The sequence below is a fragment of the Stenotrophomonas sp. PS02298 genome, from assembly GCF_029959445.1.
GTDB lineage: Bacteria > Pseudomonadota > Gammaproteobacteria > Xanthomonadales > Xanthomonadaceae > Stenotrophomonas.
This window is the reverse complement of record NZ_JASCOR010000019.1, coordinates 1-44151: the sequence shown is the minus strand read 5'-3', so window position 1 is coordinate 44151 and position 44151 is coordinate 1. Positions and strand designations below refer to the sequence as shown.

The 44151-nt window shown below is 64.2% G+C and carries 31 protein-coding genes; 19 read left to right on the top strand and 12 right to left on the bottom strand.

From position 1 onward, the window contains the following. Positions 1–154: 154 nt before the first annotated feature. Positions 155–1858, bottom strand: coding sequence for a gamma-glutamyltransferase (gene ggt, locus QMX78_RS05115; RefSeq protein ID WP_282267211.1), 1704 nt, complete (start codon positions 1856–1858; stop codon positions 155–157). Between the two features lie 272 nt (positions 1859–2130). After that, on the bottom strand, positions 2131–2946 hold the full coding sequence (locus QMX78_RS05110; protein ID WP_282267209.1) for a BTAD domain-containing putative transcriptional regulator: 816 nt from the start codon (positions 2944–2946) through the stop codon (positions 2131–2133). 640 nt (positions 2947–3586) lie between these two features. On the opposite strand from QMX78_RS05110, the gene ilvC reads away from it, so the two are divergent. From ilvC to gdhA, 9 genes are all read left to right on the top strand, one after another. Next, the gene (gene ilvC / locus QMX78_RS05105) at positions 3587–4561 is read left to right on the top strand and encodes a ketol-acid reductoisomerase (protein WP_282267207.1); all 975 of its coding nucleotides are present in this window, start codon (positions 3587–3589) and stop codon (positions 4559–4561) included. A 38-nt stretch (positions 4562–4599) separates the two neighbouring features. Beyond that, positions 4600–6327 (top strand): acetolactate synthase 2 catalytic subunit, encoded by a 1728-nt coding sequence (ilvG, locus tag QMX78_RS05100; protein ID WP_282267204.1) that lies wholly within the window; start codon positions 4600–4602, stop codon positions 6325–6327. Beyond that, positions 6311–6562: an ACT domain-containing protein gene (locus tag QMX78_RS05095; protein WP_282267202.1), complete on the top strand. Its 252-nt coding sequence runs from the start codon at positions 6311–6313 to the stop codon at positions 6560–6562. The genes ilvG and QMX78_RS05095 overlap by 17 nt, the downstream gene beginning before the upstream one ends. A 111-nt stretch (positions 6563–6673) precedes the next feature. Beyond that, positions 6674–7774, top strand: a complete 1101-nt coding sequence (locus tag QMX78_RS05090; RefSeq protein WP_282267201.1) for a threonine dehydratase — start codon at positions 6674–6676, stop codon at positions 7772–7774. Next, a complete protein-coding gene (locus QMX78_RS05085; RefSeq protein WP_282267213.1) occupies positions 7768–9327 on the top strand; it encodes a 2-isopropylmalate synthase in 1560 nt (519 codons plus the stop codon). Before QMX78_RS05090 ends, QMX78_RS05085 begins: the two co-directional genes overlap by 7 nt. 35 nt (positions 9328–9362) lie before the next feature. Then, entirely contained in the window at positions 9363–10781 is a 1419-nt protein-coding gene (gene leuC, locus QMX78_RS05080; protein WP_282267199.1) for a 3-isopropylmalate dehydratase large subunit, read from the top strand. A gap of 166 nt (positions 10782–10947) precedes the next feature. Then, a complete protein-coding gene (gene leuD / locus QMX78_RS05075; protein WP_282267197.1) occupies positions 10948–11526 on the top strand; it encodes a 3-isopropylmalate dehydratase small subunit in 579 nt (192 codons plus the stop codon). 339 nt (positions 11527–11865) lie between these two features. Further along, positions 11866–12927 (top strand): 3-isopropylmalate dehydrogenase, encoded by a 1062-nt coding sequence (gene leuB, locus QMX78_RS05070; protein WP_282267196.1) that lies wholly within the window; start codon positions 11866–11868, stop codon positions 12925–12927. Positions 12928–13040: 113 nt separating this feature from the next. Then, positions 13041–14390, top strand: coding sequence for an NADP-specific glutamate dehydrogenase (gene gdhA, locus QMX78_RS05065; protein WP_282267194.1), 1350 nt, complete (start codon positions 13041–13043; stop codon positions 14388–14390). 52 nt (positions 14391–14442) lie between these two features. Here the strand turns inward: gdhA and QMX78_RS05060 are convergent, their stop codons facing one another. From QMX78_RS05060 to QMX78_RS05050, 3 genes are all read right to left on the bottom strand, one after another. Next, positions 14443–17289 (bottom strand): ligand-binding sensor domain-containing diguanylate cyclase, encoded by a 2847-nt coding sequence (locus QMX78_RS05060; RefSeq protein ID WP_282267192.1) that lies wholly within the window; start codon positions 17287–17289, stop codon positions 14443–14445. Between the two features lie 246 nt (positions 17290–17535). Then, the gene (locus QMX78_RS05055; protein WP_282267190.1) at positions 17536–20697 is read right to left on the bottom strand and encodes an efflux RND transporter permease subunit; all 3162 of its coding nucleotides are present in this window, start codon (positions 20695–20697) and stop codon (positions 17536–17538) included. 127 nt (positions 20698–20824) lie between these two features. Then, on the bottom strand, positions 20825–21958 hold the full coding sequence (locus tag QMX78_RS05050; protein ID WP_282267188.1) for an efflux RND transporter periplasmic adaptor subunit: 1134 nt from the start codon (positions 21956–21958) through the stop codon (positions 20825–20827). Between the two features lie 106 nt (positions 21959–22064). On the opposite strand from QMX78_RS05050, the gene QMX78_RS05045 reads away from it, so the two are divergent. From QMX78_RS05045 to QMX78_RS05035, 3 genes are all read left to right on the top strand, one after another. Next, positions 22065–22739 carry a TetR/AcrR family transcriptional regulator gene (locus QMX78_RS05045; RefSeq protein WP_282267186.1) on the top strand — a complete coding sequence of 225 codons (675 nt, stop codon included), beginning with the start codon at positions 22065–22067 and terminating at the stop codon, positions 22737–22739. Positions 22740–22864: 125 nt separating this feature from the next. Continuing rightward, positions 22865–23512, top strand: a complete 648-nt coding sequence (locus QMX78_RS05040) for a protein-L-isoaspartate O-methyltransferase (protein ID WP_282267184.1) — start codon at positions 22865–22867, stop codon at positions 23510–23512. A 20-nt stretch (positions 23513–23532) separates the two neighbouring features. Then, positions 23533–24891: a TolC family outer membrane protein gene (locus tag QMX78_RS05035; protein WP_282267182.1), complete on the top strand. Its 1359-nt coding sequence runs from the start codon at positions 23533–23535 to the stop codon at positions 24889–24891. Between the two features lie 217 nt (positions 24892–25108). Here QMX78_RS05035 and waaA read toward each other — a convergent pair whose 3' ends face one another. Then, positions 25109–26425: a lipid IV(A) 3-deoxy-D-manno-octulosonic acid transferase gene (waaA, locus tag QMX78_RS05030; RefSeq protein ID WP_282267177.1), complete on the bottom strand. Its 1317-nt coding sequence runs from the start codon at positions 26423–26425 to the stop codon at positions 25109–25111. 276 nt (positions 26426–26701) lie between these two features. Between waaA and QMX78_RS05025 the strand changes: the two genes are divergently transcribed. Continuing rightward, positions 26702–27622 carry an LpxL/LpxP family Kdo(2)-lipid IV(A) lauroyl/palmitoleoyl acyltransferase gene (locus QMX78_RS05025; RefSeq protein WP_282267175.1) on the top strand — a complete coding sequence of 307 codons (921 nt, stop codon included), beginning with the start codon at positions 26702–26704 and terminating at the stop codon, positions 27620–27622. A gap of 10 nt (positions 27623–27632) precedes the next feature. Here QMX78_RS05025 and QMX78_RS05020 read toward each other — a convergent pair whose 3' ends face one another. From QMX78_RS05020 to QMX78_RS05000, 5 genes are all read right to left on the bottom strand, one after another. Continuing rightward, the gene (locus tag QMX78_RS05020; protein ID WP_282267173.1) at positions 27633–28958 is read right to left on the bottom strand and encodes an O-antigen ligase; all 1326 of its coding nucleotides are present in this window, start codon (positions 28956–28958) and stop codon (positions 27633–27635) included. Beyond that, complete coding sequence (locus QMX78_RS05015) at positions 28939–30051, bottom strand: glycosyltransferase (protein WP_282267171.1); 1113 nt, start codon at positions 30049–30051, stop codon at positions 28939–28941. Before QMX78_RS05015 ends, QMX78_RS05020 begins: the two co-directional genes overlap by 20 nt. A 10-nt stretch (positions 30052–30061) precedes the next feature. Further along, entirely contained in the window at positions 30062–30259 is a 198-nt protein-coding gene (locus QMX78_RS05010; protein WP_282267169.1) for a zinc-finger domain-containing protein, read from the bottom strand. A 279-nt stretch (positions 30260–30538) separates the two neighbouring features. Beyond that, positions 30539–33283, bottom strand: a complete 2745-nt coding sequence (locus QMX78_RS05005; RefSeq protein WP_282267167.1) for a pitrilysin family protein — start codon at positions 33281–33283, stop codon at positions 30539–30541. Positions 33284–33481: 198 nt separating this feature from the next. Beyond that, positions 33482–34744, bottom strand: a complete 1263-nt coding sequence (locus QMX78_RS05000; protein WP_282267165.1) for an HlyD family efflux transporter periplasmic adaptor subunit — start codon at positions 34742–34744, stop codon at positions 33482–33484. 288 nt (positions 34745–35032) lie between these two features. Here QMX78_RS05000 and QMX78_RS04995 point away from each other — a divergent pair, with 288 nt between their 5' ends. Further along, positions 35033–35398: a helix-turn-helix transcriptional regulator gene (locus QMX78_RS04995; protein WP_282267163.1), complete on the top strand. Its 366-nt coding sequence runs from the start codon at positions 35033–35035 to the stop codon at positions 35396–35398. Positions 35399–35652: 254 nt separating this feature from the next. On the opposite strand, the gene QMX78_RS04990 is transcribed toward QMX78_RS04995, so the two are convergent. Beyond that, positions 35653–37944 (bottom strand): NADP-dependent malic enzyme, encoded by a 2292-nt coding sequence (locus QMX78_RS04990; protein ID WP_282267161.1) that lies wholly within the window; start codon positions 37942–37944, stop codon positions 35653–35655. Positions 37945–38591: 647 nt separating this feature from the next. Between QMX78_RS04990 and QMX78_RS04985 the strand changes: the two genes are divergently transcribed. The 5 genes from QMX78_RS04985 to QMX78_RS04965 are packed head-to-tail and all read left to right on the top strand — an operon-like array spanning position 38592 to position 43990. Further along, positions 38592–39857, top strand: a complete 1266-nt coding sequence (locus QMX78_RS04985; protein WP_282267159.1) for an amino acid deaminase — start codon at positions 38592–38594, stop codon at positions 39855–39857. Between the two features lie 23 nt (positions 39858–39880). Next, a complete protein-coding gene (locus tag QMX78_RS04980; protein ID WP_282267156.1) occupies positions 39881–41236 on the top strand; it encodes a gluconate:H+ symporter in 1356 nt (451 codons plus the stop codon). Positions 41237–41238: 2 nt separating this feature from the next. Next, positions 41239–42114, top strand: coding sequence for a MurR/RpiR family transcriptional regulator (locus tag QMX78_RS04975; protein ID WP_282267154.1), 876 nt, complete (start codon positions 41239–41241; stop codon positions 42112–42114). Positions 42115–42117: 3 nt separating this feature from the next. Beyond that, a complete protein-coding gene (locus QMX78_RS04970) occupies positions 42118–43557 on the top strand; it encodes a D-aminoacylase (protein WP_282267152.1) in 1440 nt (479 codons plus the stop codon). 34 nt (positions 43558–43591) lie between these two features. Continuing rightward, complete coding sequence (locus QMX78_RS04965; protein WP_282267150.1) at positions 43592–43990, top strand: RidA family protein; 399 nt, start codon at positions 43592–43594, stop codon at positions 43988–43990. Positions 43991–44151 lie beyond the last annotated feature (161 nt).

Below are 44151 nucleotides of genomic sequence, written 5' to 3'. Positions count from 1 at the left end.
GCGCGAAAGGGAGGGGGTAGAAGCGGCTCCGTCGCCATCTTGCAGATCGCCAAGAACGGCCCCCTCCCTTTCGCGCAGCGAAGGGGAGGGTTGGGGAGGGGTGCTTTGGCTTTGGCTTTGGCGTTGACCCTGCCACAACGAAAAGAAGCGAAGATCAGTACCCCGCCGCCTGACCGTCCTTGCGGCTCTCCGAAGCGCCGTAGTAAACGCCGCTTTCCGGGTCACGCATGATCGCCTGGTAGCCGCCATAGGGGCCGTCGGCAAACACCACGCGATGGCCCTTGCGCATCAGGCTACGTACCGTCTCGTAGGAAAACCCGGTTTCCAGATTGACCTCGCCACCATCACGCATCGCCGTGGCCTGCCCGGTGGGCTCGGTGGAGCCCTCGTGCTGGATGCGCGGTGCATCGCCGGCTTCCTGCAGGTTCATGCCGAAGTCGACGAGGTTCATCACGATCTGTGCATGCCCCTGTGGCTGCATCGCACCGCCCATCACCCCGAAGCTGGCGAACGGCTTGCCATCCTTGGTGATGAATGCCGGAATGATGGTCTGGAACGGGCGCTTGCCCGGTGCATAACCGTTGGGATGATCCTTCTGCAGCACGAACATCTCGCCACGATCCTGCAGAATGAAACCCAGCCCCGGCGGCGCCATGCCGCTGCCCATGCCGCGATAGTTTGACTGGATCAGCGACACCATCATGCCGTCAGCATCGGCCACGGTCATGTAGATGGTGTCGCCCTCCTCCAGCTGCCTGGGCGTTCCCGGCTGAACTTCCTTCAAGGCCTTGTCCATCGAGATCAGGCTGCGGCGCTGTGCAGCGTAGTCCTTGGAAACAAGCCGTTGCACCGGCGCCGGCGAGAACGCCGGGTCCGCGTAGAACCGGGCGCGATCGGCGAAGGCCAGTTTCTTGGCTTCAACGAACAGATGGATGTGCTCGGCCGAGCCGAATGGAATCTTCGAGAAATCGTAGCCTTCCAGCACGTTGAGGATCTGCAGCGCAGCGATGCCCTGGCTGTTCGGTGGCAGTTCCCACACGTCATAACCACGGTAGTTGCTGCTGACCGGCTCGACCCACTCGCCGTGATGCGCGGCCATGTCCTCGTAGCTCAGATAACCGCCATTGGCCTTGAAGTAGTCGCCAATGCCGCGCGCGATGTCACCTTTGTAGAACGCATCGCGGCCACCATCGGCAATCTGCTGCAAGGTGTTTGCCAGGTTTGGATTGCGCCACATCTGCCCCTTGCGTGGCGCGTGTCCATCAATGGTGAACTGCTCCTTGAAACCCGGATACTGCGACAGCTTGGGCACCGAGCGATCCCAGTAGTAGGCAATGACCTCGGATACCGGATGCCCTTCGCGCGCATAGGCGATTGCCGGCGCCAGGTTTTCAGCCATGGGCTTGCGCCCGAAGCGTTCATGCAATGCGAACCAGCCATCCACCGCGCCAGGCACCGATACCGGCAGCGGCCCGGTCGCCGGAATCTCCTTCAAGCCACGCCGCTGCAACTCCGCCAGCGTCAACGAACGCGGTGAACGACCCGAGCCGTTGTAGCCATGGAGCTTCTGCGTCTTCGGGTCCCAGACGATCGCGAACAGGTCGCCGCCAATGCCATTGCCGGTCGGCTCCATCAATCCCAGCGCGGCATTGGCAGCGATGGCCGCATCCATCGCCGAGCCGCCGCCCTTCATCACGTCCAGCGCGATCTGGGTGGCCAACGGCTGCGAGGTGGCTGCCATTGCATGCGGCGCGATGACTTCCGAGCGGGTGGCAAATTCATGGCCGGTGATGCGGTCTGCGGCAAACGCCGTTACCGACACAGTAGACAGGGCAAGCAACAACGCGCTACGCAGCATGGCAGACAACCAGCAAGGGAATGGCGGGACGATAGCCCAGCCACCGCGCTGACGCACGCCTTGTGCAGGCGCCCGGCAATGCACTCCCCGTCCCCCCTGCGTTCAAGCCAGCCAAGCCAAGCCCCGGGCATCACGCTGTCTTGTAGGAGAAGCATCCGCAGCCCAAACAGGGACGTCACCAGATGAAGCGGATTGAGCAACCCCAGCTTCGCGGCTGATGCCGCTCCCACAGCAAGACCGCCAGCTCGCAGTCCGCCGCGGGCAACCCCGCCCTACATCCGTGCAGACGCCATTCCGATCAAGCCGGCTGCCTCGTGTCCGCTACTGATCTGCTCCAGCAAGCCACGCGTCTCCTGGTCTGGATCCAGCCCCAACTCCTGCCGCAATACCGATTCGAATCGCTGATAGACCTTCAGCGCCGCGCCCCGCATGCCGGTGCCGGCGTGGGCGCGCATCACCCGCCGGGTATGCGCTTCATTCCATGGATCGCGCTTACTCAAGGCATTGGCCAGCTGCATCGCCGACTCCCAACGCGATGCTTCCAGCATTTCATCGCAGCAGCGTGCCGCCGCGTCGATCAGCTGTGCGTCCAGCGATTGGCGGGTACTCGCCAACCAGCTCTGGAAGTTGGAATCGGCAATGTCCTCCATTCCATCCAGGAACACCCGCTGCTCGGCCATCAGATGAACCGATTCGCACGGCGCCTGCTCCAGCAGATCGATATCGAACATGGGCTCACCGCCACGCATCAGGCCAACCGCCGAGCGCTCGATGCGCAGCATGCCCTCCTCCATCACCAGATTGCAGAAGCGATTGAGGTTGCTCAACACCTGGCGCAGGTTGGTCAAGGCACTGGTCTCCCCCAGGCTGGGCCACAACAGGGCCGCCAGCGCTGCCCGCGAATGCATGCGATTGGACTCGACCGACAGGTAGCCAAGCAGGGCCCAGCCCTTCCGGTAGATCAGCGGAGTCGGCAGAACACCCCCCTGGCCCATCAGCTGCAGCAGACCGGGAGACCGCCCCTCGCCGGGTACGTCACACCGGTGTGCGCCTGCACACGTGATGTCCTGTCCTGTTTTCTGCGTCATGGTTCCCTACCTCCGGCCGGCCCAGAAAAGAGCCTGTTACTTGCTAAACCGGCAAAAGCGACGCAATCCAATCACGACAGGACAAATATTCCCTCCGGCCCAATCAACTCGTGGCATTGACCGGAATCCGCGCAAACCGGCTGCGGCTGGCGCTTGAGCCTGCAGGTTTCAGTCGCAACCATGCAGCTGCGACGGGCCTTCCGCGCCAGATACGGGAAATCACACCGGCAAGCGTTGACATGATGACGACGCGATGGTTATCTCGACCCATGCTGCAACGCCACAACGCCACCGCTGACCTGACTTCGACCCCGGCCCACGCCGCGGCGTCGATTCTTGTACTCGTACTTGTTACCGAGCCAACAGGTGCGGGGCAGACTGGCGCGTAACGTAAAGACAGCCAGATTCGACTAAAGACCCCGCGCCGACCCCGGTGCGGGGTTTTTCGTTTCCAGCTTCTATTTCATCTGAAACCATGTACCCAACCACTGACACCTCCAGGAAACACACCGCCAACGCCGCCAGCCGCAGCGCTGCGACCTGCATGGTGCCTCCCCCGCCCGCCCCGGCCGCTGCGTCCTGACGCAACGGCCGTTTTTATTTCTGCCTGACTCTCTTCATTGCAAGGAAACCAAGCACCATGAGCACCAACGAACTGCCCCAGATCAAAATCGCCGTCGTCGGTTACGGCAGCCAGGGCCGCGCCCATGCCATGAACCTGCGTGAATCCGGCTTCGACGTGGTTGTCGGCCTGCGCGCTGGCGGCCCCACCGAGGTCAAGGCGCAGGCCGATGGCTTCACCGTCAAGAGCCCGGCCGAAGCGGTCAAGGACGCCGACCTGGTCGCCGTGCTGACCCCGGACATGGTGCAGAAGAAGCTGTACAACGAGGTGCTGGCGCCGAACATGAAGCAGGGCGCCTGCCTGCTGTTCGCGCACGGCCTGAACGTGCATTTCGGCATGATCGAGCCGCGCGCCGACCTGGACGTGGTGCTGGTCGCGCCGAAGGGCCCGGGCGCACTGGTGCGTCGCGAGTATGAAATCGGCCGCGGCGTGCCGTGCATCTACGCGGTCTACCAGGACAAGAGCGGCAAGGCCGAGCAGTTCGCGCTGGCCTATGCGGCTGGTCTGGGCGGCGCCCGCGCCAACATCATCAAGACCACCTTCAAGGAAGAGACCGAAACCGATCTGTTCGGTGAGCAGGCCGTGCTGTGCGGCGGTGCCTCCTCGCTGGTCCAGGCCGGCTTCGAAACGCTGGTGGAAGCCGGCTACCAGCCGGAAATCGCTTACTACGAAGTGCTGCACGAACTGAAGCTGATCGTCGACCTGTTCTACGAAGGCGGCATCACCCGCATGCTGGAGTTCATCTCCGAGACCGCGCAGTACGGCGACTTCGTCAGCGGTCCGCGCGTCATCGATGCCTCGGTGAAGGCCCGCATGAAGGACGTGCTGACCGATATCCAGAACGGCACCTTCACCAGGAACTGGGAAGCCGAGTACGAAGCCGGCCTGCCGAACTACAAGAAGTTCCAGCAGGCCGACATGGAACACCCGATCGAGAAAGTGGGCAAAGAGCTCCGCGCCAAGATGGTTTGGCTGCAAGCACAGACTGCGTAATCCGCGGTCCCCCACCCGCAACTGGCAAAGGTCGCTGCATGAACACTTCCACCCCCGGTGCGCCCCGTAACGGCGCACGCTGGCTGACGCAGGCCCTGGAAGCCGAAGGCGTGCAAACGCTGTTCGGCTACCCGGGCGGCACCATCATGCCGTTCTACGACGCATTGGTGGACTCCAGCCTCAAGCACATCCTGGTACGACACGAGCAGGGCGCGGCGCTTGCCGCCAATGGTTATGCCCGCGCAAGCGGCAAGGTAGGCGTATGCGTGGCCACCTCCGGCCCGGGCGCGTCCAACCTGGTCACCGGCATCGCCGACGCCATGCTCGACTCGGTACCGATGGTGTGCCTGACCGGTCAGGTCGCTACCCCGTTGCTGGGTACCGATGCGTTCCAGGAACTGGATGTGTTCGGCATGACCATGCCGATCGTCAAGCACAGTTGGCTGGTGCGTAGCGTTGATGAGCTGCCGCAGGTGGTTGCCGAAGCCTTCCGCGTCGCCCGTGAAGGGCGGCCCGGTCCGGTGCTGATCGACCTGCCCAAGGACGTGCAGTTGGGCGATGCCTCGCACCTGCCCGATCACGTGCCGGCCTCGATCGATCCAGTGCCGGCACCGTCGGCCGAGCGTCTGGCTGCTGCGGTCGAGATGATTGCCGCTGCCGAAAAGCCCGTGATCTACGGCGGTGGCGGTATCGGCTTGGCCGATGCGGTTGGTGAGTTCCGTCACTTCGTCGAAAGCTCGGGCATCCCGACCGTGTTGACCCTGCGCGGGCTGGGCGCTTTGCCGGCCAATCATCCGCAGTATCTGGGCATGCTGGGCATGCATGGCACCCGCGCCGCCAACATGGCGGTGCAGGAGTCGGACCTGTTGATCGTGGTCGGTGCCCGCTTCGATGACCGCGCCACCGGCAAGCTGGCCGAGTTCGCCCCGTTCGCCCGCGTCATCCACCTGGATGCCGATGCCTACGAGATCTCCAAGCTGCGCGCGGTCGACATCGCCATCCCAGGCAACGTCAAGACCGGCCTGCAGGCGTTGACCAGCATCCGCAGCAGCTGCAACAACTGGCGTGCACGTTGCGCCGCCAACCGTGAGAAGTTCGCCGCACGCTACGACGCACCCGGCCATGACATCTACGCCCCCGCGCTGCTGAAGCGGCTGAGCGAAGTGGCACCGCCGGATACCGTCATCGCCTGCGATGTCGGCCAGCACCAGATGTGGGTGGCGCAGCACTGCCGCTTCAACCACCCGCGCAATCACCTGACTTCCGGCGCGCTGGGCACGATGGGCTTCGGCCTGCCAGCGGCGATGGGTGCGCAGTTCGCCTGCCCCGATCGCACCGTGGTGCTGGTTTCCGGTGATGGCAGCTTCATGATGAACGTGCAGGAGCTGGCCACCATCGCCCGCTGTCGTCTGCCGGTGAAGATCGTGCTGCTGGACAACTCCTCGCTGGGCATGGTCCGGCAGTGGCAGGAGCTGTTCTTCGCCGAGCGTTACAGCGAGATCGACCTGTCCGACAACCCGGATTTCGCCGCGCTGGTACAAGTGTTCGGCATCCCCGCCACCCGCATCACCCAGCGTGCGCAGGTTGAAGATGCACTGGCCGCCATGCTGGATACCCCCGGCCCGGCACTGCTGCACGTGTCCATCGATGCACGCGCCAACGTGTGGCCGCTGGTGCCACCCAACAACGCCAACAGCACCATGCTGGACAGCAACCCAGCCCATGCCAAGGCAGCGCAGGAGAGTTCCAATGCAATACCGGCTTGACCTGGTGCTGAAGCCTGCCGAAGGCGCGCTGGTGCGCGTGATCGGCATGGTCGAACGGCGCGGCTTCGCCCCCAGCAACATCGCCGGCGCCCGCAATGCCGACGATGCCGGCCGCTGGCACGTGCAGATGGATATCCATGGCACGCGCCCGCCGGAAACCCTGTGCCACCAGTTGCAGAAAGTCTATGACTGCGAATCCGTGCAACTGGTTGCCGTAGCAGGTGCCAGCGTATGAGCAGCGATGTAAGTGGCGTACCGGTAGTACGCCGCCGCAAACCACGGAGGCGTCTTCTTCGACGCGAACAGCCGACAGCTGGTTCGCTTGTATCCGGTGACGGCCACGTACATGCCTGACCGTGGCCGCGCCAACGCAGTTGCAACACCCGCTGACGCCCTGAACGTCAGCGTTGCCGACGTATTGGCCGCGCAGGCACGCCTGCGCCGTTTTCTGCCGCCTACCCCGCTGCATTACGCCGAACGTTTCGGCACCTGGTTGAAGCTGGAGAACCTGCAGCGCACCGGTTCCTACAAGGTGCGTGGTGCCTTGAACGCAATGCTGGCGGCACTGGAGCGCGGCGACGAACGCCCGGTTATCTGCGCCTCGGCCGGCAATCACGCCCAAGGCGTGGCTTGGGCTTCGCATCGGTTGGGAGTGCAGGCCATCACGGTGATGCCGCATGGCGCACCGGCCACCAAGATCGCCGGCGTCCAGCATTGGGGCGCCACCGTGCGCCAGCACGGCAACAGCTACGACGAAGCCTTCGCCTTCGCCCGCGAGCTGGCCGAGCAGAACGGCTACCGTTTTCTGTCCGCCTTCGACGACCCCGACGTGATCGCCGGCCAGGGCACGCTGGGCATCGAGTTGGCCCCGCATGCACCGGACGTGGTGATCGTGCCGATCGGCGGCGGCGGCCTGGCCTCGGGCGTCGCCCTGGCCCTGAAATCGCAGGGCGTCCGCATCATCGGCGCGCAGGTTGAAGGCGTGGACTCGATGGCACGCGCGATCAAGGGCGATGTACGCGAAGTTGATCCGGTGCCGACCCTCGCCGATGGCGTCAAGGTCAAGATTCCAGGCTTCCTCACCCGCCGCCTGTGCGCCAGCCTGCTCGACGATGTGGTCATCGTGCGCGAAGCCGAGCTGCGCGAAACCCTGGTGCGACTGGCACTGGAAGAACACGTCATCGCCGAAGGTGCAGGTGCACTGGCGTTGGCCGCAGGCCGCCGCGTCTCCGGCAAGCGCAAATGTGCGGTGGTATCCGGCGGCAACATCGATGCCACGGTATTGTCGACCTTGTTGTCTGAAGTACGCCCCAGCCCACCACGCAAACCTCGACGGCGTAACGCCGAACGACTTAGAAGCCGTGTCGTTGCATCCACACAGCGCAGTTCCAGATCCGAATCCCCCCAAATTCCCGTTACCGCCGCAGTCGAGGAGACCCTCTGGTGAATACTCCAACCAACAATACCCCGCGAATTACCATCTTCGACACGACCCTGCGCGACGGTGAGCAATCACCCGGCTGCAGCATGACGCCACCGCAGAAGCTGGTGATGGCAAGGGCGCTGGCGGAACTGGGCGTGGACGTGATCGAAACCGGCTTCCCCGCAAGTTCGCAGTCCGACCGCGAAGCCATGGCGCTGATCGGCCGCGAGGTACGACAGCCGGTCCTGGCAGTGCTGTCGCGCTGCCTGGCCGGCGATATCGAAACCTCCATCAAGGCCCTGGAAGCCGCAGCGCGCCCGCGCCTGCACCTGTTCCTGTCCACCAGTCCGCTGCACCGCGAGCACAAGCTGCGCATCAGCAAGGAACAGGTGCTGGAATCGGTGCACAAGCATGTGAGCATGGCGCGCGGCTACCTGGACGATGTCGAGTTCTCCGCCGAGGACGCCACCCGCACCGAACTGGACTTCCTGACCGAAGTCACGCAGGTCGCGATCGCCGCCGGTGCGCGCACCATCAACCTGCCCGACACGGTTGGCTTCACCACGCCGGAGGAAATCCGCGCGATGTTCCAGCACGTGATCGCCAATGCGGCCGGTGCTGACAAGGTGGTGTTCAGTACCCACTGCCACAACGACCTGGGCCTGGCTGTGGCCAACTCGCTGGCCGCCATCGAAGGCGGTGCACGCCAGGTGGAAGGTTCGATCAACGGCATCGGCGAGCGCGCCGGCAACTGCGCGCTGGAAGAAATCGCGATGGTGCTGAAGGTCCGCAACGCCTTCTACAACAACTTCGACACCGGCTTCGACACCCGCCGCATCGTGCCCACCTCGCAGCTGCTGCAGCGTCTGGTCGGCATGCCGGTCCAGCGCAACAAGGCCATTGTCGGCGCCAATGCATTCGCGCACGAATCCGGCATCCACCAGCACGGCATGCTGCGCAATCGCAATACCTACGAAATCATGCGTCCGGAAGACGTGGGCTGGGAGTCCTCGCAGATGGTGCTGGGCCGCCACAGCGGCCGTGCCGCGGTCGAGGCACGCCTGCGTGCGCTGGGCTACTGGCTGGAAGAAGAAGAACTGAAGCTGATCTTCGAGCAGTTCAAGGCACTGTGCGAGCAGCAGCGCGTGGTCACCGACGCCGACCTGCAGACCCTGATGCAGGGCACCTCCAGCAGCGACGGCTACCGCCTGGCCTCGATGACCATCAGCGACGTCGGCAGCCGCGCCAATGCGCTGGTCGAGCTGTCCGATCCGGAAGGTAACCGCGTCGCTGAAACCGCACAGGGCGACGGCCCGGTCGACGCCTTGTTCTCGGCATTGTCGGCCGCCACCGGCGTGCAGCTGACCCTGGACAGCTACCACGTGCACAGCGTCGGCATCGGTGCCGATGCGCGCGGCGAAGCCAACCTGAGCGTGCGTCACGAAGGTGAGATCCTCGAAGGCACCGGCACCAGCCGTGACATCATCGAAGCCAGCGCGCTTGCGTGGCTGGATGTCACCAACCGCCTGCTGCGCCAGCGTGAAAGCAGCACCACCGAGGAAGTCGTCAGCGCCTGAGCGCGACGGCAGAACATAGGCACCGGAACGAACCAATGAGCTCCGCACCCAAAACCCTGTACGACAAACTGTGGGACGCTCACGTTGTCGTCCCCGAATCCGACAACGCGCCGGCCGTGCTGTACATCGACCTGCACCTGATCCATGAAGTGACCTCACCACAGGCCTTCACCGAGCTGCGCGAGCGCGGCCTGAAGCCACGCCGCACCGACCGCACCAAGGCGACGATGGATCACTCCACGCCGACCCTGCCGGCCGGCCCGGACGGCAAGCTGCCGTACGCCAGCAAAGCCTCCGAAGCGCAGGTCGAAACCCTCGCCAAGAACTGCGCCGAGTACGGCATCGAGCTGTTCGACCTGTCCTCGGCCAACCGCGGCATCGTCCACGTCATCGCCCCGGAGCAGGGTTTCACCCAGCCCGGCATGACCATCGTCTGCGGTGACAGCCACACCTCCACGCATGGCGCATTCGGTTCGCTGGCCTTCGGCATCGGCACCAGCGAAGTCGGCCATGTACTGGCCACGCAATGCCTGTTGCAGCGCAAGGCCAGGACCATGGCGATCACCGTCGATGGCGAGGTAGCGCCGGGCGTGGGTGCCAAGGACGTGGTACTGCACATTATCGGCGTGATCGGCGTCAACGGCGGCACCGGCCACGTGCTGGAATTCCGTGGTTCGGCGATCCGTGCGATGGACATGGAACAGCGCATGACCCTGTGCAACATGTCGATCGAAGCCGGTGCCCGCGCCGGCATGGTGGCACCGGACCAGGTCACCTTCGACTGGGTCGCCAAGACCCCGCGCGGCCCCAAGGGCGCCGACTTCGACACCGCCGTTGCGTACTGGTCCTCGTTGAACAGCGACGAAGGCGCGCGCTTCGATGTGGAAGTCCAGATCGACGCCGCCGACATCCGCCCGACGCTGACCTGGGGCACGCACCCGGGCACCGCGATTGCGGTTGATGCGCCAATCCCGGCCGCCAACGATGCCGCTGCGCAGAAGGGCCTGGACTACATGAAGTTCGAAGCCGGCCATAGCTTGATCGGTACGCCGGTCGACGTGGTGTTTGTCGGTTCCTGCACCAATGGCCGCCTGAGCGACATGCGCGAAGTCGCGCAGGTGCTGCGCGGCCGCCACGTCGCCGATGGCGTGCGCATGCTGGTGGTGCCGGGCTCGGAGATCGTCAAGCGCGATGCCGAGGCCGAAGGCATCCACGAAATCGTGCGTGCCGCCGGTGCCGAGTGGCGCGAGCCGGGCTGCTCGATGTGCATCGCCATGAACGGTGATCTGGTCGCTCCCGGCCAGTTGGCAGTCAGCACCAGCAATCGTAATTTCGAAGGCCGCCAGGGCCCGGGCTCGCGCACCTTGCTGGCCTCGCCGATGAGCGCGGCATGGGCAGCGGTGAACGGCCGCGTTGCCGACACCCGCGACCTGTTTGCCAAGGAGGTGGCGTGATGGCTATCGCTTTTACCCTTCTCCCAACGGGAGAAGGTGCCCCGAAGGGGCGGATGAGGGCGACCGCTGCTCATTCCTGCAAACACACTGCGCAAGCACACCCTCATCCGGCGCTGCGCGCCACCTTCTCCCGATGGGAGAAGGGCTACGCACTGGAGCTGTACTGATGGCCGCACTGACCCGCATCGTTTCGCGCAGCGTGGTGCTGCGCCAGACCAATATCGACACCGACCAGATCATCCCGGCGCGTTTCCTGTCCACCACCGAGCGCGCTGGTCTGGGAAAGAACGCGTTCAATGATTGGCGCTGGCAGGCCGATGGTTCACCGAATGCGGAGTTCGCCTTCAACCAGCCGCACAACCAGGGCCGCGCGATTTTGCTGGCCGGGCGAAACTTCGGTTGCGGCTCCTCGCGCGAGCATGCGCCGTGGGCGCTGACCGATCTGGGCCTGCAGGCAATCGTCAGCAGCGAGATCGCCGACATCTTCCGCAACAACTCGCTGAAGAACGGCCTGCTGCCGATCGTGCTGGACGAAGCCGACGTGCAGGAGTTGATGCAGCACCCGGATGACGAGCTGACCGTGGATGTGGCGGCGCGTGAGCTGCGTACCTCCAGCGGCAAGGCATACAGCTTCCCGCTGGATGGTTTCTCGCAGACCTGCCTGCTGGAAGGTGTTGACCAGCTGGGCTGGCTGCTGGGTCGGGTGGATGAAATCGAGCGGTATGAGGCGGCTCGCGCGGCATGATGAAACACCCCTCCCCTTGCCGGCGCAGCTGGCAGGGGGAGGTCGGGAGGGGGTTGGCTTTGGCTTGTAAGGCTCAAACGGCAACAGCAAGAGCTACCCCTCCCCAACCCTCCCCTGCGCCTTCGGCGCAAGGGAGGGAATAAATCCGCGCCGCCTGCAGGGCAGCGCGCGAAACACCCCTCCCCTTGCCGGCGCAGCTGGCAGGGGGAGGCTGGGAGGGGGTTGGCTTTGGGCTTGCAAGGCTCAAACGGCAACAGCAAGAGCTACCCCTCCCCAGCCCTCCCCTGCGCCTTCGGCGCAAGGGAGGGAGTTCTCAACAACAGCAACCGGAACCCTTACATGCAAGCCAACATCGTCGTACTGCCGGGTGACGGCATCGGTCCAGAAATCACCGCCGTTGCCGTCGACGTGCTCAAGGCCATCGCAAGCCGGTTCGGCCACAGCTTCAGCTTCAGCGAACACGACATCGGCGGCATCGCCATCGACAATCACGGCGAGCCGCTACCGGCAGCCACGCTGGACGCCTGCAGCAAGGCCGATGCGGTCCTGCTCGGCGCCGTCGGTGGCCCGAAGTGGTCCGACCCGAACGCCAAGGTGCGCCCGGAACAAGGCCTGCTCGCGATCCGCAAGGCACTGGGCCTGTACGCCAACCTGCGCCCGGTGCGCACCCACCCGGCCGCGCTCAATGCCTCACCGATCAAGCCCGAACTGCTCAAGGACGTGGACTTCGTGGTGGTGCGCGAGCTGACCGGCGGCATCTACTTCGGCGACAAGACCCGCGATGCCGACGGCGCCAGCGACCTGTGTCGCTACACCGTGGTCGAGATCGAGCGTGTGCTGCGCAGCGCCTTCCGCCTGGCCCAGCAACGCCGCGGCAAGCTGACCTCGGTGGACAAGGCCAATGTGCTGGAAACCTCGCGCCTGTGGCGTGACATCGCCGCACGTATCGGCCGCGAGGAATTCCCGGACGTGGAATTGGAACACCAGCTGGTCGATTCCATGGCCATGCACCTGATCGCCAAGCCGCGCGTCTACGATGTGATCGTCACCGAGAACATGTTCGGCGACATCCTCACCGATGAGGCCTCGATGCTGGCCGGTTCGCTCGGCCTGCTGCCATCGGCTTCGCTCGGCGAACAGGGCAAGGTCGGCATCTACGAACCGATCCACGGCTCGGCACCGGACATCGCCGGCAAGGGCATCGCCAATCCTTACGCCACCATCTTGAGCGCGGCGATGCTGCTGCGGCACTCACTGGGATTGGAAGCGGAAGCTGCGGCCATCGAACAGGCGGTGACATCCGCACTCGATGGAGGTCACTTCACTGCCGACCTCGCAGCACAAGGACAGGCACTCAGCACCCAGCAAGCCGGCCAGGCCGTGCTTGCACAATTGAACTGATGTAAACGGACGCGGCCCTTGGCCGCGTCTTTTTTTGCGGGCTGTTCCCGCCAGGTGGATACCACGCCGTTTCTTCATTGGACCTGTCGCTTCAGGTCCCGCACGAAAAAGGAATGACCTTGAACTACCGCACTCCCGACGACTTCCTGGCCCATGTGGCCAAGCGCGACCCCAACCAATCCGAGTTCCTGCAGGCGGTGAAGGAGGTGGCGCACAGCCTGTGGCCGTTCCTGCAGCAGAACCCGAAGTACACGCAATACGGGTTGCTGGAACGTCTGGTCGAGCCGGAGCGGGTCATCCAGTTCCGTGTCGCCTGGGCCGACGACAAGGGGCAAACCCACGTCAACCGTGCCTGGCGCGTGCAGCACAGCTCGGCAATTGGTCCATTCAAGGGTGGCATGCGCTTCCACCCGTCGGTGAACCTGTCCATCCTCAAGTTCCTGGCCTTCGAGCAGACCTTCAAGAACGCCTTGACCACGCTGCCGATGGGCGGCGGCAAGGGTGGCTCGGACTTCGACCCCAAGGGCAAGAGCGATGGCGAGGTGATGCGCTTCTGCCAGGCACTGATGCTGGAGCTGTACCGCCACCTCGGTCCTGATACCGATGTGCCTGCCGGTGATATCGGCGTTGGCGCACGCGAGGTCGGCTTCATGGCCGGCATGATGAAGAAGCTCAGCAATGACGCCTCCAGCGTGTTCACCGGCAAGGGCCTGGCCTTTGGCGGCAGCCTGATGCGGCCGGAAGCCACCGGCTTCGGTACGGTCTACTTCGTCGAGCAGATGCTGCACCACGCCAAGCGCCAGACCCACGGTGCCAAGGTGCTGGTGTCCGGTTCCGGCAACGTCGCCCAGTACGCGGCGATCAAGGCCAGCGAGCTCGGCGCCAAGGTGCTGACCTTCTCCGATTCCGGCGGCACCCTGTACGCGCGCGACGGCTTCGATGACGCCGCCATCCAGGAAGTGATGGTGCTGAAGAACGAGCGCCGCGGCCGCCTGTCCGAGCTGGCCGACGATGCGCGCTTTGAATTCCTTGCTGATCGCCGCCCCTGGCATATCCCGGCCGACATCGCCCTGCCCTGCGCTACCCAGAACGAGCTGGATGAGACCGACGCACGTACCCTGGTCCACAATGGCGTGCTGTGCGTGGCCGAAGGCGCCAACATGCCGTCCACACTCGAAGCGGTCGATGTATTCCTGCAGGCCGGCACGCTGTACGCGCCGGGCAAGGCCAGCAATGCCGGCGGCGTGGCTACCTCCGGCCTGGAAATGAGCCAGAACGCGCTGCGCCTGTCCTGGCGCCACGCCGATGTCGACGAGCGCCTGCACGTGATCATGAAAGAGATCCACGCCAACTGCGTGCATCACGGCGTGCGTGCCGATGGCAGCGTCAACTACGTGGACGGCGCCAACATCGCCGGCTTCGTCAAGGTCGCCGACGCCATGTTGGCGCAGGGCCTGTACTGAATCATCCAGCCTTCGTTCGGTTCGAAACCGGCGGCGCCCACGGGCGCCGTCGTCATGACAAGACCCGGTTGCGGCCTTCGCGCTTGGCGCGATAGAGCTGCCGGTCAGCCGCTGCCAACAGGGTGCGCCCGTCCGTCTGGCCTGGGCCCAATGCCGCAACACCAATACTGACGGTGACACTGACGTCGGCATCCACGTCCTCGAAGCGCAGCCGCGCCAGGCGGATCCGCAGCTCCTGCAATGCCGCCACCGCCTCCTGCAGTGATATGCCGTGTATCACCACCAGGAACTCCTCACCGCCATGCCGGGCCACGAACTGCTCCTTGCCAAGCCGCAGCTGCAACAGGCTGGCGATGTCACGCAGCACCTGATCGCCGGCATCGTGACCGTAGCGGTCATTGATCTGCTTGAAGTGATCCACATCCACCAAGGCCACGTTCAAGGGTGTGCCCTCGGTGCTGGCGCGCTGCAGCGCCTTCTGCAGGTAGGCGTCACCGGCTCGTCGATTGGGCAGACCGGTGAGCGGATCATGCATGGCCTGGTGCTCCAGGCGTTGCAACAGGCTGGCGCGCTCGGAGTCGGCCTGCTCCAGCGCGCGGTTTTTCTCGCTCAATTCCTGGGTGCGTGCAGCGATCTCGTTGCTCAAGCGCTGCTGCCCGCGCCGATAGCTGGCTGCGCGCCAACCTGCCAGCAACAGGATCAGGCCCAGCACGGCCGCAGCGCTCAGCCAGCGTACCCACGGGCGCTGCCATAGCGGTGCGGCGATATCCAGTTCCAGCACTGCTTCGCCGCCGCGGTTGGTGTTTTCCCAATCCAACGGCAACGACATCGCCTGGATGCGCAGCCGATATTTCCCTGGTGGCAGATTGGTATAGATCGCTTCGACGCGACTGCCTGCATCCAACCAATCACTGTCAAAGCCTTCCAGACGATAGCGGTAACGCATCTTGTCCGGCGCGCGGAAACCCAGCCCGGCGTAGGCCACGGCAATGCGATCCACGCCGGCTGGCAGGGAATAGGCGCTGCTCACCGGCTGCGGATCGCCATCGATGACCACACTCTCAATGGCCACCGGAATCTTCCGGAAACGTGCATTGCCATCGACACGCTGCGGATCGATCACCGCCAGGCCACCGGCGGTGGGAAACAACAATTCACCGTCACGCGTGAACCAGCCTGCAGGGGATGAAGCGCCATTGCCCTGGCTGCTGGGCATGCCATCGGTATGGTCCAGCACCTGCACCGCCAGATGTGTACGCGCGCCGGCAGCCACGGCAATCAAATCCGTGCGATCAAGGCGGAACACGCCCTGGTTGCTGGGCAGCCACAGATGGCCCGCGCCATCGTCGATGACCCGGAACACCTTGTCGCGCGGCAACCCGTTGCGATGATCGAACACGGCAATGTCCAAGCCGCGCTTGCGCAGCAGTCCGTGGTCACTGGCAATCCACAGGTCACCATTGTCGTCGCCAAGGAAGTCGAAGACATAGCGCGCCGGAAACCCCACATCAGGCAACCACGCCTGCAGCTTGCCGTCCTTGTCCAGGCTCGCCATGCCACCGTCCGTACCTATCCACAGTACGCCGGCAGCGTCGCGGTACAGCGCATGCACCGCCAGTCCCGGCAGCCCCTCTTCCAGTCCGTAGTGATGCAGCTTGCCGCTCTGGTGGTGATACAGACCTTCTGAGCTGCCTATCCAAAGGCTGCCATCGGCTTCACTCAACAGACTGCGGATCAGCGGCTGCACGGTACCCGGCAAGCTGATCTGTTGTACGACCCGACCAGCCTCATCCACGCCAAGCACGCCCTTGTTGTACGTGCCTGCCCACACCCCTAGACCACGCGCAGCCAAGGCCAGCACCGACGCGTCGCGGCCAGTGCCCGGCAACAGGCGCACCGCGCTGATCAGATCGCCGCGCATGCGGTTCAGGCCTTCGGAGTGCCCGATCCAGACATCGCCGTTGTCGGACTGGATCAGCGCACGCAGATAGTCCGAGCCCAGTCCATCCTCCATGGTCAGCCCACGTGCCGCGCCTTCGTCGATGCGGAACAAGCCGTCGGTGCTGCCCGCCCAGACCAGACCTTCCCGGTCGATCAACAAGGCGGGACTGACCTGCCCGGGAACCGCGATCCGCTCGGTCTTGCCTGATGCCAAGCGCACCAGTCGGCCCGCGGACAGGCTCAGCCACAACGCGTCGCTGGCATCATGGCGCACCGCATCCACGCGCTCACCAGGCAACAGGTGCTGCCGTCGGCCATCAGCGTGCAGCCAATGGACACCGTCGTCGGCTGCAACCACCCAGCCGTTGTCGCCATCATCGACCAGATCACGCACCACCCAACCAGCCGAATCGTTCCACGGCGCCAGACGTCCCTGCTGCTGGTGGTAGACACCTTTTTCAGTGGCAACCAGCACCGTTCCGTCCGCCATCAGGCGCAGTGCGGTGATCGGCACCTCGGGCAGGCCAAGCGTGGCACCGGCATCGAGCAACTGCCCCGAGGGCAGCAAGCGCAGCAGCTTGTCCTTGGCGGCGATCCACAGGTCGCCGGATGGATCCCGCAGCAATGCGGTAACCGATAGATGCCGGGCATCGGCACCCCCCAATGCTTCCCAACGCCCACGGTGGTAGCGATAGACACCATCGGAAATGGTCCCGAACAGCACGGCGCCGTCGGCCTCGGGCAGGATGCTCAGCACCCCGGAAAGCTCTACGCCCGGGGTGTTCTGCCGATCAAATACGGTGAAGCTGCGGCCGTTGAAGCGGACCACGCCTTCCCAGGTGCCCAGCCAGATGAAGCCGTCGGTGCCCTGTGCCACCGACTGCACCAGGTTGTGCGGCAGCCCCTGCTCCATGCCCCACCCGGCCACGGTATGCCGCGCGGCCTGCGCCGGCGGCAAGATCAGGGCCCATAGCAGCGCTGTTACGAGCAGGGAGCACAGCCAAGCCGCCAGCCGGTCCCGGCCTGCAAGGCATGCAGCTGTGGCGTCGGTAATCCTCTGGCGTCTGTACAAACCCGCCTCCGCAGGTCACGCCGACTCCCCCGTCGGCGCGCCAATTTACCACCTCAACCGTGAAATCCGTCGTCGTTTCTTACGGCTGGCCCCAACGGCCAGCCTTGGCGGCGCCGGATCACAGCGCGCCGCTCAGTGACTGGCCTCGTCCGGGCGCACCCGGAACCAGGCCGCATACAGCGCCGGCAGGAAGACCAGGGTCAGCACCGTGCCGACGATCAGCCCGCCCATGATCGAGATCGCCATCGAGCCGTAGAAGGCACTGCGCGACAACGGGATCATCGCCAGCACCGCCGCCAGCGCAGTCAGCACGATTGGCCGGAAGCGGCGCACGGTGGCATCGATGATGGCGTGCCAACGGTCGTGGCCGGCGTCGATGTCCTGCTGGATCTGGTCGATCAGGATCACCGAGTTGCGCATGATCATGCCGGCCAGGGCAATCGTGCCCAGCATCGCCACGAAGCCGAACGGGGCCTGGAACAGCAGCAGGAACCAGGTGGCGCCGATGATGCCCAGCGGCGCGGTGATGAACACCATCGCCGCCCGCGAGAAGCTGCGCAGCTGCACCATCAGCAAGGTCGCCACCACCACCAGGAACAGCGGCATGCCGGCCTTGATCGAATCCTGGCCGCGTGCCGAGTCTTCCACGGTGCCACCGGTTTCCAGCAGGTAGCCGCTGGGCATGGCGTCGCGGATTTCACTCAAGGTCGGCACGATCTGCTCGACCACGCCCACCGGTAGCATGCTGTCGCCGATATCGGCACGCACGGTGACGGTCGGCAGGCGGTCGCGGTGCCAGATGATGCCGTCTTCGAAGGCATATTCCAGTTTGGCCACCTGCGACAGCGACACCGATTTGCCGCTGGCGGTCGGAATGGCCAGGCTGCCCAGCATGTCCAGGCGCGCGCGTTCGTCATCCGGACCACGCAGCAACATGCCGATCTGGCGGTTGCCTTCGCGGTAGGTGCTCACGCTCATGCCCGACAGCGAACTGGTCAGGAACTGCGCCAGCTGCGCGCTGCTCACGCCCAATACGCGGGCGCGGTCCTGGTCCACGACCAAGCGCACCACCTTGCTCGGCTCGCTCCAGTTGAGGTTGACGTTGGTGGTATGCGGATTCTGCCGCACCTTCTCCGCCACCTGCGCAGCAATAGCCTGCACCCGCTCGATATGCTCGCCGGAAATACGGAACTGCACCGGGTAGCCAACCGGCGGGCCGTTCTCCAGCCGGGTCACACGCAGCTGCACATCACCGAACTTCGGCACCACCTCTTTCAGCAGCCAATCACGCAGCTCCTCGCGCGCCTTGGTGTCCTCGGCCAGTACCACGTACTGGGCGAAGTTGGTGGCCGGCAGTTGCTGGTCCAACGGCAGGTAGAAGCGCGGCGAACCGTTGCCGACATAGCCGACGAAGTTGGCCACGCCCTTGTGCCCCTTGATCAGCGCTTCGAACTTCTGCGCCTGTGCCTGGGTGGCAGTCAGGGACGCGCCTTCGGCCAATTCGATATCCACCATCAATTCCGGCCGGGTTGAATCCGGGAAGAACTGCTGCGGCACGAAGCGGAAGATCACCAGCGAGAACACGAACAGGCCGGCAGTGGCCAGGATCACCAGCCAGCGACGACGCAGGCAGGCATCCAGGAAGCCGCGGAAACGCTGGTAGAACGCGCTCTTGTACGGATCGTGGTCGTGCGCCAGTTCCTTGGGCTTGATCACGTTGGCCAGCGCCGGATTACGGTCGGCCCAGCGCAGGCGCATGGCGCGCCAGCGGCCGGCGATGCTGCCCGGCCTGGGCGGCTGCGGGTTGTGCAGGTCCGGCAGCATCTTGTCGCCCAGGTAGGGGATGAACAGCACCGCGGCAATCCACGACACCACCAGCGCGATCGTCACCACCTGGAACAGGGAACGCGTGTATTCACCGGTACTGGACGCCGCCGTGGCAATCGGCAGGAAGCCGGCCGCGGTGATCAAGGTGCCGGTCAACATCGGGAAGGCGGTGGATGTCCAGGCAAAGCTGGCCGCGCGCAGGCGGTCATAGCCCTGCTCCATCTTGGTGGCCATCATCTCCACCGCGATGATCGCGTCGTCCACCAGCAGGCCCAGCGCCAGCACCAGCGCGCCCAGCGAAATCTTGTGCAGGCCGATATCGAACTGGTGCATGACGAAGAAGGTCATCGCCAGCACCAGCGGGATCGACACCGCCACCACCAGGCCGGTGCGCCAACCCAGCGAGAAGAAGCTCACCAGCAGCACGATCACGACTGCTTCGGTCAGCACCTTGACGAACTCACCCACCGATTCCTTCACCGCATGCGGCTGGTCGGAGACCTTGCGCAGCTGCATGCCGGCCGGCAGCGTCTTCTGCAGCTGCTCGAACTCGCTGTCCAGCGTCTTGCCCAGTTTGAGGATGTCGCCACCGCCCTTCATCGCCACCGCAATGCCGATGGCGTCCTCGCCCATGAAGCGCATCTTGGCCGAGGCCGGATCGGCGAAGCCGCGCTTCACCTCGGCGATATCACCCAGGCGCACGGTACGTTCACCGGCCTGGATCGGGAAGTTGCGGATGTCCTCGACGGAAGTGAACTGACCGGTCACGCGCAGCTGCACGCGATCGGTCGGGGTCTCGAACCAGCTGGCCGGAGCCACCGCATTCTGCTGCGCCAGCGCCTGCTGCACCTGCTGCATCGACACGCCCAGCGTGGCCAGCTTGGTGTTGGACAGCTGGATCCACACCTTTTCGTCCTGCAGGCCGATCAGCTCCACCTTGCCCACGTCATCCACGCGCTGCAGCTGCAGCTGGATGCGGTCGGCGTAATCGCGCATCAACGCATAGTCGAAGCCCTTGCCGGTCAACGCGTAGATGTTGCCGAAGGTGTCGCCGAACTCGTCGTTGAAGAACGGCCCGATCACTTCCGCCGGCAACTGCGAGTGGATGTCGCCGACCTTCTTGCGCACCTGGTAGAACAGCTCGGGCACGTCCTTGGACGGCATCGAGTCGCGTGCCATGAAGATCACCTGCGACTCGCCCGGGCGCGAATAGGCCTGGATGAACTCGAACTCGCCGGTGTTCATCAGCGCTTTTTCAATCGGCTCGGTGACCTGCTTGGACACCTGCTCGGCGGTGGCGCCGGGCCACATGGTCTGCACCACCATCGCCTTGAAGGTGAACGGCGGATCTTCGGATTGGCCAAGGTGCTTGTACGACCAGGCACCGATGATCGCCATCGCGATCATCATGAACAACACCAGCGGGCGATTACCGAGCGCCCATTCGGAGAGGTTGAAGCGTTTCACGCCTCACTCCCCTTTTCAGCGCGGATCCAGCGCCGCTCGGCATTGCCGCGAGCGTCAGCCCCCATCCCGTTCCCTTCCCCCGCCGGGGGAAGGGCGAAGGTGTCGCACATATGAGATTTCGACAGGCTCATCGCGAGCCCTCCGACGCAGCCTTCTTCGGTGCGCCAAGTTCGATGGGCCGGTTGCTGCGATCCACGGCCGTCACCGGCTGGCCCTCGCGCAGCAGATGGCCGCCAGCGGCAACCACCCAATCCTCAGCCTTCAACCCCGACAACACCGGCACGCTCTCCGGGCCATAGGCGCCCAGCGTCACCGTACGCGCCTGCAGCTTGCCATCGGCCGGGTTCACCACCCACACGCTGGTCTGCTGCGGCTGCTTGCCCGCCTGCACCGCGGCCAGCGGCACGCTCATCACGCCGTGCTTGCCGTGGGCGATGAAAACCCGCGCGCTCTGGCCCAGTTCAACCGTATCCAATGCATCGGCAGCCAGACTGACCCGCGCAGCATAGGTACGCGCCTGCGGATCGGCAGCGGCGGCGATCTCACGGATGCTGCCCGACAGGCGCTTGCCCTCCTGGTTCCACAATTCGACCTCGACCGCCTGGCCAACGCTGAAATCACGGATAGCACTTTCCGGCAACGCGATGGCAACTTCGCGCGCGCCATCGGCAGCCATCGTGTAAATGGTCTGGCCGGCAGCGACCACCTGCCCGGCCTCGGCCTCGCGGGTGGCGATCATGCCGTCTTCCGGAGCATGCAACTGGGCGTAGCCGGACTGGTTGCGCGCGACATCGAGGTTGGCCCGCGCCGCGTCGGCCTGGCCTTGGGCAGCCTTAAGTGCAGCGGTCTGCGCATCCAGCGCCGACTGGCTGACCAGCTGCTGGCTGGCCAGCGTTTGATAGCGTTTGTGCTCATCGCGGGCACGCACCAGATCGGCCTCGGCGGCAGCAAACTGTGCCTGCGCCGCGCGCGCCTGCAGGTTGTAGTCGGCAACATCAAGTTCGGCGAGCAACTGGCCCTTGCTCACCCGCTGGCCGGCGTCGACCTCACGCCGCAGCAGCTTGCCGCCAACACGGAACGACAGCGCGGTTTCCTCGCGGGCCCGCACTTCGCCAGGATAGGCACTGATTGCCATCCCGCCATTGCCGGATGGGTGCTCCACCAGCACGGGCACGGCGGGTACAGCGGCGGTTTCGGGCTTGCCGCAGGCAACAAGCAAGGGCAAGAACAGGCAACAACCAATCCAGCGCAGGGTGTTCATAAGTAGGGTCGCGAACGCAAGGGGAGAGAGATGGCGTGATTTCACCGCCATTACTAAACGCGTCGGTATAGTATAAATATCGAACCAGCTGGTCTAGTATTACCTGATGTCTCCGAGAAAACCCTCCCCAGCGTCCGCGGCAGCGGCGCCACGCAGCTCAGGCCCGGGTCGTCCCAAGGACCTGGGCAAGCGCGCGGCCATCCTGGACGCGGCCAAGGAGTTGTTCATCGAGCAGGGTTTCAACGGCGTCAGCATGGACGAAATCGCTGCCCGCGCCAGCGTCTCCAAACTCACGGTCTACAGCCATTTCGGCGACAAGGACACCTTGTTCAGTGAGGCAATCCAGGCCAAGTGCGTGGAAATGATGCCCGACGAGCTGTTCATCACCGACAACGAGGCACCGCTGCATGGCCAGCTGCTGGGCATCGGCCATGCGTTTTTTGGCTTGATCAGCAGCGATGCAGCCATTGCCACCCAGCGCATGATGATGACCACGGATACCGACGACCATGTCCGCCAGATGTTCTGGCAGGCCGGTCCGGCCCGTACCGAAACCGCGCTGGCCGAGTTCCTCGGCGCGCGCGTCGTCCGTGGCCAGCTGGAGATCGACGACCTGGCCCTGGCCGCGCGCCAGTTTTTCTGCCTGATCAAGGGCGAGGTCCATACGCATATGATGTGTGGCCTGTGCGCTGCCCCGGACGAGCTCGATGCCGACGCCCATATCGCCGCCAGCGTCGATTTTTTCCTGCGGGCGTATGAACCGCGCCAGAAACCTGAATGAACCGGTGGTCCGAATGACTTCCGGCACTGCGTCGGGCGCCGCTGTCCCCGCAATGTTCAGTCCGTACTTTATGCCTGGTAACCGGTAAAATGGCCGGCCCACTGCGCTGGAATGATGAGCTTCCCATGACGATCGATTACTCCCACGTCCGCGAAATGATGGTTGAACAGCAGATCCGGCCCTGGGATGTGCTGGAGGTCCGCGTGCTGGACGTGCTGGCCCGCCTGCCGCGTGAAGCCTTCGTCGCCGAATCGCACCGTGCCCTGGCCTATGCCGATATCGAGCTGCCACTGGGCCATGGCCAGAAGATGATGAAGCCGGTCATCGAAGGCCGTACCTTGCAGGCGCTGGATCTGCAGCCGACCGACGAAGTGCTGGAAATCGGCACCGGCAGCGGCTTCCTGAGCGCCTGCATGGGCCAGCTGGCCCGCGAAGTGCTGAGCCTGGAAATCCAGCCAGAACTGGCCGAGCGTGCCCGCCAGAACCTGGACGCCGCCAAGCTGGGCAGCAATGTCCGCATTGAAGTGGCCGATGGCCTGAATTGGCAGAGCCAGCGTCAGTTCGACGCCATCTGCATCACCGGTGCGGTAGAAACCGTTCCGGTGGAACTGCTGAAGCTGCTGCGCAGCGGCGGCCGCCTGTTTGCCATCCGCGGCGTCTCGCCGGTGATGGAAGCGGTGCTGGTCCAGGCCGACGGCAGCATTGCCTCGCTGTTCGAAACCGATCTCGATTATCTGCAGGGCGCTGCGCCCGCACCGCAATTCCAACTCTAAAACCGTCCAAGGAAGCCGCAATGATCCGCCGATCCCTCACCCTTGCGCTGGCAGTCGCTCTCACTCCGCTGACTTCCCATGCCGCCGACCTGTTGCAGGTCTACGAAATGGCCCGCAACGGTGACACGCAGCTGGCTGCGGCTGAATCCACGCGCCTGTTCGACAAGGAAGGCCAGGTGCAGGCACGCGCTGCGCTGCTGCCGCAGATCGGCGGTGAGGCATCCTTGAACCGTACCCGCACCAGCTACGACGACATCAGCGGCAGCTCCACCTCCAAGACCCGCAACTACGGCATCAACGGCAGCCAGACCCTGTTCAACTGGAGCCAGTTCGCCAACCTGCGCGCGCAGCGCGATGTCAGCAAGGCCGCCGACTTCACCTTGGAATCGGCCAACGACGAACTGGTGGTGCGTACTGCGACCACCTACTTCAACGTGTTGGTCGGCATTGAATCGCTGACCGCTGCCGAGACCAACGAAGCCGCTGCCAAGAAGCAGTTCGACTATGCCGACAAGCGTCTGGAAGTGGGCCTGGCACCGATCACCGACATGCACGAAGCCCGTGCCCAGTACGATCAGGCACGTGCCAATACCATCATCACCCGCAATGCACTGGAAGACGCCTACCAGGCGTTGACCGAGCTGACCGGCCAGCCGGTGCGCGACCTGCGCGGTCTGCCGGCCGACTTCCGCCCGGAAGTGCCGGCCAACCGCGGCAATGTCGACCAGCTGGTCGCCGATGCGGTCTCGCGCAACCCGGCGCTGAAGGCGCAGGAACTGCAGGTCAGCGCCGCAGAGTCCAACGTCTCCTCCGCCCGTGGCGGCCACTACCCGACCCTGTCATTGGGCGGCAGCTGGGGCAAGAGCGCGCGTTGGGGTGACACCACTGGTAGCGGCTCTGTCGCTCCGGACGCCACCACCAACTCGATCGGCCTGACCCTGAACGTGCCGATCTTCGCCGGTGGTGCCACCCAGTCCGGTGTGCGTCAGGCGCTGGCCCGTCGCGATATCGCCCAGGATACCTTCGAGCAACAGAAGCGTGCCCTCGACCGCAACACCCGCAATGCCTACCAGGCACTGGTTGCCGGTATCAGCGAAGTGGAAGCGCGTCGCCTGACCGTGGTCTCGGCACAGAGCGCCTACGACGCCTCGCAGGTCGGCCTGGAAGTCGGTACCCGTACCGTGCTGGACGTGGTGCAGAACCAGCGCACCCTGTTCCAGGCCCAGCTGGACTACGCAACGTCGCGCTACAACTTCCTGCAGGCCCGCCTGCAGTTGAGCCAGGCCATCGGCGATCTGGATATCAGCGAAATCCAGGACATCAACCGCCTGCTGACGGTGGATGCCGCCGCCAAGCTGCAGCCGAACAACGCGCAGTAACGTGATGCAGAAAGGCGGGCTTCGGCCCGCCTTTCTTGTTTTCGGAACACTGCTCGCGAGCACCATCATCCAAGCGGCACAGCATTGCTTCTTTGTGGGAGAGGCGTAAGCCACGAAGCTGATGCAGCATCGGCATGCACTTACACCTGGGTCTCAAACGACGTCAGCTTCGCGGCTTACACCGCTCCTACAGACAAGCGCCGGGGGCGCGCTGCACTTATCCTTGCGACGCGGCGATATCGCCGGGTGGCGGCAACTGCGGCGTGATCAACGCAATCGTATGCTCCAGCGCGCCACGGCCATTGGCAACCAATGCACGCCCGGCCTGCACCATGCGCTCGCGCTCAGCCTCGTCCTGCAATAGGCGCGACACGGCCGCACCCACCTCGTTCGCATCAGCACAGATGCACACTGCACCGGCCTCGTCCATCCGCCGCGAGATCTCGGCGAAGTTATGCAGGTGCGGGCCGGTAACCGCGGCCGTACCCATCGCCGCCGGTTCCAGCAGGTTGTGCCCGCCAATGGCCTGCAGGCTGCCACCGACGAATGCCACCTGCGCACACGCATAGAACGCCATCAGCTCACCCAGGGTATCGATCACGAATACCTGGGCATCGGCACCCGGCCATTGCTGCGCCTTGCGCGTGGCCACACGCCAGCCCGCCTCGCGTGCAAGGGCTTCAACCTTTGCAAAGCGCTCGGGGTGTCGCGGCGCCCACAGCAACAAGGCATCCGGGTGTTGCTTCAACAGGCGCTCGTGGATCTCGATCACCGCCTGTTCTTCACCTTCGTGGGTGCTGGCAGCAATCCATATCGGCCGCGTCGCTGGCACGTGCTTATGAAATGCCTGCAGCACCGGCGTCGTGTCCGGCGGATGGATATCGAACTTCAGATTGCCCAAGGCCTGCACCTGCTCGGGCAATGCACCCAGCTCGATGAAACGCTCCGCATCCGCCTGCGACTGCGCCGCCACGCATGTGACCGTGCGCAGCGCGCGACCAACCAGCGCCTTCAACGCCCGGTAGCCCTTCAGCGAACGCGCCGACAGACGGGCATTGAGGATGTACACCGGAATACCGCGATCACGACAACCGAACAACATGTTCGGCCACAGCTCGGTCTCCAGGATCAGCGCCAGGCTGGGCTGGAAGTGGCCTAGAAAGCGACTGACGCTGCCGGGCACGTCATAGGGCAGATACACATGATCGACCGCATCACCCCACAACGCGCGCACCCGCTGCGAGCCGGTCGGGGTGATGGTGGTGATGATCCAACGGATATCCGGACGCTGCGCCCGCAAGGCATTGACCAGTGGCGCGGCCGCATTGACCTCGCCCACCGACACCGCATGCAACCAGACCCGCGGCTGGCCACCACTTTCCGGGTAGGAGGCATAGCGCTCGTCCCAGCGTCGGAAGTACTCGCGCACGCGAAAACCGCGCCACACCAGGTGGTACACGGTGATGGGCAGCAATAGATAGAGCACGACGGAGTAAATGCCGCGCAACAGAAGTTCGACTGGATCCTTACGCATCGGCGAAGGATACGGGAGAACGCCGGAACAGCGTGAGACGAAGGGCTGCCAACCGAGCTGCCGCGCCGCCTTCGCTGAGCCTCCTGCCTCACACACAGCGCAGGGGAGGATCGAGCAAGGCTGCCTTTGCTTGCCCTCCTCCCTTGCGCACAGCGCAGGAGAGGATTGAGGAGGGGTGCCTTTGCATTTGCTTGTTCGCCTTCGCCCACGCCCCCCGCCCACTCCAGCAAACCCTGCCGTGCTCCTGCCGTCACCCGCGTGGCTTAGAATCGACCCATGTCCGATTCACCCACTACCGCCACTCGGCCCTCGCTGCTGCAGCCACGTCACTGGCCCACCTTTGCCTGGCTAGGCATCGCCTTCATCGCCGCGCGCCTGCCTTGGACACTGCAACGCGCCCTGGGCCGCGGCATCGGCTGGCTGGCCCTGCACCTGGCTCGCAGCCGCCGCCATGCCGCCGAGGTCAACCTCAGGCTGTGCTTCCCGGAGCAGGACGAGGCCTGGCGGCAGCGGCTGCTGCGTGACAGCTTCGACGCACTCGGCGTGGGCATATTTGAATTTGCCCGCGCCTGGTGGGGCAAGATCGACGTGATCCGCCCGCAGGTGCAATGGGAAGGGCTGGAGCATCTCAAGGCACTGCAGGCCGAAGGGCGCGGCGTGCTGCTGGTATCAGGCCATTTCATGACCCTGGAAATGTGCGGCCGCCTGCTCTGTGATCACGTGCCGCTGGCCGGCATGTACCGCAAGTACCGCAACCCGGTGATGGAATGGGCGGTGAAAAGCGGCCGGCTGAAATACGCCTGCGCGATGTTCGCCAACGAAGACATCCGTGCCACCGTTCGCCACCTGAAGAAAGGCGGTTTTCTGTGGTACGCGCCGGATCAGGACATGCGCGGCAAGGACTCGGTCTTCGTGCCGTTCTTCGGCATGCAGGCCTCCACCATCACCGCTACCCATCAGTTCGCGCGGATGACCGGCTGTGCCGTGGTCCCCTACTTCCATCGGCGCGAAGGCAGCCGCTACGTGCTGAAGATCGCGCCGCCCCTGCCCGACTTCCCCACCGACGACGCGGTTGCAGATACCGCCCAGGTCAACGCCGCCATCGAGCAGATGGTGCGCGAAGCCCCCACCCAATACCTGTGGATCCACCGCCGCTTCAAGCGCCAGCCCGAAGGCCGCAGCCACTTCTACGACTGAAGCTGCAGCTTCAGTCGCCTTGCTCGGCCAGCAAGGCGCCGGCATACAGTGCCGCCAGCAATACCGTCAGCCCACCCCAGAAGGCGGAGTAGAACGCCAGGTGGGTATTGAGCGGGAACACCGTCACCGCCAAGGCCAGCGCGGCCGGACGCGCCCGATCACGTGCCTGTGCTCCGGAATAGATCCAGGCACGCAGCGCCATTGCCGCACCTGCGATCCACAGCAACAGGCCAAGCACACCGGTCTCGGCAAGGATCTCCAGCACGATCTGGTGGGCATGCAGGGCCGGGCCTTCGCCCCATACCGGTTTCTGCTCCGGGTAGGGGTTGCAGCCAGGATAGGCATCGCGGAAACCACGAGCACCGACACCGTTTACCGGGTGCTCCCGCACCATGCACAGCGCCGCCGACCAGATCTGACTGCGACCGGACAGCGCCTCATTGACCCCGCTGGCGCCGCCGCTGAACGCCATCGCGGTACGCGCAAAGCGCTCACGCACCTGAGCCGAACCGGCCGTCAATGCGCCTAAGCCGACAACGCCAGCCAGCACCACCAGCAGCATCCACTTGGCGCCCAACAAGCGCCAACCGGAGACCAGCAGGACCAGCGCATAGGTAATCAGCGAAGCCCGCGAGCCGGCAAGCACCAGCACCACGCCGACAGCGGCGGCGCTCAGCAACCAGCCCCAACGTCCCAAACGTGCGCCGACAACGAACAACAGGAACGGCGACAGGCTGGCCAGCACCTGGCCGAATTTCAGATTGCACGGCCCGAAGACGCCGGGCAGGCGATCAGCCGCGGCAATCTCCTGCACGGTGCACAGGCCGTGCCCACTGCTCAGCCACTTGAGCTGATCCAGGCTCCAGAACAAGGGACTGGTCCCCAGCGCAGCCTGCAGCAATGCATCAAGCGTCCACAGCCCGGTGACCACCGCCAGGCCGCTAAAGGTGGTACTGCGCCGCTGGCTGGTACCCACCGCGATGGCTACCAGCCACATGAAAGGCAGGTAGCGAAGCCCAGCGGCGACCTTGCCCCATACCTTGCCCTGATCCTCCGCACCCACCACCGAGCCTAACTGCGGCAACCAGTACGCACAGAACAGCACACTGGTGAGCGCCAATGCCGGCACGCCCAACAGGCTGCGGATACCGTCGCCATCCTTCAATCGCAGCAGCAACAGGCGCAGCATGGTGAACAAGGCACCCAGCACCAGCACCGACTCGGCGATACCCGGCAACGGCAACAAGGCGACATAGGCGACCACCCATATCGGCGCCCACCAGCCCACCTGACGCGGTGTCACTACATTAGGCCGATCAGTTACCAAGTTCTGCATAGACATCCAGGGTCGCACGCTGCATGGACTGCAACGTATAGGGAATCCGTCGCGGAAGCGACGGTGGGTTCTGCAACAGCTGCAGCACGCATTGCGTCAGCTGCCGCAGATCACCGTGTTGGACAGCGCCGGACGGTTGCAGCTGGCTGAGCAACTCACCTACGCCGCCATGGTTCCAGCCCGCTAGCGGACGACCTACCGACAGCGCTTCCAGTACGGTGCGGCCGAATGCTTCGGGCTTGTCGGACAGCTGCAGCACCACGTCGCTGGCGGCGTAAGCTTCGGCAATACGGTTGGTGGGTTCACTAAGAACAACGTGGTCGGCTATACCCAGCGTCTGCGCCAGCTGTTCCAGCTCGCGCACATAGGCTTCGCGCCCAGGCTCGCGCACACCGGGCATCCACAACATTGCCGGTTGGCCTTCGCGTCGCAAGGCTGCCAACAGCTGCAAGGCGTGCGCATGGCCCTTGAGGCGGGTGCCGCGCCCAGGCAACAACAACAACGGCGCCTGCGCGCCCAATCGCGGATGCTGCGCGGCCACGGCCAGGCGCGGCCGACGGTCGCTGCGCTCCACGCGCGGGAACTGGGCCACGTCCACACCGCGCGGTATGACCCGCAACCTGGCCGGATCGGTAGCCCGATAGTGTTCAAGCAGATAGTCATGCACGGTCTGCGATACACAGATCACCCGCTCGCCGCTGGCCATGATGCCGCTGTAACGCCCGGGCGAGTTCAGCCCGTGCATGGTGGTCATCCAACGCGGACGCTGGCTGACCGGCATGCCGCGCAGCGCATACCAGCCCAGCCAGGCCGGCAAGCGCGAACGGGCGTGCACGATGTCGGCGCCGGTTTCACTGAACAGGCGCCGCAGCGATGCCACGTGCCGCAGGGTGAGCAGCGACTTCCGGCCGATGTCCAGAGTCAGGTGCTCGGCACCGCTGTCCAGCAGCGGTTGCACCAGGCGGCCACCTGCAGACACGACAAGGGCCCGGTGGCCGGCAGCCACCAGTGCCGCTGCAATTTCCAGAGTTGAACGCTCGACGCCGCCGGAATGCAGCGCCGGCAGCAACTGCACCACCGTCAAACGGCGCATCGATCAGCGATCAGTCGGCCAGTACGAATACCGAACCGCAGTACGGGCAGGCAGCCTCGCCATTGGGTTCGTTTTCGATCGGCAGGTAAACCCGCGGATGCGAGTTCCACAGCGCCATTTCCGGCGTCGGGCAGCTCAGCGGCAGGTCAGCGCGATGGACGGTATAACGCTTCTCGGCGTTGGCGGGCGCGGTGGCGGTATGGCTCATGGCGTCATTCACAGAAAAACAGGTCTGCGCAATTCTAGCAGCGCCGGGCCGATGCGGCCGCTTCGATGCCGTGCTGGCAGAAAAAAGCCGGCCACCACCACGCCGCAACCGGGACCGTGCCACCTGCCCTGCTACCGGGTCCGGCCTGAGCCGGGCGGACAGCGACCCCGCCGGTCACAATCGCCGCGGCGGCCGGCCTGCAGCCTTGAGTGCCATTGCCGGCTGTCAGCAACGGGGCGGCAGCCGACCTCCCCGTTGCCCTGTTGCCTGACGCCGCCGTTACTTGAAATCACCCGCGACAAACACGCTCAGCTGCTCCGGCTTGAGATGCTTGCGGATGGCGGCATTGACCTGCTGCACCGTCAGCGCCTGGTAGGCCGCATCACGCTGCGCTTCAAACGTCATGTCGCGGCCGTAGTAAAGATGGTCACTCAACAGTCCGGCGATGATCTCGTCGGTTGCGCGCGACTGCTCACGTGCCACCTTCTTTTCGGCCACTGCGCTGCGCAGCTCCTCCATGCTGATGCCGTCGACAACCAACCGGACCAGCTCCTCACGCAGCGCGGCCTCCAGCTTGCCCATGTTTTCCGGTGCTGCTATCGCCTGGATGCTCAGGCTGCCATTGTCGTCACGGCCTGTGCGGCTCTCATCGGCACTCAACCCGGCGCCAACGTTGTAGCTCAAACCATCCTTCTGGCGGATGCGCGCGCCCAAGCGCGCCTTGAGCGGATCACCGCCAAGGATGGCAATGGCGATGTTCAGCGCGGGGAAATCCGCATCGGTCAGATTGATCGAGATGTTCTGCCGTGCCAGCAGCACTGCATTGGGCTTGTCCAGGGTGGTGAAACGTTCATGCTTTGCGGCGACATCCCGGTAATGCGTGCTGATCGGCGCGTAGGGTTTGGGCGCCTTCCAGTCGGCAAACAAGGACTGCAACTCGGCCTTCAATGCCACCGGGTCGAAATCACCTACCACTGCGATCTCGCCCGCGGCAGTACCGTAGAAGTCCCGGTGATAGGCACGCACATCCTCCAGCTTGAGCGCCTTCAATCGGGCCAGCGACTCATCGATCGATTGCACGTGCAGCGGGTGCCCAACCGGCCAAGGATCGAAATACTGGCTCAACGCCAGCGATGCCAAGGCCCCTGGCTCCTTGCGTTGGAACTCCAAACCAGTGATGGCCTGCAACCGAAGCTGATCGAACTGCTCAGCCGGAAAGGCGGGATTTCGCAGCACATTGGCCGCCAAGCGCAGCGCATCTAGCAGCGTATCGCGCCGACCCTCAAGACGAATGCCAGCCCCCTGCAAACCTCCACTAACCTGTGCGTTGGTATTGAGCGCGTCAAATCGAGCGGAGATCTGTTCTCGACTCATACTCTGGCTACCCGTCATCAACATCGGCCCAACCCAGCTGCCCGCGACGCGGCGCCCGGCAACAGATTGCTCGTCGGCAAAGTGGAAGTTGGCACCTAGAATTACCGTCTGGCCGCGATTGCGCTTGGGCAGCAGCGATACCTGCAAACCATCACCAATGATGAAGGTTTCGGTACGCGCCGCGATGTTTCCCAGACTGGGTTCAAACGCTTCACCTGCTGCAACCGGGGCGCTACCCGTGTAGCCATCCACCAGCATGGCAATTGACGGCGCGGCGGGAATCACCGCGCGGTCCGGCGCAGCGGTGGGCACGAAACGGCCCAAGGTACGGTTCTGCGGCTTCAGATAGGCCGCTGCGACGCGATTCACATCCGCAGCAGTAACACCCTCGATCGCATCACGCTGCACGAAAAGCAGGCGCCAATCACCGGACGCTTGATACTCGGACAATGCCATCGCCATCGCATTGACATCACTTGCGCGCTTTTCAACGGAGTTACCGATGCGCTGTTTGGCAGCACTCACTTCCGCATCTGTGACCGGCATTGCAGCGATCGCTTCGGCTTGCTTCAACAGCTCAGCCGCCGCCTTGCCTGCATCACCGTCCTTGGGCAGGGCCGACACCAAAGTGAACAAACCCGGGTCGCGCAAAGTCTCACCACTGGCGCTGGCAAACGCTGTCAACTTTAGCTTCTGCAGAGCTTTGTACAGCCGCCCATTGGGATCGTCGCCAAGTACGTTAGCCAACACTGTCAGCGCCGCACTGTCGGCGTGCGCAAGTGCGGGAACATGGTAGCTGGCCGCGATCAGCGACAGATCACTATTGCGACGAACGGTGACTTCGCGCTCGCCGTCCTGCACTGGTTCCACTGTGTGGAATACGGGCATGGTCCGCGAGGGCTTCTTCAGCGGTGCGAAATGCGCGGCAACCCGTGCCAGCACCTGCTCGTTGTCGATGCGGCCAGCGACGATCAACAAGGCATTGTCCGGTTGGTACCAGGTGCGGTAGAACGCCTGCAGGTTCTCGATCGGCACGTTTTCCACGTCCGAGCGCGCGCCAATCGGCATGTTGGCGTAGTTGTGCCAATCAAAAGCCACCGAGCGCATGCGCTTCATCAGCACGCCGATCGGGCTGTTGTCGCCTGCTTCCATTTCATTGCGGACAACCGTCATCTCGCCGTCCAGGTCGGACTTGGCCACCTTGGCATTGAGCATGCGGTCGGCCTCCATCCCCAGCACCCAGTCCAGGGTGTCGGCATTGGCCGGGAACGAAGCGAAGTAATTGGTGCGATCCAATGAGGTCGTCGCGTTCTTGCTGATCCCGCGCCTCTGCATTTCCGCCGGGATATCCGGGTGCCTGGGCGTGCCCTTGAACATCAGGTGCTCAAGCAGATGCGCCATGCCGGTCTCGCCGTAGTTTTCATGCAACGAGCCAACGCCGTAGACCAGATTGACGGTAACGGTTGGTTTGCTGGCATCGGCAAACAACAGCACGCGCAGGCCATTCTGCAAACGGTACTCACACACACCTTCGACGCAGGGGCCGGCCTGCACACTGGCGGGCACCGTCGCCACGACCGGCTTTGCCTGCGCCACCGGCACCAATACCAAGCAAAGCGCCATAGCCAGGCCAGTACACGGAAGCTTCATCATCGGAATCCAGTCCTCATAAGTATTCGATCAACGCACAAACCCATACGCGTGGTGCTCCCGACGTCGCGTCGAGTGCGGCCAGCCCCCCAGCGCCAATCATCGCAAAACCCGACGATAGTGTGACGCCATACCAAGGAGCCCGGCATCTGCATGCATCCGATCGGGACGACTCTCAATCGTTGCAACCACCAGCCATCAGCGACCGCCCAACCAGCCCCCGAACGAATACATGGGCTGCAGCAGACGATCACTCAACGGCTCCCGCTCGCCGGTAACCTGCGCATGCAGCATCATGCCTGGCTTGAGCGGCTCCAAGCGGCCATGGGCCACGATCGCCTGGCTGGCCAACTCGACGGTCACGCGATAGAAGGCCTCCTTCATTGCGGGCAGCTCCACCGCGGAACCGGCCGCTTCACTGTCAACCGCCGTACGACTGATGTGCGCGATGGTGCCCTGCTGCGTGCCGAACTTCTGATGCGGAAATGCCTGATAGCGCAACACCACCCGATCACCAGGTGCCATTGCCCCGATCGCGCGCCCCGGCACCATCAGCTCGGCCTCGAGCCGACCATCGCCGGGCAGCAGGCTGAGCAGCGGCTGGCCTGGCTGCACCGATTGCCCCGGCTTGACCATCCGTGCAACCACGACACCATCTACCGGTGCTTTTACCAGCAACGCAGCATTGGCTTCGTTCTCAACCTGATCCAGGCGCAACTGCGCCAGATGTTCCGCGTAGGTGGCGTCGTTGGCCTTCTGCCGCCCAGGCAACTCCTGCACGGCTTGCTTCAGCTGCGCGATCAGGCGCTGCGTGGTGGCTTGCTGCCGGCGTAGCGCTTGCAGCTGCACTGTGTACTCCAGCAGCAGCGTCTCCTGCTGCTCGGCGGCGGCAAGGCCCGCGGGAGATGCCGCCTCGAATCCTCGGCGTCGAGCCAACACATCGCCGGCGAGCCGTATCTGCTCCCGCCGCGTAGCCACCTCAAGTGCGATCTGCTGCGCCTCGGCACGGGCTGCCTGCATCTGCTCATGCAGGCCTGTTGCCTGCGCCGCCAACTGCTCCTTGAATGCATCGCGCGCCAGCACGAAGCTTTCCTCTTTCTGCTGCAGGCCATGCTCAAGCGCCAGGTTGGCGTCACCCAGTTCTGGCATCGCACGTGGTGCAGCAACCAACGCCAACGTATCGCCTTCGACCACACGTTTGCCGTCGTCAGCATCCAGCCAGCGTACAACCCCTCCCGTCGGCGCCAACACCGTGGCCATTCCCTGTACAGGCACCAGCCGGCCAACCACCACAGCGTCCTCATTGCCGCCGCGGATGGCAAACGTCATCGCCGCGGCAGCCAACAGCACGAATGTACCTGCTGAATACAGGCACAGTTTTGCAGGCCGCTTGAATTCCATCCATGACCACCAGTGATGACCGACAGCCTGCAGTTTTTCATTCGATTCGGTTTGCGCCACGCCTGCACCAACGGCTCAACACTTAGGAAATAAGCCAATCAATCTGTCAGCGTTATACCAACGACTAACCGCCATCAATCAGCACCAGCGCTGCAGCCTAACGACATCGCGCCACGCCAGCGGACGATGCAATTTACATTGGCAAAAGTCGTCAATATCGATGACGAGTTTCGTTCCGATAATCCACGGGCGTAATGAACATTGACAATAAGTCTTTGCCGACTGCGCAAGCTCGCAATGGCTTAGGCTTTTGGTCGGCTCTCATGGTCAACGCTCGAGGAGAAATTTATGCATGACCATCTGGGAATCCGCATCCGCAAAGCGCGGAGAAAGATGAAGATGACGCAGGCGGAGTTGGCTGGCCAACTGAAAGTAAGCCGTAGCGCGGTGGGAAACTGGGAAAGCCCGACGGGCATATCGCCCAGCACGATGCGTTTGATCACCATTGCCCTGGTGACGGATGTTTCGTTTGAATGGTTGGCGACGGGGCGAGGTGAACTGGATGCAGTCGCCGCTGCAATACCCGGCGAGAATGCGGAGCTGGTGGACGATCCATCGGAGCGAAGGTTGTTGCTGGCCTATCGATCCTGCCGCGCAGCCACCCGCAAACTGGTATTGCAGATAGTGGAAGCGCAGAAGATTCCACAGTTCTGATGTTCGGCGGCGACCGAAGGTTGAATCGGCGCCGCCTGTCCGAAACACATGCCACTGCTTGTGGGAGCGGTGTAAACCGCGAAGCTGGCATTATTGAAGTATCAGGCGGTTTTTCTTCTGATGGGGTATCTGCTTCGCGGCTTACGCCGCTCCCACAAAAGGCAGCTTCGGCAAACGATCGACAGTTCTCGCATCACCCGCAAAAGAAAAGCCGGCACAAGGCCGGCTTTGCTCAGACACGTGCGGGTTGACAATCAACCCGCGCGGTCGGCTTCCATCTGCTTGCGGATCTGCGCATCGACCGCGGCAATCGCGGTCATGTTCAGCACGCGGCGCGAGCTGGCGCTGCTGGTGAGGATGTGCACCGGCTTGGTCATGCCCATCAGGATCGGACCGATCGCCACGCCATTGGTGAACACGCGCACCAGGTTGTAGGCGATGTTGGCCGCTTCCAGGTTGGGCAGCACGAACAGGTTGGCACGGCCCTTCAGCGTGCTGTTGGGCAGCAGTTTCTCGCGCAGTGCTTCATCCCATGCGGTGTCGCCCTGCATTTCGCCATCCACGTTCAAGCGCGGGTTGCGCTTGAGCAGCGCCGCACGTACCTGACGCATCTTCAGGGCGTCCTTGGAATCGTGGCTGCCGAAGTTGGAATGCGACAGCAGCGCGATCTTCGGCTCGATGCCGAACAGCTTCATGCGGTACGCCGCCTGCAGGGTCGATTCGACGATCTGCTCGACGCTCGGGTCTTCCTGCACGTGGGTGTCGACGAAGAAGAACACGCCCTGGTTGTTGATCACGCCGGTCATCGCCGAGGTCGAGCTGACCTTGGCTTCCAGTGGGATAACACTGCGCACATAACCAAGCTTCTTGTGGAAGCGGCCGACCAGCCCCGACAACATCGCATCGGCTTCACCACGGGCAACCATCACCGCCGCGATCAGGGTCGGACGCGAGCGCATCAGGTTCTTGGCGGCAGCCACGGTGACGCCCTTGCGGCCGGTCATCTCGTGGTAGTACTGCCAGTACTCGTTGAAGCGCGGATCGTCATTGATGTTGGTGATTTCGAAATCGACACCGGCACGCATGCGCAGTGCCAACCGCTCGATGCGGGCCTCGATCACGTCCGGACGGCCGATCAGGATCGGGAAGGCAACACCTTCGTCGATCACGTTCTGCACCGCCTGCAGCACCACTTCCTCTTCACCCTCGGCGTAGACCACACGCTGCTTGTCCGAGCGCGCGCGGTCATAGACCGGCTTCATGAACAGGCTGGTGCGGTAGACGAACTGGGCCAGCTTGTCGCGGTAGGCGCCCATGTCGGCGATCGGGCGGGTAGCGACACCCGAATCCATCGCGGCCTGGGCCACGGCGGAGGACAGCTCCACCAGCAGGCGGCGGTCGAACGGGCGCGGGATCACGTAGTCGCGGCCGAAGCTGGGCACGTCACCGCCGTAGGCGGCGCCCAGGTCGGAGGCTTCCTTGCGGGCCAGCGCGGCAATCGCGCGCACGCAGGCAACCTTCATTTCTTCGTTGATGGTGGTCGCGCCCACGTCCAGCGCACCGCGGAACAGGTACGGGAAGCACAGCGCGTTGTTGACCTGGTTCGGGTAATCCGAACGGCCGGTGCCCATGATCACGTCCGAGCGCACCGAATTGGCGTCTTCCGGCAGGATTTCCGGGTAGGGGTTGGCCAAGGCAAAGATCACCGGGTCACGCGCCATGCTGGCGACCATGTCCTTGGTGAGGATGCCGCCGGCCGACAAGCCCAGGAAGATGTCGGCGCCGTCGACGATCTCGGCCAGCGTGCGCTTGTCGGTATCGCGGGCGTACCGTGCCTTTTCCGGGTCCAGGTCGGTACGACCGGTGTGGATCACGCCATCGCGGTCATAGGCCAGGATGTTTTCCGGCTTCAAACCCAGCGAAACCAGCATGTTGACGCAGGAGATACCCGCCGCGCCCATGCCGGTGGTGGCCAGCTTGACCTCTTCGATCTTCTTGCCGGTGATGCACATGGCATTGAGCACGGCGGCGCCGACGATGATCGCGGTGCCGTGCTGGTCGTCATGGAATACCGGGATGTTCATCCGCTCGCGCAGCTTGCGCTCGACGATGAAGCACTCCGGTGCCTTGATGTCTTCCAGGTTGATGCCGCCGAAGGTCGGCTCCAGCGAGGCGATGATCTCGACCAGCTTGTCGGGGTCGTTCTCGTTGACTTCAATGTCGAACACATCGATGCCGGCGAACTTCTGGAACAGCACACCCTTGCCTTCCATCACCGGCTTGCCGGCCAGCGGGCCGATATTGCCCAGGCCCAGCACCGCGGTGCCATTGGTGATCACGCCGACCAGATTGCCGCGCGCGGTCATCTCGCTGGCCATGGCCGGGTCTTCCATGATCGCTTCGCAGGCATGGGCCACACCCGGCGAATACGCCAGCGACAGGTCACGCTGGGTCAACATGGGCTTGGTAGCCACCACCTTGATCTTGCCGGGCGGCGACATCCGGTGATATTCGAGGGCGGCCTGCTTGAAATCTTCGTTGGACATCGAGTTGTGAGCGCTAATGGGCAAGAAGGACGGGAGATGATAACGCCGTTAAGGCAGTTGGACCTGTCGCTACGCTGTCGCATTCATGCTGCAACCGCACAATTTCGAGCCATCAGCGCCAGTGCATTTGCGCCAGTTTCAGCGCCGAGGATGACAAGCTCGGGACGCAAAAAAGAACCGTCGCGAAGCCACCTGCTCCAAGGACGATCCAGCACCAGCTCGCACACACCAGCAACGCACCCCGCTGCACCCGTAGAGCCGAGCCATGCTCGGCTGGGGCATTACCCGGCAACCTTCACTGTAGTGCCGAGCAATGCTCGGCAGAGGCTCTACCGGCAATGCCTTCGCCAAGCATGGCTCGACACTACGTCGCTTTTTTGGAGCCCAGCCAACACCCCAACCTGCTGCGGGACAGCCGGCTGCAACTCGGACTGGACCGCCAGCCAGCGCCGTGATGAACTGCGCGGGCAGATGCTGGGCTACACCGGCGTATTCGCTGGGCGTGGCCAGTTGGCCCTCCAGGTCCCCGCCCCCAACCGCAGCCTGATAAGCACCAGGCACACAAGAAAATAATTTTCACGTATTCTCCACCTTTCGCCCCAATCGCCACCCATGACCCCGGGTGACCACGGCAAGAGGTAGTGTTCGTGCAGGAAAATTACTTTCATTCCGAATCAGTTCTCGTTGGCAAGGGCCTTCCCAGCAATGGCCCATGGACAGGGGCATCGCTTGCGGCCGCCGCACCGGCCATCCTCGAAGAGCAGCTGAGCCTGCCCGCCGCCGTGCTCAGCGCCCCGGCACTGCAGCACAACCTGCAGTGGATGCGTCAATTCGCGCAGGCCTATGGCTGCCAACTGGCGCCGCATGGCAAAACCACCATGAGCCCGGCGCTGTTCCGCATGCAGCTCGATGCCGGTGCCTGGGGCATCACCCTGGCCACCGCGCCGCAGACTGTTGCCGCCCATGCCGAGGGCGTACAGCGCGTGCTGCTGGCCAACCAGCTGGTCGGCAAGGGCAACTTCGAGCTGATCGCCTCCCTGCAGCAGCGCGACCCGGGCTTCTGGTTCGCCTGCGTGGTGGACTCGGCAGCCAATGTCGCCGCGCTGGGCAACTACTTCAGTGCGCGCGGGCAGCAGATCAAGGTATTGCTGGAGATTGGTCTGGCCGGTGGCCGTACCGGCGTGCGCGATGACGCCCAGGCGCAGGCCGTACTGGATGAAATTGCGCGTTGGCCGGATGCGGTCGCACTGGTCGGCGTGGAAGTCTATGAAGGTGTCGCCGGCGACGAGGCTGGCGTGCGCGCCATGCTGCAGCGCAGCCTTGCGCAGTGGCAGGCGATCCGCACCAGCGGCGGCTTCCGCCAGTTGCCAGCCATCCTCAGCGGCGCCGGTTCGGCCTGGTTCGACGTGGTCGCCGAGGAATTCTCCGTGCTTGCCAACGATGCCGATGCGCAGATCGTGCTGCGTCCGGGCTGCTATCTCAGCCACGATGTCGGCATCTACCGGCAGGCGGCCGAGCGCATCCACGCCAGCAATCCGGTCGCGCGCGAGATGGGCAGCAGCCTGCAGCCGGCGCTGCGGCTATGGGCTTACGTGCAGTCGCGGCCGGAACCGGGCAAGGCCATCATCGGCCTGGGCAAGCGCGACGCAGCCTTCGATGCCGGTTTCCCCGTGCCTGCGCTGCACTATCGCCCTGGCGACGCGGCACCGAGCAACGCCGCCGCGCATTGGAAGGTCACGGCGATGATGGACCAGCACGCCTTCCTCGAACTGCAGGCCGACGATGAGCTGCAGGTGGGCGACATGCTCTGTTTCGACATTTCCCACCCCTGCCTGACCTTCGACAAATGGCGCCACCTGCTGGTGGTCGATGACGCGCACCGCGTTGTCGGCGCTGTTTCCACGCAGTTCTAACCGCTTCCATCGAGCCTGTACGCATGACCGACGGTAATCTGCTGTTGATCTACGCCGCATTGTCGATCCTTGCACTGATCGTGCTGATCGCCCGCTTCCGACTCAATCCCTTCATCAGCGTCACCCTGGTGTCGGTGGGCCTGGCGCTGTTTGCCGGCATGCCGGCGCCGGAGATCCTGCCCGCCTACGAACAAGGTGTCGGCAAGACGCTGGGGCATATCGCATTGATCGTCGCGCTGGGCACCATGCTCGGCAAGATGATGGCCGAGTCCGGCGGCGCCGAGCGCATCGCGCGTACCCTGATCGCCCGCTTCGGCACGAAGAACGTGCACTGGGCAATGATGCTGATCGCCTTCTGCGTGGGCTTGCCGATCTTCTTCGAAGTCGGCTTCGTGCTGCTGATCCCGATCGTGCTCAACGTCGCCCGTCGCACCGGCGTACCGCTGCTGCTGGTCGGCCTGCCGATGGTGGCCGGCTTGTCGGTGGTGCATGGTCTGGTGCCGCCGCATCCGGCGGCGATGCTGGCAGTCAATGCCTATGGCGCCGATGTCGGCCGCACCGTGTTCTATTCGCTGTTGATCGGCTTGCCGACCGCTGCTGTCGCCGGTCCGGTATTCGCCAAGTTCGTGGCGCCACGGGTCAAGCTGCCCGCACACAACCCGATGGAAGCGGCGCTGCTGGACGAAGGCCATGGCCGCATTCCCGATGAGCAGTTGCCCAGCTTCGGCATCACCCTGGCCACCTTGCTGTTGCCGGTGGTGCTGATGCTGCTCGGCGGCTGGGCCGACCAGATCGCAACACCCGGCTCGGCCCTCAACCACGGCCTGCGCTTCATCGGCCACTCGGTGGTCGCCCTGCTGCTGGCGACCCTGATGAGCTTCATCACCCTGGGCCTGATGCGCGGCTTCAGCCGTGAGCAGATCCTCAAGTTCACCCAGGAGTGTTTGGCCCCCACCGCTGCCATCACCTTGCTGGTGGGCGCCGGTGGCGGTCTCAACGGCATCCTTGTGCACACCGGCGTCGCCGCGGAAATCATCGGCCTGTCGCAGCGTTTTGAACTGTCGCCGCTGCTGATGGGCTGGACCATGGCCGCGCTGATGCGTATCGCCACCGGCTCGGCAACCGTGGCGATGACCACCGCCTCCGGCATCGTCGCGCCGATTGCAGCCGCCATGGGCTATGCCCACCCTGAATTGCTGGTGCTGGCCACCGGTGCCGGCTCGGTGGTGCTGTCACACGTCAACGACGGTGGCTTCTGGCTGGTGAAGGAATACTTCAACATGACTGTCGCCCAGACCTTCAAGACCTGGACGGTGCTCGAAACCCTCATTTCCGTCATCGCCCTGTCCTTGGTGATGGCCCTGTCCATGGTGCTTTGAACATGTCGCAGAATACGTTCGATATCGTCTATGAGCTGCGCCAGCGCCAGCACGAGTTCAGCCCGGTCGAGGCGCGGATTGCCGCGGCCATCCTCGCCGATGTGGATGCCGCCGCGCAGTACGGCGTCAGCGAGCTGGCCGAATGCGCTGAAGTCAGCGCCGCCGCCATCTCGCGCTTTGCCAAGGCGCTCGGCTGCGAGCACGTCCGCGAACTGCGCGCACGGCTGGCCTCGGCCAGCGCAGTCGGCAAACGCTTCCTCGAGCAGCAGAACGCACCACCGGTATCCGCGCTGTACGCGCAGATCTGCGATGACATCCAGGAAAGCCTGCGCCACAACATCGCCAACCTGAAAGAGGACGTGGTGCAGGAACTGGCCGAAGCCATCTGCCAGGCACGGATGATCCACATCTTCGGTCTCGGTGGCTGCTCAACGGTATTCGCACAGGAACTGCAGAGCCGCTTCGTCCGCTTCGGGCGTCCTGTCTCGGCCTGCAGCGATGCCTTGATGATGAAGATCATCGGCGCCACGCTCGGCCCGCAGGATCTGGTGCTGGTGCTGTCGGTCAGCGGCATCACTCCGGAAATCATCTCGGCGGTGGACATCGCACGCACCTACGGTGCCCGCATAGGCGCCATCACCCAGGCCAACACCGCCCTGGCCGAACGCAGCGACTGGCTGCTACCGATCCAGATCGAGGAAACCGACTTCGTGTTCAAGCCCTCGGCTTCGCGCTACGCGATGATGCTGGCGATCGACGTGCTTGCCACCACCACCGCACTCAACGACGCCAACGCCAACCACGAGCATCTGCGCCGCATCAAGCTGGCCCTGGACCGCCACCGTGGCGGCGATTCGCGCCTGCCGTTGGGTGACTGATCCATGCATGATTTCTTGATACGCAATGCCCTGATCTTCGATGGCAGCGACCGGGCCGGCGTGCAGGGTGATGTGGCCATCTATGCCGGGCGTATCGCGGCAGTCGGCCAACTCGGCGACGCGCCGGCGGCGCACGTGGTCGACGCGCAGGGGCTGGCGCTGGCACCGGGCTTCATCGACGTGCATACCCATGACGATCTGGAAGTAATCCGCAACCCGGACATGCTCAGCAAGTTGTCACAGGGCGTGACCACCGTGGTGGTCGGCAATTGCGGCATCAGCGCCAGCCCGGTACGGATACGCGGCCAGGTGCCGGACCCGATGAACCTGCTGGGCGATGCCGAGGACTTCCGCTATGCGGATTTCACCAGCTACCGCAAGGCAGTGGAGCTCGTCGGCCCTGCGGTGAATGTGGCCGCCCTGGTCGGCCACACTGCCCTGCGCCAGAACCACATGGACAGGCTGGACCGCGCTGCCAGCGCGGATGAAATCATCGCGATGCGCGCGCAGCTGCGCGACAGCCTCGCGCAAGGCGCATTGGGCTTGAGCAGCGGACTGGCCTACGCCTCGGCCTTCAGCGCACCGTCCTCGGAAGTCGATGCGCTGGCAACCGAGTTGCCACGCGATGGGCTGTACGCCACCCACCTGCGCGATGAGTTCGGCGGGATTCTTGAAGCGATGGAGGAAGCCTTCCATGCTGCACGTGCACCGCAGGCGGCCGTGCGCGTCTCGCACCTGAAGTGCGCCGGCATCGACAACTGGGGCCGCAGTGGCGAAGTGCTGGCCAGCCTGCAGGCCGCTTCGGCCACCCAGGACGTCGCCTGTGACTGCTATCCGTACGCCGCCAGCGCCTCGACTCTGGACCTGAAACAGGTCACCGACGCCTTCGACATCCTGATCACCTGGTCCGAGCCCGAGCCCGAGCAAGGTGGGCGACTGCTGGCCGACATCGCCAACGATTGGGGCGTTTCGCTGATGGACGCCGCGATCCGCCTGCAACCGGCCGGTGCGGTCTACCACGGCATGGACGAGGCCGACGTACGCCAGATCCTGACCCATCCGCTGACCATGATCGGCTCCGATGGCTTGCCGCGCGATCCGCGTCCGCATCCGCGGCTATGGGGCACCTTCCCACGTGTGCTTGGCCATTACGCCCGCGATGAGCAGCTGTTCCCGCTGCATACCGCCGTGCACAAGATGACCGGCCTGCCCGCGTCACGCTTCGCGATGGGTGCACGCGGCTTCATCCGTGCTGGCTGGTACGCCGATCTGGTGCTGTTCGACCCGGCACGGATACGTGACACGGCAAGTTTCCACGACCCGATCCGCGCCGCCGATGGCATCAACGCGGTCTGGGTCAACGGACGCCTGAGCTACGACGGCAAGCAGGTCGTTGCCCGCGCCGGCCGTTTTGTCTGCCCCGAGGCTGCACCAGCAGCCTGAGTTGCAACCGCTGTACCCATATAAAGGAATACCGATGAGTGACATCAAACGCTATGGCGCCGAAGGTGGCGTTGGCCAAGGCAAGCAGCACATGCCGTTCTCGCGCGCGGTCGAAGCCGATGGCTGGCTGTTCGTGTCCGGACAGGTACCGATGCGCGACGGCGAACTGGTCGCCGGCACCGTGACCGAGCAGTCGCACGTGGTCATCGGCAACGTGCTGCAGATCCTGGCCGAAGCCGGCTACGGCCCCGAGCATGTCGTGCGCTGCGGCGTGTGGCTTGACGACGCCCGCGACTTCTACGCCTTCAATGGCGTGTTCAAGCATTACTTCGGCGAAAACCCGCCGGCCCGCGCCTGCGTCGAAAGCCGCATGGTGGTGGACTGCAAGGTGGAAGTGGATTGCGTGGCCTACAAGCGCCCGCAGCGCGATTGATCCAACGGTAGTGCCGAGCCATGCTCGGCAGAGGCTGTCCCGGCAACGCTTCACTGTAGTGCCGAGCCATGCTCGGCAGAGGCTGTACCGGTGACGCTTCACTGTAGTGCCGAGCCATGCTCGGCAGAGGCTGTACCGGTAATGCCCCTGCCGAGCATGGC

Excerpts from the sequence above, each read along its gene's own strand:
- ggt (WP_282267211.1), bottom strand. The coding sequence starts at position 1,858 with ATGCTGCGTAGCGCGTTGTTGCTTGCCCTGTCTACTGTGTCGGTAACG.
- QMX78_RS05110 (WP_282267209.1), bottom strand. The coding sequence starts at position 2,946 with ATGACGCAGAAAACAGGACAGGACATCACGTGTGCAGGCGCACACCGG.
- ilvC (WP_282267207.1), top strand. The coding sequence starts at position 3,587 with ATGAGCACCAACGAACTGCCCCAGATCAAAATCGCCGTCGTCGGTTAC.
- ilvG (WP_282267204.1), top strand. The coding sequence starts at position 4,600 with ATGAACACTTCCACCCCCGGTGCGCCCCGTAACGGCGCACGCTGGCTG.
- QMX78_RS05095 (WP_282267202.1), top strand. The coding sequence starts at position 6,311 with ATGCAATACCGGCTTGACCTGGTGCTGAAGCCTGCCGAAGGCGCGCTG.
- QMX78_RS05090 (WP_282267201.1), top strand. The coding sequence starts at position 6,674 with ATGCCTGACCGTGGCCGCGCCAACGCAGTTGCAACACCCGCTGACGCC.
- leuC (WP_282267199.1), top strand. The coding sequence starts at position 9,363 with ATGAGCTCCGCACCCAAAACCCTGTACGACAAACTGTGGGACGCTCAC.
- leuD (WP_282267197.1), top strand. The coding sequence starts at position 10,948 with ATGGCCGCACTGACCCGCATCGTTTCGCGCAGCGTGGTGCTGCGCCAG.
- leuB (WP_282267196.1), top strand. The coding sequence starts at position 11,866 with ATGCAAGCCAACATCGTCGTACTGCCGGGTGACGGCATCGGTCCAGAA.
- gdhA (WP_282267194.1), top strand. The coding sequence starts at position 13,041 with ATGACCTTGAACTACCGCACTCCCGACGACTTCCTGGCCCATGTGGCC.
- QMX78_RS05050 (WP_282267188.1), bottom strand. The coding sequence starts at position 21,958 with ATGAACACCCTGCGCTGGATTGGTTGTTGCCTGTTCTTGCCCTTGCTT.
- QMX78_RS05045 (WP_282267186.1), top strand. The coding sequence starts at position 22,065 with ATGTCTCCGAGAAAACCCTCCCCAGCGTCCGCGGCAGCGGCGCCACGC.
- QMX78_RS05040 (WP_282267184.1), top strand. The coding sequence starts at position 22,865 with ATGACGATCGATTACTCCCACGTCCGCGAAATGATGGTTGAACAGCAG.
- QMX78_RS05035 (WP_282267182.1), top strand. The coding sequence starts at position 23,533 with ATGATCCGCCGATCCCTCACCCTTGCGCTGGCAGTCGCTCTCACTCCG.
- waaA (WP_282267177.1), bottom strand. The coding sequence starts at position 26,425 with ATGCGTAAGGATCCAGTCGAACTTCTGTTGCGCGGCATTTACTCCGTC.
- QMX78_RS05025 (WP_282267175.1), top strand. The coding sequence starts at position 26,702 with ATGTCCGATTCACCCACTACCGCCACTCGGCCCTCGCTGCTGCAGCCA.
- QMX78_RS05020 (WP_282267173.1), bottom strand. The coding sequence starts at position 28,958 with ATGCAGAACTTGGTAACTGATCGGCCTAATGTAGTGACACCGCGTCAG.
- QMX78_RS05015 (WP_282267171.1), bottom strand. The coding sequence starts at position 30,051 with ATGCGCCGTTTGACGGTGGTGCAGTTGCTGCCGGCGCTGCATTCCGGC.
- QMX78_RS05010 (WP_282267169.1), bottom strand. The coding sequence starts at position 30,259 with ATGAGCCATACCGCCACCGCGCCCGCCAACGCCGAGAAGCGTTATACC.
- QMX78_RS05005 (WP_282267167.1), bottom strand. The coding sequence starts at position 33,283 with ATGAAGCTTCCGTGTACTGGCCTGGCTATGGCGCTTTGCTTGGTATTG.
- QMX78_RS04995 (WP_282267163.1), top strand. The coding sequence starts at position 35,033 with ATGCATGACCATCTGGGAATCCGCATCCGCAAAGCGCGGAGAAAGATG.
- QMX78_RS04990 (WP_282267161.1), bottom strand. The coding sequence starts at position 37,944 with ATGTCCAACGAAGATTTCAAGCAGGCCGCCCTCGAATATCACCGGATG.
- QMX78_RS04980 (WP_282267156.1), top strand. The coding sequence starts at position 39,881 with ATGACCGACGGTAATCTGCTGTTGATCTACGCCGCATTGTCGATCCTT.
- QMX78_RS04975 (WP_282267154.1), top strand. The coding sequence starts at position 41,239 with ATGTCGCAGAATACGTTCGATATCGTCTATGAGCTGCGCCAGCGCCAG.
- QMX78_RS04970 (WP_282267152.1), top strand. The coding sequence starts at position 42,118 with ATGCATGATTTCTTGATACGCAATGCCCTGATCTTCGATGGCAGCGAC.
- QMX78_RS04965 (WP_282267150.1), top strand. The coding sequence starts at position 43,592 with ATGAGTGACATCAAACGCTATGGCGCCGAAGGTGGCGTTGGCCAAGGC.